This is a genomic window from Stutzerimonas tarimensis, from assembly GCF_042648805.1.
GTDB classification, from domain to species: domain Bacteria; phylum Pseudomonadota; class Gammaproteobacteria; order Pseudomonadales; family Pseudomonadaceae; genus Azomonas; species Azomonas tarimensis.
Genome location: NZ_JBHRXZ010000018.1, coordinates 98,541 through 150,490 on the forward strand (window position 1 = coordinate 98,541; position 51,950 = coordinate 150,490).

Annotated in this window: 41 protein-coding genes (1 of these 41 only partly in view); 23 read left to right on the forward strand and 18 right to left on the reverse strand. The window is 64.7% G+C overall.

Translation table 11 applies throughout. The annotated features are described in order from the left end of the window. Positions 1 to 961: the 5' portion of a thiamine pyrophosphate-requiring protein gene (locus ACFOMF_RS08875; RefSeq protein WP_386363867.1), read on the reverse strand. 836 nt of this gene lie to the left of the window's left edge; 961 of the gene's 1,797 nt are visible here — the first part of the coding sequence; its start codon is at positions 959 to 961; its stop codon lies off the left edge, out of view. 327 nt (positions 962 to 1,288) lie between these two features. On the opposite strand from ACFOMF_RS08875, the gene ACFOMF_RS08880 reads away from it, so the two are divergent. Further along, positions 1,289 to 2,620 (forward strand): amidohydrolase family protein, encoded by a 1,332-nt coding sequence (locus ACFOMF_RS08880; protein WP_386363870.1) that lies wholly within the window; start codon positions 1,289 to 1,291, stop codon positions 2,618 to 2,620. Here ACFOMF_RS08880 and ACFOMF_RS08885 read toward each other — a convergent pair. Then, a complete protein-coding gene (locus tag ACFOMF_RS08885; protein ID WP_386363873.1) occupies positions 2,617 to 3,507 on the reverse strand; it encodes a CHAD domain-containing protein in 891 nt (296 codons plus the stop codon). The two genes, ACFOMF_RS08880 and ACFOMF_RS08885, sit on opposite strands and share 4 nt — an antisense overlap. A 162-nt stretch (positions 3,508 to 3,669) precedes the next feature. Between ACFOMF_RS08885 and ACFOMF_RS08890 the strand changes: the two genes are divergently transcribed. From ACFOMF_RS08890 to ACFOMF_RS08900, 3 genes are all read left to right on the forward strand, one after another. Then, positions 3,670 to 4,554: a pseudouridine synthase gene (locus ACFOMF_RS08890; protein WP_386363876.1), complete on the forward strand. Its 885-nt coding sequence runs from the start codon at positions 3,670 to 3,672 to the stop codon at positions 4,552 to 4,554. Next, positions 4,551 to 4,973: a DUF192 domain-containing protein gene (locus ACFOMF_RS08895; RefSeq protein ID WP_386363879.1), complete on the forward strand. Its 423-nt coding sequence runs from the start codon at positions 4,551 to 4,553 to the stop codon at positions 4,971 to 4,973. The genes ACFOMF_RS08890 and ACFOMF_RS08895 overlap by 4 nt, the downstream gene beginning before the upstream one ends. Before the next feature lie 87 nt (positions 4,974 to 5,060). After that, the gene (locus ACFOMF_RS08900; protein ID WP_386363882.1) at positions 5,061 to 5,771 is read left to right on the forward strand and encodes a type 1 glutamine amidotransferase domain-containing protein; all 711 of its coding nucleotides are present in this window, start codon (positions 5,061 to 5,063) and stop codon (positions 5,769 to 5,771) included. 136 nt (positions 5,772 to 5,907) lie between these two features. On the opposite strand, the gene ACFOMF_RS08905 is transcribed toward ACFOMF_RS08900, so the two are convergent. Next, positions 5,908 to 6,219: a c-type cytochrome gene (locus ACFOMF_RS08905; protein WP_386363885.1), complete on the reverse strand. Its 312-nt coding sequence runs from the start codon at positions 6,217 to 6,219 to the stop codon at positions 5,908 to 5,910. Between the two features lie 228 nt (positions 6,220 to 6,447). On the opposite strand from ACFOMF_RS08905, the gene ACFOMF_RS08910 reads away from it, so the two are divergent. Both ACFOMF_RS08910 and mdtD read left to right on the forward strand, forming a co-directional pair. Beyond that, complete coding sequence (locus tag ACFOMF_RS08910; protein WP_386363888.1) at positions 6,448 to 6,657, forward strand: hypothetical protein; 210 nt, start codon at positions 6,448 to 6,450, stop codon at positions 6,655 to 6,657. A 163-nt stretch (positions 6,658 to 6,820) separates the two neighbouring features. Next, positions 6,821 to 8,236 (forward strand): multidrug transporter subunit MdtD, encoded by a 1,416-nt coding sequence (gene mdtD, locus ACFOMF_RS08915; protein WP_386363891.1) that lies wholly within the window; start codon positions 6,821 to 6,823, stop codon positions 8,234 to 8,236. Between the two features lie 100 nt (positions 8,237 to 8,336). Here mdtD and ACFOMF_RS08920 read toward each other — a convergent pair whose 3' ends face one another. The 6 genes from ACFOMF_RS08920 to ACFOMF_RS08945 form a co-directional block, all read right to left on the reverse strand. Beyond that, on the reverse strand, positions 8,337 to 10,751 hold the full coding sequence (locus ACFOMF_RS08920) for an acetamidase/formamidase family protein (RefSeq protein ID WP_386363894.1): 2,415 nt from the start codon (positions 10,749 to 10,751) through the stop codon (positions 8,337 to 8,339). Positions 10,752 to 10,818: 67 nt separating this feature from the next. Beyond that, on the reverse strand, positions 10,819 to 12,270 hold the full coding sequence (locus ACFOMF_RS08925) for an acetamidase/formamidase family protein (RefSeq protein ID WP_386363897.1): 1,452 nt from the start codon (positions 12,268 to 12,270) through the stop codon (positions 10,819 to 10,821). Positions 12,271 to 12,619: 349 nt separating this feature from the next. Further along, positions 12,620 to 13,405: an ABC transporter ATP-binding protein gene (locus ACFOMF_RS08930; protein ID WP_386363900.1), complete on the reverse strand. Its 786-nt coding sequence runs from the start codon at positions 13,403 to 13,405 to the stop codon at positions 12,620 to 12,622. A gap of 15 nt (positions 13,406 to 13,420) precedes the next feature. Further along, complete coding sequence (gene ntrB, locus ACFOMF_RS08935) at positions 13,421 to 14,287, reverse strand: nitrate ABC transporter permease (RefSeq protein ID WP_386363903.1); 867 nt, start codon at positions 14,285 to 14,287, stop codon at positions 13,421 to 13,423. Between the two features lie 30 nt (positions 14,288 to 14,317). Beyond that, the gene (locus ACFOMF_RS08940) at positions 14,318 to 15,637 is read right to left on the reverse strand and encodes a CmpA/NrtA family ABC transporter substrate-binding protein (protein ID WP_386363906.1); all 1,320 of its coding nucleotides are present in this window, start codon (positions 15,635 to 15,637) and stop codon (positions 14,318 to 14,320) included. Positions 15,638 to 16,155: 518 nt separating this feature from the next. Then, positions 16,156 to 17,469 (reverse strand): nitrate- and nitrite sensing domain-containing protein, encoded by a 1,314-nt coding sequence (locus ACFOMF_RS08945; protein WP_386363909.1) that lies wholly within the window; start codon positions 17,467 to 17,469, stop codon positions 16,156 to 16,158. A 299-nt stretch (positions 17,470 to 17,768) separates the two neighbouring features. On the opposite strand from ACFOMF_RS08945, the gene ACFOMF_RS08950 reads away from it, so the two are divergent. Further along, the gene (locus tag ACFOMF_RS08950; protein ID WP_386363912.1) at positions 17,769 to 18,989 is read left to right on the forward strand and encodes a PQQ-dependent sugar dehydrogenase; all 1,221 of its coding nucleotides are present in this window, start codon (positions 17,769 to 17,771) and stop codon (positions 18,987 to 18,989) included. Between the two features lie 43 nt (positions 18,990 to 19,032). Here ACFOMF_RS08950 and ACFOMF_RS08955 read toward each other — a convergent pair whose 3' ends face one another. After that, entirely contained in the window at positions 19,033 to 20,328 is a 1,296-nt protein-coding gene (locus ACFOMF_RS08955) for an NAD(P)/FAD-dependent oxidoreductase (protein ID WP_386363914.1), read from the reverse strand. A 384-nt stretch (positions 20,329 to 20,712) separates the two neighbouring features. Between ACFOMF_RS08955 and ACFOMF_RS08960 the strand changes: the two genes are divergently transcribed. The 4 genes from ACFOMF_RS08960 (at position 20,713) to ACFOMF_RS08975 (ending at position 25,692) form a co-directional block, all read left to right on the forward strand. Beyond that, entirely contained in the window at positions 20,713 to 21,879 is a 1,167-nt protein-coding gene (locus tag ACFOMF_RS08960; protein WP_386363916.1) for an iron-containing alcohol dehydrogenase, read from the forward strand. Between the two features lie 4 nt (positions 21,880 to 21,883). Beyond that, a complete protein-coding gene (locus ACFOMF_RS08965) occupies positions 21,884 to 23,386 on the forward strand; it encodes a CoA-acylating methylmalonate-semialdehyde dehydrogenase (protein WP_386363918.1) in 1,503 nt (500 codons plus the stop codon). Between the two features lie 90 nt (positions 23,387 to 23,476). Continuing rightward, complete coding sequence (locus tag ACFOMF_RS08970; protein WP_386363921.1) at positions 23,477 to 24,247, forward strand: IclR family transcriptional regulator; 771 nt, start codon at positions 23,477 to 23,479, stop codon at positions 24,245 to 24,247. 560 nt (positions 24,248 to 24,807) lie between these two features. Then, complete coding sequence (locus ACFOMF_RS08975; protein ID WP_386363924.1) at positions 24,808 to 25,692, forward strand: manganese catalase family protein; 885 nt, start codon at positions 24,808 to 24,810, stop codon at positions 25,690 to 25,692. A 33-nt stretch (positions 25,693 to 25,725) separates the two neighbouring features. Here the strand turns inward: ACFOMF_RS08975 and ACFOMF_RS08980 are convergent, their stop codons facing one another. From ACFOMF_RS08980 to ACFOMF_RS08990, 3 genes are read right to left on the reverse strand one after another with little or no spacing between them, the layout of a single operon-like run. Further along, entirely contained in the window at positions 25,726 to 26,619 is an 894-nt protein-coding gene (locus tag ACFOMF_RS08980) for a universal stress protein (RefSeq protein WP_386363927.1), read from the reverse strand. Beyond that, positions 26,619 to 27,017: a hypothetical protein gene (locus ACFOMF_RS08985; protein ID WP_386363930.1), complete on the reverse strand. Its 399-nt coding sequence runs from the start codon at positions 27,015 to 27,017 to the stop codon at positions 26,619 to 26,621. The genes ACFOMF_RS08980 and ACFOMF_RS08985 overlap by 1 nt, the downstream gene beginning before the upstream one ends. A 38-nt stretch (positions 27,018 to 27,055) precedes the next feature. Beyond that, positions 27,056 to 28,597, reverse strand: a complete 1,542-nt coding sequence (locus ACFOMF_RS08990; RefSeq protein ID WP_386363933.1) for a sensor domain-containing diguanylate cyclase — start codon at positions 28,595 to 28,597, stop codon at positions 27,056 to 27,058. 173 nt (positions 28,598 to 28,770) lie between these two features. Between ACFOMF_RS08990 and ACFOMF_RS08995 the strand changes: the two genes are divergently transcribed. Beyond that, complete coding sequence (locus tag ACFOMF_RS08995) at positions 28,771 to 29,724, forward strand: NAD(P)/FAD-dependent oxidoreductase (protein ID WP_386363935.1); 954 nt, start codon at positions 28,771 to 28,773, stop codon at positions 29,722 to 29,724. On the opposite strand, the gene ACFOMF_RS09000 is transcribed toward ACFOMF_RS08995, so the two are convergent. After that, the gene (locus ACFOMF_RS09000) at positions 29,725 to 31,464 is read right to left on the reverse strand and encodes a putative bifunctional diguanylate cyclase/phosphodiesterase (protein ID WP_386363992.1); all 1,740 of its coding nucleotides are present in this window, start codon (positions 31,462 to 31,464) and stop codon (positions 29,725 to 29,727) included. A gap of 333 nt (positions 31,465 to 31,797) precedes the next feature. Between ACFOMF_RS09000 and xth the strand changes: the two genes are divergently transcribed. The 4 genes from xth to ACFOMF_RS09020 all read left to right on the forward strand — a co-directional run bounded on the left by xth (position 31,798) and on the right by ACFOMF_RS09020 (position 36,490). Further along, positions 31,798 to 32,574: an exodeoxyribonuclease III gene (xth, locus tag ACFOMF_RS09005; RefSeq protein WP_386363937.1), complete on the forward strand. Its 777-nt coding sequence runs from the start codon at positions 31,798 to 31,800 to the stop codon at positions 32,572 to 32,574. A gap of 77 nt (positions 32,575 to 32,651) precedes the next feature. After that, the gene (locus ACFOMF_RS09010; protein ID WP_386363940.1) at positions 32,652 to 33,476 is read left to right on the forward strand and encodes an HAD-IIB family hydrolase; all 825 of its coding nucleotides are present in this window, start codon (positions 32,652 to 32,654) and stop codon (positions 33,474 to 33,476) included. Continuing rightward, positions 33,469 to 34,692 carry a glycosyl transferase gene (locus ACFOMF_RS09015; RefSeq protein WP_386363943.1) on the forward strand — a complete coding sequence of 408 codons (1,224 nt, stop codon included), beginning with the start codon at positions 33,469 to 33,471 and terminating at the stop codon, positions 34,690 to 34,692. Before ACFOMF_RS09010 ends, ACFOMF_RS09015 begins: the two co-directional genes overlap by 8 nt. Before the next feature lie 37 nt (positions 34,693 to 34,729). Then, positions 34,730 to 36,490, forward strand: a complete 1,761-nt coding sequence (locus ACFOMF_RS09020) for a sugar phosphorylase (RefSeq protein WP_386363946.1) — start codon at positions 34,730 to 34,732, stop codon at positions 36,488 to 36,490. On the opposite strand, the gene ACFOMF_RS09025 is transcribed toward ACFOMF_RS09020, so the two are convergent. Together ACFOMF_RS09025 and ACFOMF_RS09030 are read right to left on the reverse strand one after the other, a co-directional pair. Continuing rightward, positions 36,487 to 38,199 (reverse strand): putative bifunctional diguanylate cyclase/phosphodiesterase, encoded by a 1,713-nt coding sequence (locus tag ACFOMF_RS09025; RefSeq protein WP_386363949.1) that lies wholly within the window; start codon positions 38,197 to 38,199, stop codon positions 36,487 to 36,489. The two genes, ACFOMF_RS09020 and ACFOMF_RS09025, sit on opposite strands and share 4 nt — an antisense overlap. A 264-nt stretch (positions 38,200 to 38,463) precedes the next feature. Beyond that, positions 38,464 to 39,435 (reverse strand): phosphoribosyltransferase family protein, encoded by a 972-nt coding sequence (locus ACFOMF_RS09030; RefSeq protein ID WP_386363952.1) that lies wholly within the window; start codon positions 39,433 to 39,435, stop codon positions 38,464 to 38,466. A gap of 281 nt (positions 39,436 to 39,716) precedes the next feature. On the opposite strand from ACFOMF_RS09030, the gene ACFOMF_RS09035 reads away from it, so the two are divergent. The 3 genes from ACFOMF_RS09035 (at position 39,717) to ACFOMF_RS09045 (ending at position 44,426) form a co-directional block, all read left to right on the forward strand. Further along, on the forward strand, positions 39,717 to 42,143 hold the full coding sequence (locus ACFOMF_RS09035; protein ID WP_386363955.1) for a heavy metal translocating P-type ATPase: 2,427 nt from the start codon (positions 39,717 to 39,719) through the stop codon (positions 42,141 to 42,143). Further along, positions 42,140 to 42,532, forward strand: coding sequence for a Cu(I)-responsive transcriptional regulator (gene cueR / locus ACFOMF_RS09040; protein WP_386363957.1), 393 nt, complete (start codon positions 42,140 to 42,142; stop codon positions 42,530 to 42,532). Before ACFOMF_RS09035 ends, cueR begins: the two co-directional genes overlap by 4 nt. A 115-nt stretch (positions 42,533 to 42,647) precedes the next feature. Next, positions 42,648 to 44,426, forward strand: a complete 1,779-nt coding sequence (locus ACFOMF_RS09045) for a putative bifunctional diguanylate cyclase/phosphodiesterase (RefSeq protein WP_386363959.1) — start codon at positions 42,648 to 42,650, stop codon at positions 44,424 to 44,426. Between the two features lie 19 nt (positions 44,427 to 44,445). Here ACFOMF_RS09045 and ACFOMF_RS09050 read toward each other — a convergent pair whose 3' ends face one another. Then, the gene (locus ACFOMF_RS09050; protein ID WP_386363961.1) at positions 44,446 to 45,372 is read right to left on the reverse strand and encodes a copper resistance protein B; all 927 of its coding nucleotides are present in this window, start codon (positions 45,370 to 45,372) and stop codon (positions 44,446 to 44,448) included. Further along, entirely contained in the window at positions 45,372 to 47,171 is a 1,800-nt protein-coding gene (locus ACFOMF_RS09055; protein ID WP_386363964.1) for a copper resistance system multicopper oxidase, read from the reverse strand. Before ACFOMF_RS09055 ends, ACFOMF_RS09050 begins: the two co-directional genes overlap by 1 nt. A gap of 148 nt (positions 47,172 to 47,319) precedes the next feature. On the opposite strand from ACFOMF_RS09055, the gene ACFOMF_RS09060 reads away from it, so the two are divergent. From ACFOMF_RS09060 to ACFOMF_RS09075, 4 genes are all read left to right on the forward strand, one after another. Further along, complete coding sequence (locus tag ACFOMF_RS09060; RefSeq protein ID WP_386363967.1) at positions 47,320 to 48,006, forward strand: heavy metal response regulator transcription factor; 687 nt, start codon at positions 47,320 to 47,322, stop codon at positions 48,004 to 48,006. Then, positions 48,003 to 49,370, forward strand: a complete 1,368-nt coding sequence (locus ACFOMF_RS09065; RefSeq protein WP_386363969.1) for a heavy metal sensor histidine kinase — start codon at positions 48,003 to 48,005, stop codon at positions 49,368 to 49,370. Before ACFOMF_RS09060 ends, ACFOMF_RS09065 begins: the two co-directional genes overlap by 4 nt. A 123-nt stretch (positions 49,371 to 49,493) precedes the next feature. Further along, positions 49,494 to 50,552: a hypothetical protein gene (locus ACFOMF_RS09070; protein WP_386363971.1), complete on the forward strand. Its 1,059-nt coding sequence runs from the start codon at positions 49,494 to 49,496 to the stop codon at positions 50,550 to 50,552. Positions 50,553 to 50,642: 90 nt separating this feature from the next. Then, complete coding sequence (locus ACFOMF_RS09075) at positions 50,643 to 51,653, forward strand: zinc-dependent alcohol dehydrogenase family protein (protein WP_386363974.1); 1,011 nt, start codon at positions 50,643 to 50,645, stop codon at positions 51,651 to 51,653. Positions 51,654 to 51,950 lie beyond the last annotated feature (297 nt).

The following is a 51,950-nucleotide window of genomic DNA, read 5'->3' on the forward strand; positions in this document are numbered from 1 at the left end:
AGTCGCCTTCCAGAGGGACTTCCATGGGGTAGCGCAGGCTGAGCATGTCGGGCTTTATATCGATCTGCACGCCGCGCGCCTGGCCTTCTTCGGGCAGGAATTCGGAGTAGGGGAAGCCCGAACCGATCATCAGGAGGGTGTCGCACTTTGTCATCAGTTCGTAACTCGGCTCGGTGCCCAGCAGCCCGATGGTCCCGGTGACCCAGGGCAGGTCATCGGGCAGTGCGGCCTTGCCCAGCAGCGCCTTGGCCGCTCCGGCGCCGAGCTTTTCGGCCACCGATATGACCTCGTCGGTGGCCTGCAGCGCACCGGCACCCACCAGAATCGCCACTTTCTTGCCGGCGTTGAGCACGTCGGCGGCTCGCTGGAGATCTTTCTCATAGGGCACCACCTTCGGTCGGCTGTAGCCGATGCCTGAATGCAGGGTACCGTGGGCATGCGGTGGCTCGCTGTACTCTTCTTCCTGCAGATCGTTGGGCAGGATGATCGCGGTCACCCGCCTCTCGCCGACCGCGGTACGGATTCCCCGGTCGACCAGATGACGCACTTGCGGCGGTGTGCTGGCCTGCTCGACGAGGGCGCCGGCCACATCCTTGAACAAGGAGTGCAGATCGACTTCCTGCTGGTAGTGACCGCCCAGCCCGGCACGCGCCTGCTGGCCGGCAATGGCGAGCACCGGCATGTGGTCGAGCCGGGCATCGTAAAGCCCGGTGATCAGGTGTGTGGCCCCGGGGCCGGAGGTGGCCAGACAGACACCCAGGCCGCCGCTGAACTTGGCATCGGCCGAGGCCATGAACGCTGCCATTTCTTCGTGGCGTGCCTGAATGAAGCGGATCTTTTCGCCCGAACGCTGCAGCGCGCCAAGAATGCCGTTGATCCCGTCGCCCGGGTAGCCGTAGATGCGGCGAACCCCCCACTGGTACAAACGATCGATGAAGTAGTCACTGACGGTCATGGCCATGGGCAGAATCCTCGCTTGCGTGATCCGCGACGGGGACAGCCTCGTTTTGCCTGGCTGCCGTCGGGGTCGCTGGGTGAAGGCTTGTTCTCGTCTTGACGGCTCTTCGGCCTAGAGGTTCGGGCTTTTTTCGCCCCGAGGTGCCAGAGAGGTCGGACCAGCTGCCCGGTGCGATGGCGCGCGGTGCCGTGTACCCGCTGCGCAAGGGTCGGCCAGCCTGGCGGGCGCCCCCTTGTCTGTCATTTGCTGAAAACAAATGATGGCGAGGCACTCGAATGGCGCCCGGCGTGGAAGGTCTCTCTGAGCATCGTTTGCGAGGAGGATGTCTTCATGACCGCACCCTGGCGGATCGGCCTGCTGACCCTGGCGCTGGGTATCTCCCAGGCCTTTGGTGACACACTGGTGGTGGAAAGTCGCAAGCTCTTCGACGGCAGTCGGGTCATCGAGCAGGCGCGACTGGTCATCGAGGATGGCCGCGTGGTCGCGGTGGGACCGCGCGGTGAGGTGAGCCTTCCGGACGGCGCCAGGGTCGAGGATCTGGGTGAGCAGGTGGTGATCCCGGGAATGATTGCCGCCCACAGTCACGTTGGCATGGTTTCCGGCCTGGAGCACGGTGGCGGCCACTACACCCGTGAGAACGTGCTGCGCGACCTGCGTCAGTATCGTGATCACGGGTATACCCTGGTCAATGCGCTGGGCCTCAACGCGCCACTGTTCCATGAGCTGCGCCAGGCCTATCGGGGGGCCGGGCACCAGGGTGCCGACCTTTACGGTGCGGGACCGGGTATCGGCGCCCGAGGCGGGGTGCCGCCCATCGCGGCGATGAACCTGCGCGACGAGCAGGCGGTCCGGCCCACCACGGCCGAGGAAGGTCGCCAGGCGGTGCGGAACATGGCGGAGCAGGGCGTCGATCTGATCAAGATCTGGCTGCAAGCCGGAGGCGAGGACGACGTCAAGCTACCACCCGAGGTCTACCAGGCGGCCATCGAGCAAGCCCATGCGCTCGGCCTGCGGGTCGCCGCGCATATCCATGACCTCGAGGACGCCCGGGCCATGGTGGATGCCGGGGTGGATATCATTGCCCACGGAGTGCGCGACCAGCCGGTGGACAAGGCATTCATCCAGGCGATGCGCGACAGTGACACTTGGTACATCCCGACGGTGAATATCGACGAAGCCGAGTATGTGTATGCCGAGCACCCCGAATGGCTGGAGGATCCGTTCTTCAGTCGTGCCTTCAGCCAGCCCCTGCGCGAAGCCATCGCCAGCCAGGCCTGGCGTGACGAAGCCCTGCAGGGGGGCGACGAGTCGCGTCGGAGCGTGGCGATGAACATCGAAAACCTGCGACAGCTGCACAGGGGTGGGGTGAGCATCGGCTTCGGCACCGATTCGGGCGCCACCGCGTTGCGCGTGCCGGGTATCGCTGAATACCTGGAAATGCGCCACATGGCCAGCGCAGGCATGACCGCTCGACAGGTACTGGCCGCCGCCACCCGACGCAGCGCCGACATGCTCGGCCTGGAAGACCGCGGCTCGCTGCAGGCCGGGAGCGTGGCCGACTTCGTGGTCCTGTCCGGCGACCCGCTCGAGGATATCGACGCCATTCGCTCGGTGGAGCAGGTGTGGCGCTATGGGCAGCGCGAATACCAGGCGGCGCCCTAGCGCTCCTTGCGCGCGACGCGCCAGTAGTTGCCCCACAGGCTGACCAGCGCATCGGGTTTCTCCGCGTACAACAGATGGCCCTCGCGCCAGGCCCGCGATTGCAGCTCGGCGCGGCGCTGGGCAACCACGGCGGCCAGCTCGTCGAAGGTCACCTGAGCGCCAAACAGTTCCGCCTGCTCTTTCATCAATAACTGCAGCATCGCCAGGTCGTGGTCGTCGCCCAGGCAGTCGGCGAGGGTTTCCAGGCTTTTCTGGCGTGCCTTGAACAGCCTGGGCCAGGCCTCTCGCAACAGGCGGGTCTGATACCAGTGATCCTTGACCCGCTTGCGCCAGTCATGCAGCAACTCGTCGCTGGGGTTCTGCTGGGCCGCCTTCATCGCCCGCCGGCCGTCCTGGTAGGTGCGCAGCAGGCCGGCGCGGAACAGGGAAAAGCCCTCGCTGCGCAGCGGCCAGTCGCCGACCGCGTCGGCCGCGCCGCGCAATCCTTCGATCAGAGCCTGGTGATCGCGAGGCTCGGCGGGTTCGGCTTCGACCCGGGCCAGCAGGCGCCCCTCGATGCGCTTGAACGGCAGGCTGGCGAAGCGCGCCGGCTCCCGTTCGGCCAGCGCTTCCCAGCACTCGACGATGGCTGTGGCGTCGCGCAGCGTCGACAGCTCGCGGGCGGTGTCGCGGAACCGGCCATTGCAGGCGGCAAAGGCCCGCTTGCCCAGCGGCTTGCGTACCAGCCGCAGCAGGGCGCGGACTTCCTTGAGCCGCTTGCGCGCGTCATGCACGCCCTTGGGGGTTCCCTTGCCGATGGCCTCGATGGCACGCTCCAGGCGATCCTGGGCGACCCGACGGACTTCCTCACTCGCTGGCTGCTGCGCACTGATTCGAAATGACGTCATGCTCCGCTCCTTTCATACGTCCGTGGACGAGAGCCTATAGAGGCGACGGGCGGCCGCACAGTTGCGCTGGAAAACTTCATCAAATCGTCACAATTCTCTGTTGCCCGGTGCCTTGCCGGGCTCGGGTAGAATCCCTCTGTCCTGTCCTCCGGCGCGATTGCGATGAAACCCAGCTCCTCCCGGCCCAGTATCGTTCACCTGCCCCAGGGCGACTGGCCCAGCGTGCTCGACTGCCTGTGCGCGCGCTTTCCGGCGATCAATCGCGCCACCTGGCTCGACCGCATGGCTCGGGGGAGGGTACTGGACGCCGCAGGCCTGCCGATCGGGCCCGAGCGACCCCATCAGGCGGGACTGCGGGTGCAGTATTTTCGCGAGGTGCCGGCGGAGCGGTCGATCCCCTTCGAGGCTCGGGTGCTGTATCGGGACGAGCACTTGGTCGTCGCCGACAAGCCGCACTTCCTGCCGGTTCAGCCGAGCGGCGAATACGTCAAGAGCACGCTGCTCAACCGTCTCTGCGCCGAACTGGGCAACCCGGACCTGGCGCCCCTGCACCGTATCGATCGGCTCACCGCCGGGCTGGTGCTGCTTTCCGCCAACCCGGCCAGCCGCGGGGCGTACCAGGCGCTGTTTCGCCAACGCAGGATCGACAAGTTCTACGAGGCGATCTGCCCGGCTCTGCCCGATCTCGAGTTTCCCCTGTGGCGTCGCTCCCGGTTGCAGGACGGCGAGTTGTTCTTCCTGATGACGGAGACCGAGGGCCCGATCAATAGCGAGACGCGGGTCGAGGTGATCGAGCGCCGTGGTGACTGGTGGCGCTACGGGCTGTATCCGGTGACCGGGCGCAAGCATCAGCTGCGCGTGCACATGGCGGCGCTGGGTGCCGGCATCTGCAATGACCCGCTGTATCCAACCCTGCTGGAGCGGGACGAGCGCGAGCGGGAGGACTATTCCCGTCCGCTCAAACTGCTGGCGAAGCGCTTGTGCTTCGACGATCCGCTGACCGGCCAGCCGCGCCGCTTCGACAGCGAGCTGGAGCTCTGCTGGTGAGGGCCTGGGCGTCGGCGGTTGCCCTGTGCGCGTGGCTGCTGCCTGGCGCGGCCTGTGCCGAGGTCAGCCTGGTCTTTGCCGGGCAGGCGTTGCAGGTCGAGGTGGCTGCCACCGCCACCGAGCGCCAGCGCGGGTTGATGGAGCGAGACGAGCTGGGCGAGTCGCGTGGCATGCTGTTCATCTTTCCGGAAACCGCCCGCCAGTGTTTGTGGATGAAGAACACTTGGCTGCCGCTGTCAGCTGCTTTTCTCGATGAGGCCAGGCGGGTGATCAATATTGTCGACCTGCATCCCGGTGATCTGCAGCTGAAATGCTCGCGTCGGCCGGCGCGCTACGCGGTGGAAGCCAACCAGGGCTGGTTCAAGGCGCAGGGCGTTCGGCCGGGTGATCGAGTCGAGGGCCTGCCGGGGCAGCCCTAGCCGCCTGGCGGGGCCGGCCGCTGCGGTTGAGCAGGATGCGCGAGGTCCGGGTCGAAGGATGACCACCCGTCTATCCGAGGATCCCACATGAAAATCCTGATGGTGCTCACGTCCCACGCCCAGCTGGGCGATACCGGAAAGCCGACCGGGTTCTGGCTCGAGGAGTTCGCCGCGCCCTTTTACCTGCTCAAGGACGAGGGCGCCGAGATCGTGCTGGCGTCACCGCGGGGAGGGCAGCCGCCGCTGGATCCGAAAAGCGCGGAAGAGCAGGCGCAAACCGCGATGACCCGCCGCTTCGAGGCCGACAGCGAGGCCCGGGCCCGGCTTGCCAGCACCTTCCGGCTCGATGAGGTGTCGGCGGTCGATTTCGATGCCCTGTTCTTTCCCGGTGGCCACGGTCCGCTGTGGGACCTGACGGAAAACCCGGTGGCCATCTCGCTGATCGAGGGGTTCATCGACGCGGGCAAGCCTGTCGCCGCGGTTTGCCATGCGCCTGCGGTGTTGCTCAATGCTCGCGGTCCGGACGGGGAGTATCTGGTCAAGGGCAAGCTGGTCACGGGCTTTGCCAACTCTGAGGAAGCGGGCGTCGAGCTCACCGATGTGGTGCCCTTCCTGCTGGAGGACGAGTTGCGCGCGCGCGGTGGGCAGTACAGCAAAGGCGACGACTGGGGGCCCTACGTCAGGGTGGACGGACTCTTGATCACCGGCCAGAATCCGGCGTCTTCGGAGCCCGCGGCCGAAGCGCTGATCCGCCTTCTGGAAATCCGGGGCGTGGCAGGCGGTGCCTCTTCAGGCTAAAGCACCGCGGCAAGCGAACCGCGTCTGGCACTACGGCAGGATGCTGACTTATGCGCGGGTCGATGACGGGCAGCCGGGCTGACATCCCCGGTAACAGGCTGGAGGTGCCCGGATTGCCCAGACACCCCCGTGTTGCCTAGTTCTGCTCCATCACCCATTCGGCGAGGACGCGGGCCTCGTCTTCGGTGACCTGGTTTGGCGGCATAGGGATCTGGCCCCAGACCCCCTGGCTGCCGTTCCTGATCTTGCCGGCCAGCATCTCGACGGCGTTCTCGTCGTCGGCGTATTTCTCGGCGATGGCCTGGTAGGACGGGCCTACCAGCTGAGTGTCGGTCTTGTGGCAGGCCAGGCAGGCCTTGCTGTTGAGCAGGGTCTCGGCGTCTTGCGCAAAGGCCGGCTGGGCCAGCGCACCCGCCAGGGCGAACAGGGAAACCACTACTTTGTTCATGCTTGCTTTTCCTCAGGCTATGGCGAGCGTCTGCGCGCTCGGGTGCCCGGCTGTCGGGCAGGTATATGTTGAGTCCAATAAGCGCAGCGCGCAATCAGCGCCGCAGCCAGGCTATCCAGTATCAATAGACCCCGGTCGGCAAAAGAGGTTGATACTGTTTTGGTAGGGAATGGCCCCAGTCCCTGGATGTCCAACCTGCACCACAACATCTGTCGAGGATTTAGGACCATGGCACTGGACAAAGAAGCCTTCGAATCACTCCTGGCACGGGCAGAAGAGCAGGCGGGACGCGCCGTAAGCGAGAATGACCCGATCCATTACCGGGACGCCTTCGAGTCGAGCCTCAAGGCCTTGCGCATGCTGGCAGACGAATCCAGCGGCTGGCGCGAGGCGGTGGCGCGCGCGACCGAAGAATACTCGGGCAGCGAAGGCATCTAGTCGTCTCCCGCACGGGGGCGGTCATCCGCCTGGCGCTGCATCCAGGTCGTCCCGCTCCCGCATTTTGCATTCCGCGCTCACGCGCCTCTCTGCCAGGGTCCGTCCGGGCCGCGCTTTCGAAGCCATTCATCTATCATTGAGCCCTTTGCCGTCAGGACTCCCGATGCCCGTGACCGCCCCGCAGGATGCCCAGACCCTTCGCATATTGCCCTGGCTTGTCGCCATCGCGTTTTTCATGCAGACCCTGGATGGGACCATCCTCAACACCGCCTTGCCGGCGATGGCACGGGATCTGGCGGAGAACCCGCTGCGCATGCAGGGCGTGGTGATCGCCTACATGCTTACCGTAGCCCTGCTGATCCCGGCGTCGGGCTGGCTGGCGGACCGTTTCGGCACGCGGCGGATCTTCATCCTGGCGATCGTGCTGTTCAGTCTCGGCTCGCTGGCCTGCGCGCTGTCGCAAAGCCTGAATCAGTTGCTCGCCTCACGGGTGCTGCAGGGCATCGGCGGCGCGTTGATGTTGCCGGTGGGGCGACTGACCGTGCTGCGGGTGTTTCCACGCAGTGAGTTCGTCCGGGTCATGACCCTGATCGCCTTGCCTGGCCTGGTGGGGCCGTTGCTCGGCCCCACCCTGGGCGGCTGGTTGGTGCAGTACGCCTCCTGGCACTGGATCTTTCTCATCAACCTGCCGGTAGGCGTGATCGGTTGCCTGGTGGCGCTGCGCTACATGCCGGACCTGCGAGGCGAGCGGATGCCCTTCGACACCCTGGGGTTCCTGCTCTTTGGCGCCGCCATGGTACTGATCACGGTCGCCCTGGAAGGGCTCGGCAGCGAGCAGATGCCCCATGCGCGGGTCATGCTGCTGCTGTTTGGCGGTGTCGCCTGCCTGGCCACCTACTGGTTGCATGCAACCCGCGCCCGCCAGCCGCTCTTCAGCCCGAGCCTGTTCCACACCCGCAGCTTTTCGGTGGGCATTCTCGGCAACCTGTTCGCCCGGCTGGGCAGTGGTGCGTTGCCCTTTCTGGTGCCGTTGCTGCTGCAGGTGGCGCTGGGCTATTCGCCTGCCCAGGCGGGGATGATGATGATCCCGCTGGCGCTCGGCGCCATGGCCATCAAGCCCTTGGCCAAGCCAGTGATCGACCGCTTTGGCTACCGCGCCACCCTGACAGGCAATACGCTGTTGCTGGGCGGGCTGATCGGCGGCCTGTCGTTGGTGGGTGGCGATACCTCGCTCGTCTGGCTCATCGTCCACCTCGGACTGATCGGAATGGTCAACTCGCTGCAGTTCACTGCCATGAACACCGTGACCCTGCTGGGCCTGAGCAACGAGCAGGCCAGCAGCGGCAACAGCCTGCTATCGGTGGTGGTACAGCTGTCGATGAGCCTAGGGGTGGCTACCGCCGCCGCACTACTGGGCGGCTTCACCCACCCCGGTGGCGACGAGGCGGTGCTGCAGGCCTTTCACCTGACCTTCCTGTGCGTCGGCGCGCTGGCGATGCTGGCGGCGCCGCTGTTCCTGCAACTGGACAAGTCCGACACCCATGGTCCGGCCGACGACAGTTCCAGGCTGACGGAGTAGATCGGGCGTTGGCGGCCTGGCTGCTCACCTGATGGGTATCCAGCGCCGCTTGGAGCTCCTGGCGAATCGCGGTGTCCAGCTCGCCGGCCAGCAGTCTCTGTCAGGATCCCGCTGGGGACGTCTCCTTGGCATTTGGGAAAATCGCTTTGTCGATGACGGCGTGCACGCCTACGTTACCGTCCACCACCTGGGTGATGCCGAAATCGACCGCCACCGAGATAAGAGAGACGGCTTCGTCTTCAGTCAGTCGATGAGCCGTCATCAGGTAATGTCGGGTCTTGTGAAAGGCGTCGCGCATGGCCGCGTCCAACGAGGACTCGCGGTAGACCTGGGTCTGGGCCTTGGGTCCGAGTTCGGCCAGGTAATTGGAGAAGCTCATACCCTGCAGTACCCAGTGATCAGGGGTATCGAGGAAAGGGTAATTGAGTTCGCCGAGGAAGTTGCCCGCGAGGTCCCGTTTCTTGTGCAGCACCAGTTGGAACACCCCGGTCAGCGAGCACTCGATGGCTGTGCCGCAAAGTTCTGAATCGCCTTGGGAGGCGTGCGGATCGCCAACCGAGAACAGGGCGCCCTCTACCGATACAGGGAGGAACAGCCGAGCGCCTTTGCCGGCCCGCCAATTGTCCAGGTTGCCGCCGAAATAGCTCGGTGGAATGGAATCCACCGCACCGTGCTCCTTGGGCGCCACCGCGAGAACGCCGAAGTGGGGCCGGACCGGCACCACGGCATCCTTAAGCACACCGAAGCGTCGTTCTATCGTTGTAGGGTCCACCGGTACGCCCGGGTAGTCGATGGTCGGGTGGATGACCCCGTAGGGGTCGGTCTGGGGTGTCCAGCGGTAATTATAGAGAGCTCTGGCCAGGGGCGGCTGGTTGACGGTATCGATTTCGTAGAGGGTCACGACCTCTCGCTTCTTTGGCTCGGTCACCAGGTCACCGTACTGGTAGCCCCACCAGGTGGCGGCATTGCTGCCGTACACCTTGCCCTGATGATCCGGGTGGCCGCTCGGCCTGGGCATGATGTCGAGGATACGGATCTCCAGCACATCGCCCGGCTCGGCGTCCCGGACGTACACCGGGCCGGTACAGATATGCACGCCGAAACCCTCGCCGGCGCCGCGCCCGAAGATGGACGCATCCATTGGACCCGCGCCGCGCCGATCAACCGCCTTTTCATCGGGAGTCCAGCGAAACACGCTCTCAGCGCCCGGATCCCCTTGAATCATCCGCTCGCAATCGTCCGAAGCATGCTGGGTCAGCGTCTCGATGGTCACCAGATCGCCGGAATTCACCGACAGCACCGGCTTGATCGAGCGGCTGAAATAGCCCCAGTGGACGGTCTTTTCCGATACCGGAACGTAGTAATGCCGGGGGCTCCCGGGCTCGGGGAGGCCATCAGCCGTGGCGCGCTTGGGTGCCAGGACCAGGGAAAGGCTGTAGTGGGACTGGTCCCTCAACACCTCGTGGGGGTGTCGCCGTGGCAGTTCACTGCGCGGTGCTCCGGGATGGGGCTGATGGGCCGACGAAGGCTGTTCTGGCCTTCCACGCTGGAGCGGGGCTGCCGACGCCGCCTTTGGCATGGCCCGATAGGTTCTGGGCGCCATGCCGAAGGCGGCGGAAAAGGCTCGGCTGAAGTTGGCCGCGTCGCGAAATCCCCACCGAAAGCACAAGTCGGAAATGCTGAAGCGGGATAACGAAGGGTCCGACAGATCCAGCCGACAGCGTTCCAGCCGTCTCTGTTTGAGGTATTCACCAAAAGTGGTCGAGCCGGCCTTGAACAGTTTTTGTACATAGCGGGTGGAAAAACCTTCGAGGCGGGCAATGTCGTCGATCTGTAACTGATCGTCCCCCAGTCGCGGCTCGATACGGGCACATACCCGACGCAGGTGGACGAGCTGCACGGCAGAGGGATCGTCAACCGCTGAGCTGTCGTTGCGCGCCAGACTGGCTACCAGCAAATCGCCAAGGGTCGCTTCCAGTGGGGCCGTCTCAGCGAGATCGAGCCGGCCGAGTTGCTCTCCGATCGACCGCACCAGGGCCTGGCAGATGGCAGCGACACCGCCGCTCGACGCGGCGATCCGATTGGCGCTCAGGGTGCCGGTGTGTACCAGGCGAAGAACGAAGCTGGCATTTTCGAGGCGGACCAGCACGGCGCGGAACTCGCTTGTCAGCTCGAGGCGCCAGGCGCGCGCCGGGTCCAGCAGGAGAAGCTCACCGCTCTGGATGGCCAGTTTCTCGCTGCCCTCGGTTATTTGACCGCGACCGCTCAGCAGGGCGACGAGAAATACCGCCCGGCTGCGAACATCGGCAGGCATGGGCATCAACACCTGCGGTGAGGCGGACAGCTGGAGAAACTGCGAGCCCCGAGGCGAGCTGCAGAGGGTGAGGCAGTCGTCCGCCAGGGCTGCCTGGGACTGGCTGGTCAGCAGGCGCAGCCGGGCGAAGACGTCTTCCAGTGCTGCCTGGCGCAGGCCCTGGGGCAGGGCACCAAAGGATATCCGTCGCAGATCGTTCAATGCTGTCTCCGGTAAAGCGAAACCGCCGTGCCGGGATGCTTGGGTTCCGGCACGGCGAGTCTGTGGGTCATGTCTCCCTGGCAGGGAACATGCCCTTGTTGATGATGGCGTGCACGCCCCAGTTGCCGTCGACCACTTGGGTGATGCCAAAATCCACCGCGATCGACATCAACGAAATGGCCTCGTCCTCGCCCAGTCCCTGGGTGGTCATCAGGAAGTGGCGCATCTTGCGATAGGCGTCGCGCATGGCCCGGTCCACCGATGATTTGTTGTAGATCTCATCCTGAGCGTTGGGTCCCAGTTCGGCCAGATAGTTGGCATAGCTGAAACCGTGCAGTACCCAGTCATCCTGGGTTTCGAGCAGCGGATAATGCAGTTCGGCCAATGGCGTACCAGGTAGGTCGGACTTCTTGTGCAGGATGAACTGAAAGGTCCCGGTCAGCGAACACTCGATGGCGGTACCGCATAGTTCGGAATCGCCTTGCGAGGCATGGGGGTCGCCCACCGTGAACATTGCGCCCTTCACGGCCACTGGATAATAGAGCGTTGCGCCCTTGCCGATCCGCCAGTTGTCGATGTTGCCGCCGGTATAGCTCGGCGGGATGGAGGTGACCATGTCTGCCTCGGCTGGAGCCACGCCGATGGTGCCGAAGTGGGGCCGGATCGGCACCCGGATGTTCTTCAGAATGCCGTGGTTTTCGCTGATCGTGCTGCGATCGACCGGAACGCCAGGATAATCGATTGTGGGGTGGACGATGCCGAATGGGTCGGTCTGAGGCGTCCAGCGGTAGTTGTACACGGCTCGTGCCCAGTTTCGCTCACCGGTGGCATCCACCTCGTAAATGGTCACTACCTCGCGCTTTTTCGGCTCGGTCAGTAGGTCACCGTACTGAAAGCCCCACGCGGCGGCGACGTTGCTACCGTAGGTTCGTCCCTTGAAGGCTGCATTGCCGCTTGGGCGCGGGGCGACGTCGATGATGCGCACTTCCAGAACATCGCCGGGTTCGGCGCCGTTGATGTGCACCGGGCCGGTGAGGATGTGAACTCCGGCGCCAGCGCCGGCGCCGATCTTCGCGTCCATGGGGCCGGCGCCGCGACGATCGACGCCCTTGCGCTGGGCGTCCCAATAGAAAATGCTTTCGGCGCCGGGATCGCCCTTGACCATCCGCTCTGCGTCGTCATTCGCGTGATGGGTCAACGTCTCGATGGTGGCGAAATCGCCGGAGTTCAGCTCGACGACAGGCTTTGCCGATTTGCTGAAATAGCCCCAAAGCACGGTTTCCACGCTGGCAGGAATGTAGTAGTGGCTGGCATTGCCGGCGCCCGGGCTGGTGCTGGCGCTGGCAGCAAAAGCGCCAGCGGGCATGCTCATCGCTCCCAGCGTTGCGGCGCCGCCGCCGATGACCATGGCGTCACGCAGGAATCGGCGTCGGGACTCCTGGAACTCTTCAGTGATGTCCTTCTCCGTCTCGGGGGTAACCCCGTGCGTGCATCCTGGGCTACAGACATGGTCCTGCATTGTTTGCTCCTTCCTGTCATCTCGGTCGACACGCCGGTGCTGCCCGGCGCGGGGTGAGTTGATTATCGGGGCGGGAGAACCGGCTGCTTGTCTGGGGGCGCACGATTACTTGTCGAACCTGGATGCGGACAAACAAACCACCGAGTCCAGCGGGCTGGTGCCGATCGGTACCCGACCAGGTCCGGGCGGCCCGCTCGACCCACGGGCGCCCCTGCACCCCGGATGCGGAACAGAGCCCAGTAGAAGCGCTTGTGGCGGACCAATGCGGCCAGGCGGCCGATAAAAAGAAGGCCGGACAATCGTCCAGCCTTCGGCGCGTTTCCTGCGCGCTTTTTCGGCTCTTCGCCCTTTAATGCATCTTGTGCTTCTCGTGCAAAAAGTGCAGCACGGCGGCGCGGTAGCGGTTGTATTCCGGGTCATCGGCCAGGGCGATGCGGTCGCGGGGTCGCGGCAGCTTCACCTCGAGGATCTCGCCGATGGTGGCGCTCGGGCCGTTGGTCATCATCACGATGCGGTCGGAGAGCAGCACGGCCTCGTCCACATCGTGGGTGATCATCATCATGGTGTTGCCCAGGTCCTTCTGGATCTTCATCACCTCGTCCTGCAGGTGAGCGCGGGTGAGGGCGTCCAGCGCGCCGAAGGGTTCGTCCAGCAACAGCACCTTGGGCTTGATCGACAGCGCCCGGGCGATGCCGACGCGCTGCTTCATGCCGCCGGAGATCTCCTGCGGGTACTTGTTCATGGCATGGCCCATGTTCACCAGCCTGAGGTTGTGCTCGATCCACTCCTTGCGCTCGGCCTTGTTCATGCTGCGCTTGAATACCTTGTTCACCGCGACTTCGACGTTCTGGTAGACGGTCAGCCAGGGCAACAGCGAGTGGTTCTGGAACACCATGCTGCGGTCAGGGCCTGGGCCTCTGACTTCCTTGCCGTCGAGGATCACCCCGCCGGTGCTGGAGTCCAGCAGTCCGGCGACGATGTTCAGCACCGTGGACTTGCCGCAGCCGGAGTGGCCGATGATGGAGATGAATTCGCCCTTGGCGATCTCCAGGTTGATGTCCTTGAGCACCTGGGAGGCGATGTTGCCGCGCTGGAAGCTCTTGTCGAGTTTTTCGATGGAGAGGTAGCTGGTCATGTCTCGATCCTCTGATCAGGCCGCAGGGGCGCCATGGGTGATACGCTGGCCGATGAAGGCCACCAGGCGGTCGAGGATGAAGCCGACGACGCCGATGTAGATGAGCGCAAGAATGATGTCGCTGATGCGCGAGGCATTCCACGCATCCCAGATGAAGAAGCCGATGCCCACGCCGCCGATCAGCATTTCCGCGGCGATGATGGCCAGCCAGGAGAGGCCGACACCGATCCGCAGGCCAGTGAAAATGTAGGGCGCGGCGGCTGGGAGCATGATGGTCTTGAAGTACTCCAGGCCGTTGAGCTGCAGCACCTTGGCCACGTTGCGGTAGTCTTGGGAAATATTGCGGATGCCCACCGCGGTGTTGATGATGATCGGCCAGATTGCGGTGATGAAGATCACGAACAGCGCCGAGGGATGGCTATCCTGGAAGCCCGCCAGCGACAGCGGCAGCCAGGCCAGCGGCGGCACGGTGCGCAGCACCTGGAACAGCGGGTCGAGGCCGCGCATGGCCCAGTCGGACTGGCCTATCAGTACACCGAGGCCGACCCCGACCACCACGGCGAAGGCGTAGCCGACGGCGACCCGCTCAAGGCTCGCCAGCAACTGCCAGGCCAGGCCCTTGTCGTTGCCGCCGTTGTCGTAGAAGGGGTGGATGATCAGTTCCCAGGTTTCTTCGAGTACCAGCGAGGGCGGCGGCAGGGCGGCGCCAGGACCGGAGCAGAGCATTTCCCAGATCACGCCCAGAACAAGGATCACCACCATGGGCGGCAATACCTGTTGCGTGAAGCCTCGCAGCAGGCGGGTGCCGGTCCGGGCGAGCCGGGACGGTTCGGAAAGGAGGACCGGGGTGGTCGCAGGCTGGATTTTCACGTTGGCATTCATGGGCGTTTTCCTCAGGGAGCGGGTAAGCGGTTAGGCCTTGATGCTCAGGCTGTCGAGATAGGCTTGCGGGTTTTCCGGGTCGAAGGTCTTGCCGTCGAAGAAGGTCTCGACGCCCCGGGAAGTAGAAGTAGGTATCTGATCCGCCGGCAGATTCATTTCGCTGGCCGCGGCGCGCCAGATGTCCTCGCGGTTCACCTTGGCGATCAGCGCCTGGTTGTTCAGGTCCGCCGGCAGATAGCCCCAGCGCTTGTTCTCGGTGAGGAACCACAGATCGTGGCTCTGGTAGGGGTAGGAGGCGTGCTCGCTCCAGAAACGCATCAGGTGCGGGCTGTTTTCCTCGACGCGGCCAGTGCCGTAGTCGAAGGTGCCCTGCAGGCGGCTGACGATGTCCTTGGCGGGTGCGCTGATCCAGCGCCGCTTGGCGCAGATTGCCGCCACTTCCTCTTTGTTGGCCATGTCCTCGCAGAACATCTGCGCTTCCATAACGGCCATCACCAGCGCTTTGGAGGCGTTGGGGTTGGCTTCCACGAAATCACTGCGCAGGGCCAGGGATTTTTCCGGGTGGTTGGTCCAGAGTTCGCCGGTGGTCAGTGCGGAATAGCCGATCTTCTGGTTGATCAACTGGTCGTTCCAAGGCTCGCCCACGCAGAAGGTATCCATGCTGCCGACCTTCATGTTGGCGACCATCTGCGGCGGCGGAACCACGATGGTGGAGACGTCGCTGTTCGGGTTGATACCGCCGGCCGCCAGCCAGTAGCGCATCCACAGATCATGGGTACCGCCCGGGAAGGTGACCGCCGCGGACGCATTGGTGCCGCGGGCCTTCTTCGCGGCGAAGGCGTCCTTGAGCAGGCTCGAATCGGTGCCAACCTTGAGGTCGGCGTATTCCCTGCCCAGCGAAATGCCCTGGCCGTTGAGGTTGAGGCGGGCAAGGATGCTCATGGGCACCGGCTGGCCGTTGTTGATGCTGCCGACGCTCAACTGGTAAGGCATGGGCGTCAGGATGTGCGCGCCGTCGATACCGTTGCGCGCGCCACCCAGCACCAGGTTGTCGCGGATGGTGCCCCAGGACGTCTGCTTGAGGACTTCGACGCCGGTCATGCCATATTTGGCGAAGAAGCCTTTCTCATCGGCAACGAACAGCGGCGCAGCGTCGGTCAGGGCGATGAAGCCGAGCTTGACCTTGGTGGTTTCCACATCGCCACCGGCGGCCCAGGCGGCCGAACGGATACCGGGCATGCCGCCGAGCAGGGCCATGCCGCTGGCCGCCAGAATCGAGCTTTTCAAAAAGCGGCGGCGAGAAGCGCTAACGGTGCTGGTGTTGTCGTCTTGAGTCGGCTTGTCGGTCATGGTCCAGTTTCCTTCGGGCACAAAAAAAACGGCGTCACGCTGACCAGCCAGAAGCCGGGATGAGCGTGGACGCCGTTGTCCAAAATCGAGTGTGTTTGCCGCAATGCGGTTGTTCAGGACAAAGCACCTTGCGTGCCATGTTTTTCAGCATCGCCGGACTGCTGGCAGTTCCTGAATGACAGGTCAGGCAGCTTTCTCCAGCCTAAGCAACTGAAATCAAGGGGTTGGCCTTTCCAGCTGGCATATGCGCTTGATCGTCAGGGGTGACCGCCGGTCCTGAGCAGTCCGCCGTATCGCCAGAAGGCCCCATTCCAGAAGGGGAGAGGTGCACAGAGGCGGGGCGCAAAAAGCGCGTCGCGATAGCCTTGTGCATTAAAGGGGTGCTTTCTGTCGCGACCCTATGCGGCTTTACATGAACGCGGGTTTGCAGGTGCCGGTGCCGTGGGACGCATTGCTCTTCGCGAGCACGCCTACTCCTGCATAAGGGCGAAGGCAGGCCGGGCGGGAAGAGAACCGCCTCAGCCGCGTCGGGCTCGTGGGCGGCTCTGGCCCTGGCGGGGGGGCTTGTCGTTGGCGGCGTTGGCCAGCAGGCGCTGGGCCAGTTCGTCCATGCGTATGCCCTGGTCCATCGCGGCCTGTCGCAGGCGGCTGTGGGCGTCGCTTTCGCTGAGGCCATACTGGTCCATCAGGAGCTTCTTGGCCCGTTCGATCAGTTTGCGTTCGTTGAGCGCCTGCCGGGCTTCCTTGAGTTCGTCGTTGACCCGCTGCAGACGCTGGGTCTGCAGCTGCAGGAGCTCCAAGGTCGAGCGTTCCACCGACCCGGTCATGCCGTCCTCGGGCGGGGCATCCATTTCCCTGGCCTGGATGCTGAACAGCATGGCGTTTTCCGCTGCCGCATGCATATGCGAGAGGCGGTCCAGCAACGGGCGGTGATTGTGCAGGTCGGCGTTGATCCGCTCCATGCTCCGTCGGCAGTGTTCGAGCAGGTCCCATTCGAGCTGCGCCTCGACCTCCTTCATCTCGTCGACGCGCTGGGTCTGGAGCTCGAACCAGAGCTCGCAGAGCGAGGTGTCGACCCGTGAATCATCGCGGGTGCGCTGGGCGACCTCGCGCAGTTGCGCCACTTGCTGGCTGATCTCGCCTTGACACAGGGCATGCCAGCGATCGAGCGCCTCGTTCTCGGCAAAGCGGCTGAAGGTGGCGAAGCAGCGTTCCTGTGCATCCATCAACTGCTGCATGCGCTCGAGCCGTTCGCTGTCGAAGTAACCGCTGGCGAACCCGGCGACGCCCAGGGCGCGCTCCTGCCCGGCCAGCTCTTTGCCCTGCATGAAGTTGAACAGCGCCACCAGCGCCCGGGTGATGTCAGGATCGGCGGCGGTGTCGGCGGCCTCGAATACCACCGATAGCAGCCCGCCGATCAGGCGTACCAGCGTGGTGGTGGCCTCCTGCATGGAGATGCGTTGCTCCCGTACCGCCCGACGCAGCGCCGGCAACTCGTCGAGGCTGTAGAGGGCATAGGCGATGCGGCTGAACAGCCGGGTCTTGTCAGCCGAGTGGATGCTTTCCAGGTCCATGCATTCGAGCGATTCGCGTACCTCTCGCTCCAGCCTGTCCACCTCCAGGCTGAGGCTGTCGAGCTTTTGCAGGTGATGCGGACCTGTCCCGCTGAGGTAGATGTTGGAGTATCCACGCTCCTTCTGCAGGGCATGGACGAGCCGGCTGACCTGGGTGACCAACTCACAGGTTCGGGTCAGGTCCTCGAGGCCGAGCAGTTCGCTGCGGCGGGCGGCGAGCATGAAGCGCAGCGTGGCAGGCAGCTTGCGGTCGGTCATCGCGAGATCCTCTCCGGCATTGGTTGGTCAAGGGCGCAGCAAGACGCATGCCCGCCAATAACGTAACCCCGTGCTTCCCCTGGCGGGAGGCCGGGGCGTCGCGCATCGGCCGGTCAAGGCTCGGCAGCCGAGCAGCGGCGCGGCCCGGAAGCCTCCGGGCGGGTTCGCCTGTTACCGGGCGCGGCAGTCTACTGAGTGACCGGGATGGTGCATAGCGTAGCCCTCCGATGGAACCTTGCGGCGTGCCCTCAAGTCGTCAATAGACCATGCGCCATGACAACTTCGAGGAGGAATGACACATGCACCTTCACTTCAAGCCGCTCGGCCTGGCAGCGGCCATCGCCCTGGCGTTCTCGCCCGCTATCCACGCCGATGACGACGACAGCAGCGCAACGCCGCCAAGCAGCGTGTCCACCAGCGCTGGGCAGGTCAATGTCGAGACGCTCGCCACGCTCGAGTACCCTTGGGCCATGGCCTATCTGCCGGACGGCAGGTTGCTGGTTACCGAGAAGCCCGGACGCATGCGGATCTGGAGCGAAGGCAGTCTCTCCGATCCCTTGCAGGGTGTGCCCGAGGTGGTCTACCGCGGTACCGAGCAGGAGCAGGGCGGTCTGCTCGACGTTGAGGTCGATCCGGATTTCGCCAGCAACAACCTGATCTACCTGACTTATGCCGAGGCGGCGCAGGGCCAGTCCGAGGCGCTGGAAGACAGCGGCGATGCGCGTCTGCTGAGCCCCGACAAGTCCGACAATATCGTGCGGGGCGGGGTAGTGGCGCGCGCCAGGCTCGACGGCAATACGCTGCACGACCTGGAAATTATCTGGCGGCAGGACCCGATGACCGTCGGCCGCGGGCACTTCGGCAATCGTCTGAATTTCGATGCCGACGGCATGCTGTTCGTCACCTCGGGCGATCGCATGCGTTTCGAGCCGGCGCAGAGCAAGGAGTCCAATCTGGGCAAGGTGGTGCGGATCAACAAGGACGGTTCCATCCCCGACGACAATCCCTTTGCCGATGAAGATGATGCCAAGGGCGAAATCTGGAGCTACGGCCACCGCAATATCCTGGCCGCTGCGTTCGACCGCGACACGGGCAATTTCTGGGCCTTCGAGATGGGGCCGCTGGGTGGCGACGAAGTGAACCTGGTCAAGCGTGGGGAAAATTATGGCTGGCCGGAGGTGAGCGACGGGAGTCATTACGCCAACCAGCCGATTCCCTCCCACGCCGGCGATGACGAGTATGAAAAGCCGGTCCGCAGCTGGACCCCGGTGGTTTCGCCCTCGGGGGCGCATTGGTACGACGGCGAACTGTTCAGTGGCTGGAGCGGCAGCATGCTGGTTGGCGGCCTCACATCCAAGGGGCTGGTACGCCTGACCTTCAACGGCGAGAAGATCGCGATGGAGGAACGCATCGTCCTCGATCAGCGCATCCGCGACGTGATCCAGGCGCCCGACGGCGCCATCCTGGTTATCGTCGACCAGGAGGAAGGTGGATTGCTGCGCTTGACCCCCGCGCAGTGATCGCACCGCGCCAAGCCCCCCACCTTGGGGGCTCGGCGCGCCCTTAGTGCAGTTTCAGCCGCGGCTCGGTGCTGCGGCCGATGCGGTCGGCGAGCATCAGCAGCCCGGTGCGGACCACCCCATAGAGCGCCACCTGATGCATGCGATACAGCGAAATGTAGAACATCCGCGCGAGCCAGCCTTCGAGCTTGACGTTACCCATCAGATTGCCCATCAGGTTGCCGACCGCGCTGAAGCTGGACAGCGACACCAGCGAGCCGTAATCGCGGTAACGGTATTCCGGCAGGGGCTTGCCTTGCAGGCGCAGGGCCAGCGACTTGGCCAGCATCGACGCCTGCTGGTGCGCCGCCTGGGCGCGGGGTGGGACGGTTTTCTCGCTGCCGTCGCCCATGGGGCAGGCCGCGCAGTCACCAAGCACGAAGATGTCATCGTCGAGGGTGGTCTGTAGGGTTGGGCGTACCAGCAACTGGTCTACCCGGTTGGTTTCCAGGCCCCCGAGATTCTTCAGAAAGGCCGGGGCCCGCACCCCGGCGGCCCAGACCTTGAGCGCGGCCGGGATGATCTGGCCGTCCTTGGTCAGCATATGGTCGGCGGTGACCTCCTGCACGGCGGCCGAGGTCAGTACCTTGATTCCCAGCTTCTGCAGCGTGGTGTGTACCGGCTGGCTGATGCGGTCGGGCAGGGCGGGCAGTACCTTGGGCCCCGCCTCGATGATGGTGATCTCCATGTTCTGCGGCTGGATGCCCTTGAGCCCGTAGGCCGACAGCTCCATTGCTGCATGGTTGAGCTCGGCCGCCAGTTCCACCCCGGTTGCCCCGGCCCCGACGATGGCGATGGCAAGCTTGCCGTCGTCCTTGTGCCGGGCATGGGCGCTCAGGTAGAGGTTGAGCAACTGGTGATGGAAGAATTCGGCCTGCTTGAGGCTGTCCAGGCAGATGCAGTGTTCAGCCGCGCCTGGAGTGCCGAAATCATTGGTGCGACTGCCAACGGCGATCACCAGGGTGTCGTAGCCCAGCGTGCGGGTCGGGACCAGCTCCTCGCCTTTCTCGTTGTGCATGGGCGCCAGAATGATCTGCCTGGCATCCCGGTCCAGCCCGCACATGGTGCCCAGTTCGTATTCGAAGTGGTTCCACTTGGCTTGCGCGACATAGTTGAGCTCGTTTTCCGAGGTATTCAACGAGCCAGCCGCCACTTCGTGAAGCAGCGGCTTCCACAGGTGGGTGAGGTTCTTGTCGATCAGCGTGACCTGCGCCTTGCGCTTCTTGCCCAGGGTGCGGCCCAGGAGAGTGGCGAGCTCAAGCCCGCCGGCGCCACCGCCGACGATGAGGATGCGATGCATGGTGAATGTCCATATGGCTCAAATGAAAACGTTGCGCGCCTCGCCAGTGGCAAGCGCGACATGATTTGAAATATTGCGAGGAAGATCCCACGAAATCCTGGAAGCCACCACTCTCATTCGGTACCGGTAAGGCCTGTCCATGGAAGGAGGGACAAGGTCTGTAACCGCGATGGCCTGCATTTCAAATCGTTTCGTCAATTCTACTAAAGCCAGACGCTCATTCCGGGCCCAGGTTGCGTTTGCCAAGAAAATTTCCCATAACGAGATCATTGGTCTCGTTTTGGTTGACGCCAGAGCCGGGTTGCCTTTTACTTGGTTCTGTCAAAACGAGACCCTGAGTCTCAAAAACAATAGTTGCGCCCCGGCGCGTAACGGGAGCCCCTCATGTCCCATCGAATTGTTCTGCCGCGCCTGATGGAAATCGGCGCTGGCGCCAGTGGGCGGATCGCCCAGGTCCTCACCGACCTCGGCTGCCGTCGTCCCTTGATCGTCACCGACCGGATGATGGTCGAGCTTGGCTATGTGGCTCGTCTCGCTGAGCGGTTGGCAACGGCGGATATCCCCTGCGAGTGCTTTGCCGACACCTTGCCCGAGCCCACCGCGGCATCCATTCGCGCCGGCGTCGAAAAGGTCCGGCAGGGCAACTTCGACAGTATCGTGGCGCTTGGCGGCGGCAGCCCCATCGATTCGGCGAAGGCCATCGGGATCCTCGGGACCTTTGGCGGTGAAATGCGCGACTACCGCTTTCCGCGGGATGTCAGCGAGGCCGGATTGCCGATCATCGCCGTGCCGACAACTGCCGGAACCGGATCTGAAGTAACCCGCTTCACCATCATCACCGATGAAACCAGTGATGAAAAAATGCTCTGTGCGGGGCTGGGTTTCATGCCCGTGGCGGCCTTGATCGATTATGAGCTGACTCTGTCGCTGCCGCCGCGGGTGACCGCAGACACCGGTATCGATGCGCTGACCCACGCCATCGAAGCCTATGTCAGCCGCAAGGCCAGCCTCTACAGCGATGCCCAGGCGCTACAGGCCATGCGTCTGCTCGGGCCGAACCTGCGCATCGCCTATCGCCAGCCAGACAACCGCGTCGCCCGGGAGGCGATGATGCTTGGCTCGACGCTGGCCGGAATCGCCTTTTCCAATGCGTCGGTGGCCCTGGTACATGGCATGAGCCGGCCGATCGGGGCCTTCTTCCATGTGCCCCACGGCTTGTCCAACGCCATGCTGCTGCCGACCGTCACGGCCTTTTCGATCCCGGCGGCACCGGAGCGATACGCCGACTGCGCGCGGGCCATGGGGGTGGCGGGCGAGGCCGACAGCACTGAGCAGGCCAACGCCAGGCTGCTGCAAGAGTTGCGCGAGCTGAACCGCGAACTCCAGGTGCCTGGCCCTGCCGCTTTCGGAATCGATCGCGAGCGGTTTTTCTCGCTGCGCGAGACCATGGCGCGTCAGGCGCTGGCCTCGGGTTCGCCCGGCAACAATCCCCGCGTGCCCAGCGAAGCCGAAATCGCCGATCTCTACCAACATGTCTGGAATCAGGAGTGAGCCCATGCAGACCCTGGACAATTTCATCGATGGCAAGCCCAGCGCCAGCCGTTCCGAACGCAGCGCTACTGTCTACAATCCGGCCACTGGCGAGCCGACCGCCCATGTACCGCTGTCGACCGCCGAGGAAACCCGCGCGGCCATCGGCGTTGCCCAGGCGGCCTTCGAAGGCTGGGCGAGCACGCCGCCGCTGCAGCGCGCGCGAGTGATGTTTCGCTTCAAGGCGCTGCTCGAAACGCATCGGGATGACCTGGCACGGCTGATTTCGCAAGAGCATGGCAAGGTCTTTTCCGACGCCAAGGGCGAGGTGACCCGCGGGCTGGAGGTGGTGGAGTTCGCCTGCGGCATCCCGCACCTGCTCAAGGGCGAGTTCTCGCCCAACGTCGGTCGCGATATCGACTCCAACTCGCTGATGCAACCGCTGGGCGTCTGCGCCGGCATCACGCCGTTCAATTTCCCGGCGATGGTGCCGCTGTGGATGGTTCCGGTGGCTATCGCCTGTGGCAATACCTTCGTGCTCAAGCCCTCGGAGAAGGATCCGAGCGCAACCCTGATGCTGGGCGAGTTGCTGGCCGAGGCCGGACTGCCGGCCGGGGTGCTGAATATCGTCAATGGCGACAAGGAAGCGGTGGACGTGCTGCTCACCGATCCGCGCATCCAGTCGGTGAGCTTTGTGGGCTCCACGCCGATCGCCGAGTACATCTACGCCACTGCCTCGGCCCACGGCAAGCGCTGTCAGGCGCTCGGCGGGGCGAAGAACCACATGGTGGTCATGCCCGATGCCGACCCGCAGCAGGTGGTCGGCTCGCTGATCGGGGCGGCCTACGGCTCGGCCGGCGAGCGCTGCATGGCCATCTCGGTGGCGGTCTGCGTGGGCGACGAGGTGGCTGACAAGCTGGTCGGCATGCTCGAGGAGGAGATCGCCGGCATGCGCACCGGCCCCGGCACGGGTGTCGAACCCGAGCCGCACATGGGGCCGCTGATCAGTCGCGAGCATCGGCAGAAGGTGCTTGGCTACATCGATCTGGGTGTGCAAGAAGGCGCACGACTGGTATGCGACGGCCGGGAGCTGGTGGTCGAGGGATATGAGAACGGCTTCTATGTCGGCCCGACGCTGTTCGATCGGGTCACCCCCGAGATGCGCATTTACCAGGAAGAGATCTTCGGCCCGGTGCTGGTGGTAGTACGCGTCGGCTCGTTCGACGAGGCGCTGCAGCTGGTCAACCGGCATGAATACGGCAATGGCACCTCAATCTTCACCCGTGACGGCGATACGGCCCGACAGTTCGAGGAGAACGTCAAGGTGGGCATGGTCGGGGTCAACGTACCCATCCCTGTACCCATGGCATTCCACTGCTTTGGCGGTTGGAAGCGCTCGGTGTTCGGTCCGCTGAACATGCACGGCCCCGACGGAGTGCGCTTCTTCACTCGGATGAAGACCGTCACCCGCCGCTGGCCCACCGGCATCCGCGCCGGAGCGGAGTTTTCCATGCCGACCATGAAGTAGGCGTCGACAGGTTAGGCGTGTAGGGTGGTGCTCGGCCCACCCTGCAATGCCGCCGTCTACGCCGGCTATCCCTTTGCCCCCGGACTGCCCATGACCACCCCCCGTGAAAAAGGCTCTTCCATCGCCCGCGTTCTGGAAATCATCGAGGCCGTGGCCGCCGCGCCTGAGCCCCTGACGCCTACTACGCTGGCCGAACGGCTGGACATCCCGAAACCCAGCGCCCATCGTCTGGTGCAGACCCTGGAAAGGGAGGGCTTCCTCGAGACCGGTCTGCGCGGCGGGTTGTTGCCAGGGGAGCGCTTGCACGCATTGGCACTGAACAGCCTGCAGACCGGCCGGCGCAAGGCTGAGCGCCAGGCGGTGCTCGGGCAGTTGTCCTCGCACATTGGCGAGACCTGTGGCCTGGCCGTGCCGGACGGGCTGGAAATGTTCTATTTCGACCGGGTTCAGACCAACTGGCCATTGCAGATCAACTTGCCGGTCGGCAGCCGCACGCCGCTGTGGTGCACCGCCAGCGGCAAGCTCTACCTCGCCAGCCTCGCCCCGGACGCCCTGGAGCGCTTGCTGCCGAAACTGCCGATCCGGCAGATGGCGCGCAACACCCTGACCGACCTCTCGGCACTGCGTGACGACATCGCGCGGATTCGTGAAGACGGCCTGGCCACCGATTACGAAGAGTTCATCGACGGCATGGTGGCCTGCGCCGTGCCGGTGAGGGGCATCGGAGGCGAGCTGGTTGCCTGCCTGTTCTGCCATGCGCCGGTGTTTCGTTGCTCCATGGAACAGTTGCTGACCCTGGTTCCGCAAATGCGCGAGGCTGCCCTGGAGCTGGAAGTGATCACTGGCGGCAGGCGTTCCTGAGCCTGCCCCGCATTGCTCCTGAACGCGCGCTCCTCTCCGAGAAGTCATCCTGGTGACGTGGACGGCACAGGCTGGGCATCGAAACCGGAACCAGTACGCTAGAATCACTCGCGCGATAGCAGATTGCGATCGATCAGCGAAACCCTCGCCAAGCGAAGCGGTCTGCTGAATACGGGCCGAGGAATGGCCGTAGACGAGTCGAGGGAATGATGAGTGTTGCATTTACCATCCTGCTGATGATCCTGGGCTGGATCGCCGCCGCCGCCGCCTTGCTCTGGGGCATGCTCAGGATCGCTCGCCACCGCCCCGCAGTAGCGCGTGCAGAGCGCGCACCCAGGCCTCCGCGCCTTGCTTTCAAGGTACGCCGACTAGTCGTCACGTTCAGCGAACGTCAGGCTATCTTGCGCCGATAGTCACTCCTGAACGAACTATCTTCGGAGATCGTCGCTCTGTTCTATGGAGCCTGAGGCAATTTTCAGGCCGACGGCATCGCGCACCAGCGGTGCCGACGGAGCGGTAATTCACAGGGACATGTTGCCTACCTCATCTTGGAGAGACACATGTTCGTTCATAACAAGCGATTGCAGTACACCGTGCGGGTAGGGGCGCCCAACCCTGGCCTGGCGAACCTGATGCTGGAGCAATTCGGCGGCCCGCAGGGCGAGCTCGCCGCGGCCATGCGTTACTTCACCCAGGCCCTGGCCGAGGACGATCCAGGCCGCAAGGACCTGCTGATGGATATCGCCACCGAGGAACTCAGCCACCTCGAAGTGATAGGTTCCATCGTCGGCATGCTCAACAAGGGTGCCAAGGGGCAGATGGCCGAGGGCGTCGAGCAGGAGGCCGATCTGTATCGGTCGCTCACTGGTGCAGGTAACGATTCGCATATTACCTCGCTGCTTTATGGCGGTGGGCCGGCGCTGACCAATTCGGGCGGGGTACCTTGGTCGGCCGCCTATATCGATACCATCGGCGAGCCCACGGCGGATCTGCGTTCGAACATCGCCGCCGAGGCCCGCGCGAAGATCGTCTATGAGCGGCTGATCAACCTGACCGATGACCCTGGCGTGAGAGAGGCCCTGAAGTTTCTCATGACCCGCGAAATCGCCCACCAGAAGTCGTTCGAGAAGGCCTTGCACTCGCTGCAGCCTAACTTCCCGCAGGGCAAGTTGCCGCCCGACCCTGCCTTCGAAAGCGTCTACTACAACATGTCGCAGGGCGAGGGTGACCTGCGCGGGCCGTGGAATCAGGGGGGTGACTGGGAGTTCGTCGAGAGCCCGCAGCCAGCGGTCGATGGTGGCGACGGTATGGCGTCGGTCACGCTGGCGAATAAGGAGGCCAAGGTCGTGCAGCAGATGGCCAAGCGCACCGCCTCCGATCCTTCCGCCGATCCCATGACCGGGGCCGATCTCGGCGCGGGAGGCGCGCTCAAGAAAGGCAAGTGACCGGTGTCCCGAGCCCCTCGCGGGCTCGGGCCCTCAGGCCGGCGGAACGTCCACGATCAGGGTGTCACACGCCGCCTGCGCAAGGATATGTCGGGTAACACTGCCCACCAGCCAGCTTTCCAGTCGGCCGACGCCGCGCTTGCCCATCACGATCAGGTCGCAGTCCTGCGTCTGCTGCTGTTCCAGTACATGGCGGACAGGGTCACCATGGAACAGCGAGCAGCTTGTTGCCGTCCGGTCCAGATCGGCCTCGCTCATCAACCTGTCCATCCGTTGTCTGGCCTCCTCATGCAGCGCATCGAGCATCTCGGCGTGCATGGCTTCACCGACGCCGAGCTGGAACAGCTTGCCCTCGAAAGGCAGCTGATAGGCATGGAGCAAGGATAGCTGTGCCTGCGGCGCTATGGCTTGGACCATGCGCACGGCATGCAGCGAACGGTCGGAAAAGTCGATGGGTACCAGAACCCGACGATACTCCACCGCGGGCGCGTGCTTGACCGCCAACAATGGCCGCGAGGCGCCTCGCAGCACCCGTTCCAGAGTCGAGCCGTAAAAGCGCTCGGACAGTTGCCCTTCGCCGTGGGCGCCCATTACCAGCAGGCCGGCATCGAGCGCGTCCGCGTAGCCGGCGATTTCATCCACCACCTGGCCCTGACTGAGTTGCAGGCCGATCTTCGCGCCGTGACGCGCCACCAGCCCGGCCGCAAGCTTCTCCAGCTCCTCTCGGGCTTCGTCCAGCAGGCGCTGCCGGTAATCCTCGGGGTGTCTCTCGAGCAGGTGCCGCAGCGATTCCAGTGCGCCATGACTGACCACATGCTGGATAGAAAGCGGGACATCCAGCCTGCATGCGATCAGGGCTGCGCGTTCGGCAGCGTGACGCGACAGGCTGGATAGATCGGATGCCGCCAGCAGGTTGTGGATGAACATCAGCTGCTCCTCTTGAGTTCCTGTGCAAGGCCGCGTCCGGTTTGGTCGGCGGCGGCGTTGTACGGATTGATCAGGCGGGCCACGCCGGCCTTTTCCAGGGCTTGCGCGTGGACCGGATCTGCCCCACGGCCGCTACCTGGCCGGTAAAGCCGGCTTCGCGCAATGCGTGCAGAAGGGCCCGCTTCGACTCCCGCGGCGGAAAACCGGTCGCCATCCAGGCCGTCCGGGCGTTTCGGCCGCTCCAACGCCATCTCTCGATAAGGCCGCTTGCGTTCGAAGACGTTCAGCCAGGGAGCCGGGCGGATGTACAGCGGGTGCGAGTAGAGGATCATGTAGGTGACATCATGATGGTCACCAGTCCCACCAGGGTGGTCAGGCCCCGGCGCTTCGTTGTCCATGTGCCCCTCGCCGGGGCTGCCAATCGTCGGAGACTGCCTCAGCCTGCCAGGACCCGGTTGCGCCCGGTGCGCTTGGCTCCATACAGGGCCTGGTCGGCACGTTTGAGCAGCGCTTCTACGGTCTCGTCATGGCCACGATGATCGGCCACCCCCACCGAGACGGTGATTGCCTCGCCGGTCGGACTGATGGTGCAGGCGATGCGGTCGCAGAGTCGCTGGGCTGCGCCCAGGGCTTCCTCCAGCCCGGCGCCTGGTAGCAGCAGGACGAATTCCTCGCCGCCGCTGCGGCAGAGCAGGTCGCTGACGCGCGCCGATTCGCGCATCTGTCGGGCTAGAAAGCGCAGCACCTCATCACCGATGTCGTGCCCGTAGGTGTCATTGACGCGCTTGAAGTGATCGACATCGAGGATAGCCACGGCAAAGGGGGCGCCTTGTTGCCTCCAGCTATCCAAGGTCTGTTCCAGGCCGCGTCTGTTGGTCAGGCCAGTGAGCGGGTCGGTGACGTTTTCCTGGTTCAGCCTGCCAAGCTTCTGGTGCAGCAGGGTCACACCGGTGAGCAGACCGCGCTTGAGACGATCGGCTTCGTAGTACCAACCGCCCACCTTCTCGAGGCGCTCGGGCGCGTCGGCGGCGTCCAGTTCAGGCGCCATGTTGGCCAGGTCGCGCAGCGGGCGGACAATGAACTTCGACAGCCAGGCCAGTAGCAACAGCGAAAGGATCATCAAGGGGATGGCATTGCGTATGGTCGACCAGACCAGGGTGTCCAGGTCGCGCAGAGTCACTTCGGTGGGACGCTGGGCGACGATGCCCCAGGACGAGGCCGGCACCCGGGCGTAGCCGGCCAGCATGTCCACGCCGCGCAGGTTGGTGAGACGTTCGGCGCCCTGCTCGCTACGCAGCAGCGCCTGGACCACGGTGTTGGCCGTGACGTCCTCACCGACCCGGCCCTGGTCCTCGTGGTAGATGAGGGTGCCGTCGGCATCTACCACATAGAGGCTGGAGCCGTCGCGGTAGTGATGCACGCCGAGCAGGGTATGCAAGATATTGCGCGAGCGCAGGTGGATGGCGCCGCCGACATAGCCCAGGTAGCGCCGCTTGCTGTCGTAGATCGGGTGGGAAATCATCACCACCAGCCGGTCGTTGACGCCCAGATAGGGATGGGAAATGGCCGGCAGCTTGTTATGCAAGGCTTCGCGCGCGCCGGCCGAGGTCAGCTGCTGGCCGACCAGGTAATTGGCAGAACTGGCCATCACCACGCCGTCGGCGCGCACTACCAGAGCCGTATTGAAGGTGTCGCTCTGCTGTGTGAGCCGGCGTACCTCATTGTCCATCAGCGGCTGATCGGCAAAGCCTGCCGCGAGGATCTCGGCACTGTAGGCAAGCTGATCCTGGGTGGCTACAAAGAATCCCTCGGTTACATCAGCCAGCTTGGCGGCGTAGGCGCGGTTGGTTTCCAACGTCTGCCCCATGAGCTGGTCGCGCTGTGTGTGGTAACTGGCGAGAAAGCTGTTGGCGAAGCTCAGCGCGGCGGAAACCACGACCAGCGACAGGATGAGTTTACGAAGATCGATTTTGAACATGTGCTGCTGACAAGAGAGATTTCATGGGCCGGCGCGGGTCGCGGGAGCTTCACCTTAAGGTTCGCGTGCCGGTCAGGCAAAGAAAATCTGTCCGACCGGGCGACATCCTGGCGCCGAACCAAGCCCCACCGCAGCCGTTCTATCTTTCATCTGACTGCTGCCTGGAGAAGGCCATGTGTGCTGCGACCCTCACTGCCCCGGGGCGAGACGAACCGCCCTGCGCCGACGTGGACTGCCTGATCGTCGGTGCCGGTCCGGCCGGCCTCACCGCCGCGATCTATCTGGCGCGCTTTCATCGGCGCTGCCTGGTGGTTGACGCGGGCCACAGCCGCGCCTCCTGGATTCCCACTTCGCACAACTACCCGGGCTTTCCTCCAGGGATTTCCGGTGACCAGTTGCTGCTTCGCCTGCGCCAGCAGGCCGAGCGCTACGGCGCGACCCTGGCAAGTGGACGGGTCACTGACATCGAGCCCCACCCGCAGGGGTTTCTGGTGAGCTACGAAGGCCTTCGTTGCATTGCCCGACGGGTGATCCTGGCGACCGGGGTCGAGGACACCCTGCCGCCGATGCAGGATGCCGAGGCGGCCATCGCCGCCGGGGCGCTGCGCTTGTGCGCGGTCTGCGATGGGTATGAAGTGAGCGGCCATGAGGTGGCGGTCTACGGCGAGGCGGCGACGGCGATCGGTCACGCGCAGTTCCTGCGAACCTTCACCGACCGGGTCACGGTCATCGCCAAGCCCGGGCCGCCGCCCTCAGCGGATGCCCGGGCGCTGCTGGCGCATTTCGGAATCGGGTTCATCGATGTCGAGATCGACACCCTGAGTTACCGTCCGGGCGAGGGCATCGAGGTGTTGACCCGTGATGGCACTCGGCGGTCATTCGAGGTGCTCTATCCCAGCCTTGGTTGTCGCACCCGCTCCGACCTGGCGCTGCGCCTGGGCGCCGAGTGCGATGATTGCGGCGCGTTGAAGGTGGATGATCACCTGTATACCGGGGTGGAAGGGCTGTTCGCCATCGGCGATGTGGTCAGCGGCCTGAATCAGATCAGCGTAGCGGTGGGGCAGGGCGCTCAGGCTGCCACTGCGGTGCATAACGGCCTGGAGGCCAATCCGTGGCGGCGCGGCTGATCAGGCGCAGACAGCCTTGCTCGGCGCCTGTGAGCTGAACCTGCGGATGTCGAAGGAGCGTGCCCACTCGACGACTGCCGGCCCAGGCATGGGTCGTGCCACACCGAAACCCTGGGCGACCTCGCAGCCCATCAGCATCAGCATGCGTGCCTGGGGCCAGGTCTCGACGCCCTCGGCGACGACTTCGCGCTCGAATGCCAGGGACAGCCGGATGATCGCCTCGACCACCGCCTGATCGCTGTGGTCTCCGAGTATGCCGCGCACGAAGGATTGGTCGATCTTGATGGTCTGCGCCGGCAACCGCTTGAGGTAGCTCAACGAGGAGTAACCGGTGCCAAAGTCATCGAGCGAGATGCGCACGCCCATGGCCTTGCAGCTATCGAGGTTGCGGTTGGCGTGGTGGATGTTGTCGATGGCCACGGACTCGATGATTTCCAGATCGAGCCGGTCCGGCCTGAGCGTGGCGTGGCGCTGCAGTTTCTGCCGGATGGTGGTCGCGAAGTCGTCCCGCTGGAAGTGCCGGGCGGCGATATTCACCGCGACAGACCAGTCGTGGTCCTGAGCATTCCAGTCCTCCAGTTGGGTCAGCGCCTCATCGAGCACCCAGTTGCCGATCTCGACGATCAGGTCGCTCTGTTCCACCAGCGGAAGAAAGTCGCCCGGTGGTATCAGGCCGATTTCCGGGTGCTGCCAGCGCAGCAGCGCCTCGAAGCCGAGGATCTTGCCAGTGCGCAGGTGCACCTTTGGCTGGTAGTGGACGCGCAGTTCGCCATCGGCCAGGGCCTGGGTGACCCGCGCCAGGTTCTGGTGCGAGGCCTTGGCCTGTTGCTCATGGATGACATCGAACTGCTGGACCCGATTGCCACCCTTCTGCTTGGCCTGGTACATCGCCTGGTCGGCGTGGCGCAGCAGGGTGTCGGCACTGACGTCATCGCTGGGGTAGAGCGTGACGCCGATGCTGCCGGTGATGCTGATCGGCAAGCGCTCGATCAGATAGGGCGCCCCGACCACCGTCAGTACCCGCTCCAGGCTCTGATACAGATCTCGGGTATTGCCGATGCCGTTGAGGACCAGCACGAATTCGTCTCCACCGATGCGGGCGACCACATCGCCGCTGCGGGTGATGTCGTCCAGGCGGCGTGCCACCTCGGTGATCAGTTGGTCGCCAACTGCGTGCCCGTAGCGGTCGTTCACCGCCTTGAAGTCATCCAGGTCGAGCATGCAGATGGCCAGTTGGTGCTCGCCGCGGTAGGGCGCGGAGATGATCTGCTCGAAGTGTTCGGCCAGCACCAGCCGGTTGGGCAGACCGGTCAGTTCGTCGCGCCCCACCTTGTGTCGCAGGCGCTCGAGCAGGTTGTGCTCTTCGGTGATGTTGAAGCGAATCGACACGTAGCGGTAGATCATGCCGTCGTCGTCGAGCATCGGCACGATGGTGCTGTCGACCCAGTACAGTTGTCCGTTCTTGGCGCGATTGCAGACCTCGCCCTTCCAGATCTGGCCGGAGGCAATCGTCCGCCACATCTCACGGAAGAATTCGGGTGGATGTTGGTTGGAGTTCAGGATGCGGTGGTTGGCCCCGAGCAGTTCGCTCGAGCTGTAGCCAGACACCTGACAGAACTGGTCGTTGACGTAGGTGATGGTGCCGTCGATGTCCGTCTCGGAAAAGATGGCGGCGGCGTCCACCGCAGCGCGGTATCCGCCGCGTACGTGCGGCTGTGAGGCGGGCGACTTCCTTTTCATCATGTCCTTCTCCCTGTCGAAGCGCTCGATATGAGCGCTACCTTCACGGCGACGCTTGAAAGCCGGCGGGTCTGCGTCCATGGCAAGGCCCTGCCGCGTATCGACGGCCGGCGGATCATACGCCCTGTGACGGGCTTGTGGCCGGGTTTCTGTCCAGGCCGATTCGGGTTCGTAGCGGATGTGCGATGGGGTTCACTCCCTGGCTTGACACGCGTCACGCTAGGCAGCCCAGGACTCCTATGATGGCAGTTGGCCTGTTAAGTTCCTCTTCGCCACGGGGAATCCTCGGCGTGCCGAACAGTCCCTTACAGGAACCCCAGTCGGAGCGAGCCGATGGCCCGGCTTAAAATCGCGACCTTCAACATCAACGGCATCCGCTCGCGGCTACCGGCGCTGCTCGAATGGCTCGAGCGGGAGGCGCCGGATATCGCCTGCCTGCAGGAACTCAAGGCGCAGGATGCCACCTTTCCCATCGGCGAAATCCAGGCCGCCGGTTATGGTGCCATCTGGCACGGCGAGAAAGCCTGGAACGGTGTGGCCATCCTGGCCCGTGACAGCGAACCGATCGAAAGCCGCCGCGGGCTGGGCGACGACCCCCACAGCCGTTATCTGGAGGCGGCAGTGCACGGCATTCTGGTCGGTTGCCTGTACCTGCCCAATGGCAATCCGCAACCCGGCCCCAAGTTCGACTACAAGCTGGCCTGGTTCGAATGGCTCATCGCCCACGCCGCGAGCCTGCGTGCGAGCGGGCACCCAGTGGTGCTGGCGGGTGACTACAACGTGGTGCCCACCGATACGGATATCTACAACCCGCGCTCCTGGCGCAAGGACGCGCTGTTGCAGCCGGAGAGCCGGGCCTGCTTCGAGCGGCTGCTGGCGCAGGGCTGGACCGATGCCTTGCGCGCCTGCCACCCGCAGGCGCGGCTGTATACCTTCTGGGATTACTTCCGTCGACACTGGCAAACCGATTCGGGGTTGCGCATCGACCACCTTCTGCTGAGTCCGGATCTGGCGGCGCGCCTGTGCGATGCCGGGGTCGACCGCTGGGTACGTGGGCGCGAGCACGCAAGCGATCACGCACCTACCTGGATCGAATTGGAAACCGATTGAAGCCGGCCTCTGGCGCAGGCCAGCCCCCGGTCGGGGCGGCACAACCGCCAGTGGCCGACCATGTAGCGGAGGACAGGATGCAGCGACTGCTCGTCTATACCGATCTCGATGGGACCCTGCTGGACCACCACAGCTACGATTTCGGTCCGGCGCTGCCGGTTCTGGAACGGCTGGAGCGGCTGGGTGTGCCCTGGATCATCAACACCAGCAAGACCTTCGCGGAATTGCGCAGCCTGCGCCAGCGGCTGGGACACGGGCATCCCTTCATTGTCGAGAACGGTGCGGCGGTCTACCTGCCGGCCGGTTGCCTGCCTGGTGGCGAAGAGCTGCCAGAAGAGCAGGGTTTGCGCGTGCGCCGCTTCGCGCCCGAACGGAGGACGCTGCTCGAGCGCATCGCCCCCCTGCTCGCCGATTACGAGTGCACGGGGTTCTCGCAGATGAACGTGGCCGAACTCCAGGCCTGCACCGGGCTGGCCGCCGAGGATGCACGTCGCGCCTTGCAGCGGAATTACTCCGAGCCCCTGCTGTGGCGCGATTCGGAGCTGGCGCTGGAGCATCTCTCCGCCAGGGTCGCGGCCTGCGGGCTCAGTCTGCTGCGCGGAGGACGCTTCGTCCACGTGATGGGGCAGGTCGACAAGGCCACGCCGATGCCCTGGCTCGGCGCGCAATATGCAAGGCAAAGCACCGCCCCCCTGCAGACCCTCGCCCTTGGCGACGGGCAGAACGATGTGGCGATGCTCGAGGCAGCGGATCGCGCGGTGATCGTGCGTTCGCCGACGCATGCACCGCCAGCGGTCAGGGGACGTTCGGTGACACTCACCGATGCGTTGGGCCCGGCCGGCTGGGCACGAGCTGTCAGCGCAGTACTGGATCAACTCATTACGGAAGCGCCTGATGACTGACTTTTACCAGAACGGAATCGTGACCACGCTGCATCAACTGTCCCGCCGGCCGCTTGCCGAGCTGGAAGCCGAGCTGATCAGTTTTGCCCGGATGCGGCCCATGGCCCTGGTATTGCCCAGCCTGTATTCGGAATTGGAAGGTCCAGCGCTGAACAAGATCGTGGAGCAACTGGCGCAGGTACCCTATCTCAATGAAGTGGTGGTTGGCCTCGATCGGGCCGACGGCGATCAGTACCGGCATGCCATTCGCTTCTTCAGTCGCCTGCCCCAGCGGACCCGGGTACTTTGGCACGACGGCCCGCGGCTGCAGGAGTTCGCTGCCGAGCTGGCCGCCGAGGAGCTGGCGCCGCGCGAGCCGGGCAAGGGCCGCAACGTCTGGTACTGCCTGGGCTACATTCTCGGCTCCGGGCGGGCCGAATCGGTGGCGTTGCACGACTGCGACATCGTCACCTACGACCGCGAGATGCTTGCGAGGCTGATCTATCCGGTGGCCAATCCGCATTTCAACTACCAGTTCTGCAAGGGCTACTACGCCCGGGTCGCCGACGGCAAGCTGAACGGGCGGGTCAGCCGCCTGCTGGTCACGCCGCTGCTGCGTGCCCTGAAAAAGGTGCTCGGCAATCTCGACTATCTGGAGTACCTGGACAGTTATCGCTACCCACTGGCGGGAGAGTTCTCGTTTCGCCGAGAGGTGATCAACGATATCCGCATCCCCAGCGACTGGGGCCTGGAAATCGGCGTGCTCAGCGAGATGAAGCGCAACTTCTCGACCAACCGCCTGTGCCAGGTGGACATCGCCGACAATTACGATCACAAGCATCAGGACCTGTCGCTGGGCGACGACCAGGACGGCCTGTCGAAGATGTCCATCGACATCATCAAGTCGATCTTCCGCAAACTGGCCACCCAGGGCGTAGTGCTCACTCCCGAGACCTTCCGGACCATCAAGGCCACCTACTACCGGGTCGGTCTGGATTTCATCGAGTCCTACCGCAACGACGCCATGATGAACGGCCTGCAACTGGACGTGCACAAGGAGGAGCAAGCGGTGGAGATGTTCGCCGAAAATATCCTCAAGGCCGGCAACGTATATTTTGACAACTCGATGGAAACGCCCTTCATCCCCAGTTGGAACCGTGTCAGCGCGGCCTTCCCGACCCTGCTCAAGCGCTTCTATGCGGCTGTCGGCGCGGACATGAAGGAATACGGCACCTGATCGCACCCCCATCGCCCTCAACCGGAGCTAGGCAGTCATGGCCCTATCCCGTCTCGAACAGCGTATTGGCGCGCACCTGCAGGTGCTCTATCCCGACCTCGATCCAGGGGAGCTGACCCAGGCTTGCCTGCAGGCGATCAGCAGTCCGCCCGATGCCCCGACTCCGGTGCCCCACAGCAATCTGTGGAGCCAATGCGACTGCGTGATGATCACCTATGGCGACAGCCTGCGCCGCGAGGGCGAAGCGCCGCTGCATACCCTGCACCAGTTTCTCAACCGGCACCTGGCCGACTGCATCAGTACCGTGCACATCCTGCCGTTCTTTCCCTACAGCTCGGACGACGGCTTCAGTGTCATGGACTACAGCAGCGTGAGCCCCAAGGTCGGCGAATGGGAAGATGTCTCGGCGCTGGCGGAAGACTTCACCGTCATGGGCGATCTGGTGATCAACCACTGCTCCAGCCGCAGCCGCTGGTTCGAAAACTTCAAGGCCGGGGTCGAGCCCGGCGCCAGCTTTTTCGTTCAGGTGCCTGGCGACACGGACCTCTCGGCGGTGGTCCGGCCTCGGACCTCGAGCCTGCTGCGCGAGGTGGAAACCGCCTCGGGCACCCGCCATGTCTGGTGCACCTTCAGCGAGGACCAGGTCGATCTCGATTTTCGCAACCCCGAGGTGCTGCTGACCTTTCTGCGGATCATTCGCCTGTACATCGAGAAGGGCATCACCTGGTTCCGCCTGGATGCGGTGGCCTTCCTCTGGAAGGAAATCGGCACCCGCTGCATCAACCTGCCACAGACCCACCAGATGATCCGCCTGCTGCGGTTGCTGATCGAGCACCGCGAGCCCGCCGCCACCCTGATCACCGAAACCAACATTCCCAACAACGAGAACCTGACGTACTTCGGCAATGCCAACGAAGCCCACATGATCTACAACTTCTCGTTGCCGCCGCTGCTGATCAATACGCTCATCAGCGGCAACTGCACCCATCTGAAGAACTGGCTGATGACCATGCCGGCGGCCCAGCACGGCACGGCGTACTTCAACTTCATCGCCTCGCACGACGGTATCGGCCTGCGGCCCGTGGAGGGCCTGCTGACCGACTGGGAGGTGAGCAACCTGATCCAGACCCTGCAGCGTTTCGGCGCGCGGGTGAGTACTCGCACCGGGCCGGACGGCCAGCCGAAGCCCTACGAGATCAACGTCAGCCTGTTCGACGCGCTCAAGGGCACCGTGCAGCATGGTCCGGACCCCTGGCAGGTGGCACGCTATCTCTGTGCCCACGCCATCATGCTGGGGCTCGAAGGAATCCCGGCGATCTATGTGCACAGCCTGGTGGCGACCGAGAACGACGAGGACCGGGTGACCCATAGCGGGCATCTGCGCTCGATCAACCGGCACATTTGGCAGGCCGACGATCTGGAGGAGAAACTGGTCGGGGAAACCCACCATCGCGGGGTATTCAATGCGTTGCGGCGGCTGATCAAGCTGCGCTGCGCACAGCCTGCGTTTCATCCCAACGCCTCGCAGTTCAACCTGCAGCTCGGGGAGAGCCTGTTTGGCTACTGGCGCCAGAGTGTCAGCGGCGAGCAGAGCATCTTTGCCATCTACAACGTGACCGATACGCCGCAACGGCTGAACCTGGCGGAGCTCAACCTGCTGGCTGCCGACCTCTGGCACGACCTCATTCGCGGGCAGGATTACGAAGATCAGGTGGCGCAGATTACCCTGGCGCCCTACCAGGCGCTGTGGCTGACCGACCAGGTGCCGGTTGCCGAAGCGGATGCCGCCGCGGACTAGACCGATTCGCCGATGCGGGCCGGGTCGAAGGATTCGGCCCAGTCGAGGACCTGTTCGGCCGGCATCGGCCGGGCAATCCCGTAGCCCTGGGCAAGTTCGCAGCCGAGCGAGAGCAGCAGCGCGGCCTGGGCGCGGGTTTCCACGCCCTCGGCGATGACATCCCGGTCGAAGGCGCGGCACAGGCTGATGATGGCCATGGTAACCGCCTGGTCACTGGGATCGTCGAGGATGCCGCGGATGAAGCTTTGGTCAATCTTGATGGTCTGCACCGGTAGCCGCTTGAGGTAGCTGAGCGACGAATAGCCGGTGCCGAAATCGTCCAGCGATATACGTACTCCTGCCTCACGGCAGGCTTCGAGGTTGCGGTTGGCATGCTGGATGTTGTCGATCGCCACCGACTCGATCAGCTCTAGGTCCAGTTGCTCAGGATGCAATTCCGGGTGCGCCGCCAGTTTTTCCGCGACCGCGGCGGCAAAGCCGTCCTGCTTCAGATGTCGGGCGGCGATGTTCACCGACACTGACCAGTCCTTGCCATGCGTGCGCCACCGCGACAGCTGGTCCAGCGCCCGCTCGATGACCCAGTCGCCAATCTCGACGATCAGGTCCGCCCGCTCCACCACTGGCAGGAACTCCAAAGGAGGAATCGTCCCGCGTTCAGGGTGTTGCCAGCGCAGCAACGCTTCGAAGCCGAGGATTTTTCCGCTGCGCAGGTTGACCTTGGGCTGATAATGGAGCACCAGTTCGTCGTTGTGCAGCGCCTCGGTCATCCGTGCCAGGGTCTGGTGCGAGGCCCTGGTTTCGAGCGCCTGGCTGACATCGAACAGCTGGAAGCGGTTTCCGCCCTGCTGCTTGGCCTGGTACAGCGCCTGGTCGGCATGGCGCAGCAGGGTGTCGGCACTGACGTTGTCGCTGGGAAACAGCGTCACGCCAAGACTGGCGGTGACCTTCAGGGCAATGCCTTCGATCAGGTAGGTCTCGGCGACCCGCGCGAGCACCCGCTTAAGGCTGTTGCGCAGTTGGGGAAGGCGCTCGATGTCGTGCAGGATGAGGACGAATTCATCGCCGCCGATCCGGGCCACCAGGTTCTCGTTGCGGATGATGCTGGCCAGCCGTGTCGCCACCGCGGTGAGCAGCAGATCGCCCACCGCGTGACCGTGGCGATCATTGACGTCCTTGAAGTCGTCCAGGTCGAGCATGCACACCGCCAGTTGCACATTGGCAGGGCAGGGCATGGAGACGATGCGTTCGAAGTGCTCGGCGAGCAGGGTACGGTTCGGTAGACCGGTGAGCTCGTCGTGCCCGACCTGCCGGCGCAGGCGCTCGAGCATGTTGTGCTCTTCGGTGATGTTGAAGCGAACCGAGACGTAGCGGTAGATCTCGCCGCCAGCGTCCTGCATCGGCACGATGGTACTCTCGACCCAGTACAGGCTGCCGTCCTTGGCCTGGTTGCAGACCTCGCCTTTCCAGATCCGGCCGCTGGTGATGGTGCGCCACATTTCGGCGAAGAAAGCCGAAGGATGATGGCCCGAGTTGAGGATCCGGTGGTCCTGGCCAAGCAGTTCATCCGCCGAGTAGCCGGAGACCTCGCAGAACTGGTCGTTGACGTAGGTGATGACGCCGCGGGCGTCGGTTTCAGAGAAGATCGCGGCGGCGTCCACCGCCGCGCGGTAGCCGAATTCGACCCGGTCGAAATGCGCCGGCATGCTCATGGCATGGAGTCCCCGGTGCGGCCTGTGCTTGCCCGACCTGCAGTCTGCAGAAAGGCGCTCCCGGGGCCGCCTGCTGACGTCGGGCGCACCGAGGTACGGGGTCGGGAGGAAGCGGGTAGCGGATCGTGGGCAGGCATAATGGGCTCGAAGCGACGACACGGCAGCTGTGATATCTAACTGATATCACAGCTGGCCTGTTTTTGCGCTGCCCATGATGCCTGTTCGCTGCCTCTCTCACAGAGTGGCCTCTGCAGGAAGCCCGTGCTAGGGGCCGGCGAGCACACCTGGCTGCTGGCCGCCGAGGAGCCGGCCGAATCTTGCGCCGACGCGCCGATTCAGTACCTGACCGCGATGCGAGGCGCGCAGGGCGAGCAGCTGCCAGCCGGCGTTGTACAGGGCGTTGGATTCGATGCAGAACACCGGCTTGCGCGACAGGTGCGCGATGTCCAGCGCCTGTCCGAGCTCGCTTTCGATGAACAGCTGGGTGTCCGGAAAGCTGCGGTACACGTCTGCCTTGAACCTGTGGTGCACCTTCAGCCGCCGCCGCTCCGCCGCCGATGGTAGGTCGAGCATGTGCAACTGGCCATAGCGAACGCCATGGCGATCCAGCCATTCCTCTGTTTCGCCGCGGTACTTTTCCAGGCGGCTGGTGACCAGATGTGCCACCTGCAGCCCGGGTATATAGAGCGGCTGGGCGTTGCGCAGAAATTGCAGGTAGTTGGCGCCGTCATCGTTCTGCTGATGGGTCGGGTCGACGCAGAGCACCCCGTCGATGTCCAGGCAGGCGCGGCTCAGCGAGGGGTGCTGCATCAGGTTCCATTCGAACATGGCAGGCTGATCAAGCCGTTCGAGCACCTGATCCAGGTCTTCGGCATGGCCGGCTGGCGCATAGGCGGCGAGGGTCATGATCTTTCCGGGGAAGCCTGCCGCGATACGCGTGGCCAGCTCGCGCATCGAGGCGCCTGAGCCACTGTCTTCGACCAGCAGCACCTTGCGTGCCTCTCGGGCGCGGATCAGTGGCTCATGGCGGTAGGAACGCACCGCCTCGCGTTCCAGGTGCCCGTTGCGCTCGAAGGTGTCGAGATCGGTGCAGGGCAGGTTGAGCTTGATGGCCAGCATTCTCGCCAGGAACAGGCCCCCTGGCGATACGCCTACCACCAGGTCCAGGTTGCGAGGAATCCTGTCGAGATGCTTGCCGAGCAGGGTCAGTAGGTCGTTCACACTTCGATAGTGCATGTCGCGCTCCCGGTGCTTGCGTTACGGCCTGAGCCACCTGAAAAACCCTTTCGAAACTACCGACAGGGTGATATTTGCCTGGATATGTTCGCGGCGCATCGTGACAACTCCGTCACGATTCGATGAAACCTTGATGACAGTGGGTCGGCCATCCGGTCGAAACCGTGCCTTACAATCCCCTCACGCCTGGCCCTTGCGCAGCCACCCCTCACCCTGCAGGGCGGGCTTGACCTTGACCCCATGTCAAGGTTGATGCTGTCGGCCTGCAGAGGATTGCGCACATGAACCAGACGACCTACACAATCCCCGTCACCGGCATGACCTGCGCCAGTTGCGCCGGGCGGGTCGAGCGGGCGTTGCTCAAGACCCCCGGGGTGGAATCGGCGAGCGTCAACCTGGCCAGCGAACAGGTGCGCATCGTCGCCACCGCTGGCAGGCTGTCCGACCTCATCGGCGCGGTGGAGAAGGCCGGCTACGGCGTGCCGGTACAGGTGCTCGAGCTGGGCATTTCCGGCATGACCTGTGGCAGTTGCGTCGGCCGCGTGGAACGAGCGCTGCTCAAGCTGCCGGGCGTCCGGGCGGCCTCGGTGAATCTTGCCAGCGAGCGGGCACGGGTCGAGATGCTCGGCGTTGTCGAGCCTGGCGAGCTGATTGCCGCGGTGGAGGCTGCGGGATATGGCGCCAGCGCCGAGGCGCCTGCCGGGGAGGCCGACAGTGGTGAGGCACGTCTGCGGCGCGAGCGTCTGAGCGTGATCCTCGCCTTGCTGCTGGCGGTACCGCTGGTGCTGCCGATGGTCGCGCAGCCGTTCGGGTATCACCTGATGCCGCCACCGCTGATCCAGTTCCTGCTTGCCACGCCAGTGCAGTTCATCCTCGGTGCGCGTTTCTATCGAGCCGGCTGGAAGGCCGTGCGCGCCGGTGCCGGCAATATGGACCTGCTGGTGGCGCTGGGCACCAGCGCCGGCTATGGCCTCAGCCTGTACCAGTGGTGGGCCGCGCCGGAAGGGGTGATGCCGCACCTGTATTTCGAGGTTTCGGCGGTGGTGATCGCCCTGATCCTGCTCGGCAAGTACCTGGAGTCACGCGCCAAGCGCCAGACCAGCGCAGCGATTCGTGCCCTGGAGGCGCTGCGGCCGGAGCGGGCGGTGCGCCTGGTGGACGGTCGTGAGGAAAACGTGGCCATCGCCAGTCTTGTGCTGGGCGATCGGGTGGTGGTGAGGCCGGGCGAACGTTTTCCGGTGGACGGCGAGGTGCTGGAGGGCCAGAGCCAGGCCGACGAAGCGCTGATCAGTGGCGAGAGCCTGCCGGTGACCAAGGGCCCCGGCGATCCGGTCACCGGCGGCTCGATCAATGGCGCCGGGCGGCTGCTGGTGCGCACCACGGCGCTCGGCGCAGAAACGGTATTGGCGCGCATCATCCGCCTGGTGGAAGACGCCCAGGCGGCCAAGGCACCGATCCAGAAACTGGTGGACCGGGTCAGTCAGGTCTTTGTCCCGGCGGTGGTGGTCGTCGCCGTGGTGACCCTGGCCGGCTGGTCGCTGGCGGGCGCGGCGCTGGAAGTAGCCGTGCTCAATGCGGTCTCGGTGCTGGTGATCGCCTGCCCCTGCGCGCTCGGCCTGGCCACCCCGACCGCGATCATGGCCGGCACCGGCGTGGCAGCCCGGCACGGCATCCTGATCAAGGACGCCGAGGCGCTGGAGATCGCCCATGCGGTCGATAGCGTCGCCTTCGACAAGACCGGCACCCTGACCTCGGGCACGCCGAGCATCGTTCATCTGCGTGGGCTGGAATTCGACGAAGCCGAACTGCTGCGCCTGGCCGGTGCGCTGCAGCGGGGCAGCGAACATCCGCTCGCGCGGGCGGTGCTGGAGCGCTGCGCCGAGAAGGGCATCAGCCCTGATCTGGCAGACGACAGTCGCGCACTGGCCGGGCGCGGCACCTCGGGCAGCCTCGCCGGTCGTTCGCTGGCGCTGGGCAACCAGCGGCTGCTGGAGGAATCGGGACTGCAACCTGGCGCACTGGGCGAGGTGGCCAAGGCATGGGAAGCCGAGGGGCGAACGCTGTCCTGGCTGATCGAGCAGGGCCCGACGCCACGGGTCCTGGGCCTGTTCGCCTTTGGTGACCTGCTCAAGCCGGGGGCTGGAGCGGCGATCCGTGCGCTGGCAGCCAGGCAGCTGCGCAGCCACCTGATCACCGGTGACAACTGGGGCAGCGCGCGGGCGGTGGCCACGCGGCTCGGGATCGATGATGTACACGCCGAGGTGCTGCCAGCCGACAAGGCCGCCACGGTCGCGGCGCTCAAGCGGAAAGGTGCCGTGGTGGCGATGGTCGGCGATGGCATCAACGACGCGCCTGCGCTGGCCGCGGCGGATGTCGGCATCGCCATGGGAGGCGGCACCGATGTGGCCATGCAGGCGGCCGGCATCACCCTGATGCGCGGCGATCCGCGGTTGGTGCCGGCGGCGCTGGACATCAGCCGGCGCACCTATCGCAAGATCCAGCAGAATCTGTTCTGGGCCTTCATCTACAACCTCATCGGGATTCCACTGGCGGCCTTTGGCCTGCTCAGTCCGGTAGTGGCCGGTGCGGCGATGGCCTTGTCCAGCGTCAGTGTGGTCAGCAACGCCCTGCTGCTGAAGAACTGGCAGCCGGTGCTGGCGGAGCCGATTGAAGAGACGCCCGCCGCACCGCTGCAGGAGGCCTCTTGAACATCGGCCAGGCTGCCGCGCGCAGCGGTCTCAGCGCGAAGATGATTCGCCATTACGAATCCATCGGACTGCTGCAACCGGCCGGGCGGGGGGCCAATGGCTACCGTCGCTATGAAGAGGCGGACCTGCATCGGCTGGCCTTCATCAAGCGGGCCAGGGACATGGGTTTTTCCCTCGACGAGGTGGGCAGGCTGCTGGCGCTGTGGGCCGACCATGGCCGCGCCAGTGCCGAGGTGAAGGCGCTGGCCGCTGCCCATGTTGCGCAACTCGATGTGCGGATCGCCGAACTGACCAGCTTGCGCAATGCGCTGCAGGGGCTGGTCGACAGCTGTCATGGCGACGGACGCTCGGAGTGCCCGATTATCGACGAGCTGCAGTCGAGGGGCTGAAGCGCGTTCTGGAAACCTTCCGTCAATCGGCTTGCTGGCACGCTGGGGCTCACTTCGCTATACCTCAATGTCATAGGAGGTACGACCCGCGTCGGTTTTCAGCACGAGCGTAGCTATGGCCCTAGATCCGCCAGTTCCTGCCAACGAGGCACAACGCCTGGTGCGTGTTCACGACATGTGTTTGATCGACGACACCCCCGACGAAACCCTGGATCAGATCGTGCAGATGGTCGCCGAGCACTTCGGTGTGCCTATTGCCCTGGTTTCCATCGTCGATCGCAACCGCCAATGGTTTCGCGCGCGGGTAGGTATCGAGGCGAGCGAAACCTCCCGGCGCGACTCCTTCTGTGCCCATGCCATCAATGGTGAGCATCTGTTCCAGGTCTGCGACGCGACCCGTGACGAGCGATTCCGCGACAACCCGCTGGTGATTGGCGGGCCGGGGGTGCGCTTCTATGCCGGCATTCCGCTGGTAACCGACGACGGGCTGGGCCTGGGCAGCCTGTGCATCATCGACACCGAGCCGCGTCCGGCCCTCACCGAGCAGCAGGTCGCCACCCTGAAGGCGATGGCCAGGCTGGCCATGTCGCGCATCAGCGACCTGCGCAAGCTGAACTACATCGACTCGGCGACAGGGCTGGCCAATCGCGTGCGTCTCGAAGAGGACGTGGACGATCTGCTCGAGATGGGCCATGAGCTCCTGGTGGTGGTGGTCGATGCGTTGTCACCGCAGTTTTATCAGGACTTCGTCAAGGCCCTGGGCTACCTGTTCGACAACGACCTGATGCTGAGCATCAAGCAGCGGCTCGAGCATCTGCTGCCGCGGGAAAGCCTGCTCTACAAGATCAGTGCGACACGCTTTGCCTTTATCTCGCAGACCAGCCGGGTAGGCGAGCCGGAACCACTGTTCAACCGCATCATCGAGGCATTCGATGCGCCGCTGGAGTGCGACCGCATTCCGTTGCGTACCCAGGTCGGCCTTGGCGTGCTGGTGCTGCAGCCGGGCAGCGAGCGACGGCTGGACTGGTTGCGTTCGGCAATCAGCGCGGCGGACGATGCGCGCGACCAGGGCAGCGGCTGGTGCTATTACGACCCGCGCCAGGACGATGCCCAGCAGCGCGCCTTTCGCCTGCTCAGCTCATTGTCTGACGCGGTGCAGGCGTCGGACCAACTGCATCTGGTCTACCAGCCACGGGTGCATCTGGCTACCGGCCACTTCACCTCGGTCGAAGCGCTGCTGCGCTGGAACCACCCTGAGCTTGGCGAGGTGGGGCCCGCCGAATTCATACCACTGGCGGAAAAGACCGCGTTGATTCGCCCTTTGAGCCTGTGGGTACTGCACGAGGCGGTACGCCAGGCGGCGGAATGGCAGGCGCAGGGCATGGACTTCCGGGTCTCGGTCAATGTGTCGACCGCGGACATGCAGGACGCGCAGTTCACCGACCGGATGCTGGCGCTGTTCGAGCATTACCGGGTGCCTCCGGGTGTTTTCGAAGTCGAACTGACCGAAAGCGGGCTGATGCGCAACCTCGACGGCGTACGCGCCCAGCTCGAGCGCATCGCCGCCATCGGCGTCGAAGTGGCCATCGACGACTTCGGCTCGGGCTACAGCAACTGGGCCTATCTGCGCGAACTGCCGGCCACCACGGTCAAGCTGGACCAGTCGCTGTTGCGCGACCTGATGTCGGTGAAGAAGCACCAGCACATCGTCAAGACCATGACCGAGCTGGCCTGCGAGCTGGGCTACCGGGTGGTTGCCGAAGGGATCGAAAGCGAGACGGTCTACGAGTTGATGCGTCAGTGGGGCTGCCATGAGGGCCAGGCCTTTCTCATGGCGCGGCCCATGACGCCTCCGGATTTGCTGGCCTGGGCGCAGGCGCGTGGGTCCGGCTGAGAGCCGCCCGGCCTGAGCTCTAGAACCAGAAACGGATCCCGGCGACCAGTCGGGTGTCACCCTTGTCTTCACCCGCCGCACGCAGGTAGTCGGCGGTATTGCCGTAGGCGCGGTGCCGGCTCACACCGATGTAAGGGGCGAGCAGGGGAGTGATCTCATAACGCAGGCGCAGCCCCAGTTCGGCGTCGCTGAATCCCGCACCGGTGGCACGGGCCGGGTCGTTGCGCCCGTGGAGGTTGAATTCAGCCAACGGCTGCAAAATCAGCCGGTTGGTCAGCAGCACGTCGTACTCGAACTTGGCGCGAAACCCTGTCTGGCCGCCTTCACCGAGGTAGGCGGTCAACTGGGTTTCCAGGCCGTACAACGGCATGCCCTGCACACCCAGGGCCGCCCAGGTCTGGGGCGAGCCGGGCTTGAAGTCCTGGCGTATGCCGGCCACCGACTCCCACCAGGGGCCGATGGCGTGCCCCCAGAACAGCTGCAACTCCGCTTTCTCGGTATGTCCGGCCACCCGCTCGCCCTCGCTGCGCATCCATAGCCGGTTGATGTCGCCACCTACCCAGCCCTGGAAGTCCCAATACAACGCGCTGCCCTCGTCGGCGTCCTGCCATTCCAGCCGTTCGGCAAAGAAACGATAGTGGGTGCGATCGCCGTGCATGTGTTGCGCGGCCAGGGGCGGGAAGGCGGCAGCGCGCTCGGCGTCGGTCAGCGGAGGAAACCGCGGATCGCTGCCCCTGGCACGATGCGCCGCGCCATGGGTGCCGTGGCCGTGGTGCATGTGATGCCCCTGGTGCGGGTCGTCCTGCCCTTCGTGCGCGCTGTGCGAAGCGTCCGTCGCCGTCGCCGGGGCGGGGTGATGCCCGGCATGGCCGCTCTGTGCCAGCACTGGCGCCGGGCTGACGCCAAGACTCAGGCCGAGCGCCAGCAGCAGGGATGGCTTGTTCATCAGCGGTTTCCTTGTTCTTCGACGCGGACTTCACGGAACATTCCGAGGTCCATGTGCATCAGCATGTGGCAGTGGAAGGCCCAGCGGCCGGGGGCATCCGCGGTGACGCGGAAGCTGCGGATGGAGCCGGGCGGCATGTCGACGGTGTGCATGCGCACCTGAAAATCGCCGTACTCGTTCTCCAGGTCGCTCCACATCCCGTGCAGGTGTATCGGGTGGTGCATCATGGTGTCGTTGACCAGCACCACCCGCAGGCGCTCGCCGTATTCCAGGTAGATGGGTTCGGCATCCTGGAACTTGATGCCATCGAACGACCAGGCGAAGCGCTCCATGTGACCGGTCAGGTGCAGTTCGAGGGTTCGCCCCGGCTCGCGGCCGTCGGGGTCGGGAAAGGCGCTCTTCAGGTCGGCATAGGTCAGCACCCGCCGACCGTTGTCGCGCAGGCCGATACCCGGATCGTCGAGCTTGGCGACCGGCATCATGGTCTGCATGTCCACCAGTGGATTGTTGCGTTCGCTGGCAGGATGACCCTGCATCTGGAGCTTCGGCCTTTCAGGCGGTGCTTCGCTGTGGCCGTGATGCCCGTGATGGTCTTGATGCGAGGACTGACCCTGGCCGGGATGATGGCCGCCAGGCGCAGCGGCGTCATGTCCGCCGTGCCCGCCGCCATGGCCACTGTGGTCATGGCCCATGTCGGCCATGGTCAGCTCCGGTCGCGGGTCCGGTTGCGGGACCGGCGCGTCAAGCCCGCCGCGGACCGCCAGGGTGCCGCGGGCGTAGCCGCTGCGGTCCATGGCCTGGGCGAACAGGGTGTAGGCCTGGCGCTCGGCGGGGGTGACGATCACATCGTAGGTTTCCGCCACGCCCAGGCGGATCTCGTCCACCTCGACCGGCTGTACGTTCTGGCCATCCTTGGCCACCACGGTCAGCTTCAGACCGGGAATGCGGAAGTCGAAATAGGTCATCGCCGAGCCGTTGATCAGGCGCAGGCGGACCCGCTCGCCCGGCTCGAAGAGTCCGGTCCAGTTGCTGTCCGGCGCCTGGCCGTTGAGCAGGAAGGTGTAGGTCTCGCCGCTGACGTCGGTCAGGTCGGTGGGGGTCATGCGCATCCGGGCCCAGGCCCAGCGGTCGCCCAGGGTCTCGCCGAGACCCTGTTCGCGGGTGTCGCGAACCAGATCGCCGAGGGTGCGTCGGCCCCTGTTGTAGACGTGCGATTCCTTCTTCAGCTTGGCCAGCACCCGCGCCGGGCTCTCATCGGTCCAGTCGGAAAACATCAGCACGTGGTCGCGCTCGTAGGCGAACGGCTCGGGCTCGCGCGGGTCGATGATCAGCGGGGCATAGACGCCCAGTTGCTCCTGAAAACCCGAATGCGCGTGATACCAGTAGGTGCCGCTCTGCTTCAGGGTAAAACGGTATTCGAACGTTTCGTCCGGGGCGATGCCGTCGAAGCTCATGCCCGGTACGCCATCCATATTCGCCGGCAGCAGGATGCCGTGCCAGTGGATGGAGGTGTCCTGGCCTAGCCGGTTGCGCACCCGCAAGGTGACGGTGTCGCCCTCGCGCCAGCGCAGGAGCGGGCCGGGAATGCTGCCGTTGATGGCCGTGGCGATGCGTTTGCGACCGGTGAAGTTCACTTCCAGCGGGGCGATGTCGAGATCGAAGTCGGTGCCCGACAGCACGCCCGACTGCCCGGGCCGGGTGCCGGCCCAGGTGGGCTGGCGCCATAGGCCGAGGCCAGCGCAAAGGCTGCTGGCGGCCAGGCTGGTGACAAAGGTTCGCCTTGTGAGGGTCGAGGCCATGGGGTTCCATTCCTGCACATTGATAGAGCAATCCTGGCGGACACTGCCTGACAGTTGGCTGAGCGCTGGATTACATTTCTGTCAGCTTGTGGTGGGGTGCCGCGATGGCCGGCACACTGCCTCTCCCCATGCCTGAAGGTTCGAACAGATGAAACTACTGGTCGCCGAGGACGAGCCGAAAACCGGTCTCTATCTGCAGCAGGGACTGAGCGAGGCGGGTTTCGTCGTCGATCGCGTAACTGACGGCGCCGAGGCGTTGCACCGGGCGCTGGGTGAACCCTACGACCTGCTGATCCTCGATGTGATGATGCCGGGACTCGACGGCTGGGAAGTGCTGCGGCTGCTGCGCGCGGCCGGCCGTGAAATTCCGGTGCTGTTCCTCACCGCCCGCGACCGGGTCGAGGACAGGGTCAAGGGCCTTGAACTGGGCGCCGACGACTACCTCGTCAAGCCGTTCGCCTTTTCCGAACTGCTGGCGCGGGTGCGTACCCTGTTGCGGCGCGTCGGAGGTGGTGGCAGCGCGCCGACCATATTGGCCATCGCCGATCTGCAGGTCGATCTGCTTGGACGCCGGGTCAGCCGGGGTGGCCAGCGCATCGATCTGACCGCCAAGGAATTCGCCCTGCTCGAGCTGCTGCTGCGCCGGCGTGGCGAGGTGCTGCCCAAATCGCTGATCGCCTCGCAGGTCTGGGACATGAATTTCGACAGCGACACAAACGTCATCGAAGTGGCCGTGCGCCGTCTGCGAGCAAAGCTCGACGAGCCTTTCGAACCCAGGCTGATCCATACCGTGCGCGGCATGGGTTACCGCCTGGATCTGCCGGAGTCATCATGAGTCGCCTGTCGCTCACTGCCCGCCTGAGCCTGCTGTTCATGCTCGCGGTTACCGTCGTGCTGGCCGGTGCTGGCGTGTTCTTCAATGCCTTCAGCCAGCATCACTTCGAGGAGCTCGACCAGCGATTGCTCCATGACAAGCTCGCCGGCACCCGCGCGCTTGTGCAGGGGCTCGACAGCCTGGCCGAGTTCGACCGGCTGCGCCCGGAGCTGCGTGCATTGCTGGGCGCCAATCGCGACCTCTCTTCGCTGATCTACGACGACGCGGGCCGGGTCTGGCTCGATGACCTCGCCGGGCGATTGCCTAACGCCGCGCTTGGCCTCAACCGGCGCGGAGAATGGCAGCTGGAGGAGGGCGGGCAGGTCTGGCGCGGCCTCGTCGAACCACTCCCGGCCGCCCCCGGGGGGCCACCGCTGACGCTGCTGCTGATGCTCGATGTCACCACCCACCATACGTTTTTCCATGCGCTGGCCGGCTGGCTGTGGACGGCCCTGGTAGTGGTCGCGCTGCTGGCCGGACTGCTCGGCTGGCTGGTGGCGCGCAGCGGGCTTCGGCCATTGCGCGAGGTGAGCGCGGCCATGGCCGCCACCTCGGCGCGGTCACTGACCACGCGGCTGCCGGAAACCGGGGTTCCGGCCGATCTACAGGCTCTGGTGCAGAGCTTCAACGCCATGCTCGGGCGCCTGGAAGACGGCTTCCTGCGGCTCTCCAATTTTTCCGCCGACATCGCCCACGAGCTGCGCACGCCCCTGAGCAACCTGATGACGCATACCGAGGTGGTGCTGACCCGCGAGCGCGACGCCGAGGCGTACCGGGAAAACCTCTACTCCAACCTGGAAGAACTGCGGCGCATGGCGAGGATGATCGACGACATGCTGTTTCTGGCCAAGGCGGACAACGGGCTGATCGTCCCCGCTCGCCAGAACATCGCGCTCGAAGCGCTCTGCGCCAAGCTGCTGGACTTCTACGGGTTGCTGGCCGAGGAGCGCGGCCTGCGCTTCTCGCTGCAGGGCAGCGGCACCGTCGAGGGCGATCCGCTGATGCTGCACCGGGGGTTGGACAACCTGCTGTCCAACGCCATGCGCTACACGCCCGACGGTGAATGCATCGAGATCAGCATCCAGCAGGGGGAGCGGGTCGCGCTGCGCCTGTGCAATCCCGGCCCGGACATCCAGCCCGAGCACCTGGAGCGGTTGTTCGATCGCTTCTACCGGGTCGACCCGGCGCGCCGCGAGGGTGGTGCCCATGCCGGACTCGGCCTGGCCATCACCCGTTCCATCGTCGAGGCGCATCGAGGGCATATCGACTGCCGTTCGGCAGGCGGGCGCACCTGCTTCATCCTGGACTTTCCTGGCGCTCGCTGATGGCTCGTGGCCTGTAAGCCTTTTCCCCGTTCCGATGAGCTGTCGGCCAGCAAGCGGCCGGAGCGGTCCAACCTGCAGGTACAGCCGTATCGCTTTGCCGACAACCAACAGGGAGTTCGCCACATGTTCAGTCTGCGCCTTTCCGTAGCCTCCATCCTGCTCGCCACCGGCAGCCTCGCGCTGGCCAATGATGGGAGTCTGGTTCTCAACCAGACCGGCGAGAACAACGAAGCCGTTGTGCAACGTCTCGAAGGCATCGGCAACCACAGTAGCCAGGCCCAGGTCGGCAACGACAACCGCTCGGTGCTGACCCAGGCGGGCGATGACAATGTCGCGGAAACCTTTCAGAACGGCGGTGATCTGGCCGAGCTCGAGCAGACCGGCAACGGCAACCTGGCAAACATCTACCAGGCCAGCACCGAGCAGGGGCACACCGCATCAGTGGTGCAGAGCGGCAACCTCAACGAGGTGCGGCTGGTGCAGAGCGACGGCTTCGCCTCCAGTGCGCGGCTCTACCAGACGGGCGACAGCAATTTCCATTCGATTTCGCAGACCTATATCAACAACCACCTTGAAGCGACCAGCATCGGCGACCGCAATCAGATCATGGCGGTGCAGAACGGCACTGGCGATGCCACCCTGCGGCAGACCGGCAACGACAACGTGATCGCGGTCAACCAGCAGGTGTTTCCCTACGGCGGCACCATCGCCGTGACCCAGCAGGGTGACTTCAACCGTGCCAGTGTCGCCCAGACCGGGGGCGGGCGGTACGCGGCCGGAGAGGTGACCCTGCGCCAACTCGGCGATGGCAACCAGGCCTATGTGAATCAGGCGGCCGGCTTCAATGAAGTGGACTGGACCCAGGAGGGCGAGCGCAACGTGCTGGTGGCCTACCAGGGCACCCGCGGGGCCAGCATCGTCGGTGGCTCGGTGGGTGACAACAATCGTGCCGACATCTCCCAGGTGTTCGATGACATGCAGCTCGACCTGAACCAGAATGGCTCGCTCAATTACGCCCAGGTGACCCAGGAAGCCTACGGCGCGGAAGCCAGCATCAGTCAGTTTGGCGTGGCCAACCAGGTCCACCTGCATCAGAGCATGGGCGCCGACGCCTTCGTCATGCACAGCGCGGCGATTCGGCAGAACGGTAGCGGCAACTCCGCGCAGGTCACCCAGCGGTAGGCCCGAACACCAGGAGGTGGCAAGCGCTTTGACAGCGCGACCTCATGGCCCGATGCTCTCAGGCCTCACAGCAGCAGCGGAGAATTCTTGATGTCCAGCAAAGCGATCGTCGTCCAGCCAGGCGGTGGATACGAAAAGGTCATCCTTGGCGAACGAGTCGCCGCTGAGCCCCGAGCGGACGAGATCAGCGTGAGGTTGCGGGCCAGTTCGCTCAATTACCATGACTTCGCCGTGGTCAGCGGCATGTGGGGACCAGGCGAGCCGCGCATCCCCATGGCCGATGGCGCTGGGGTGGTGGTGGCGGTGGGCGAAGGTGTAAGCGAGTTTCAGGTGGGTGACTCGGTGGTCAGCACCTTCTTTCCCGACTGGCTCGATGGCGAACCCGTGGCCGAAGGCTTCGGCGGAACGCCGGGCGACGGCATCGATGGCTATGCCCGCGAATCGGTGACTGGGCCGGTGTCCTCTTTCACTCGCGCGCCAAGAGGCTGGAGCCATGCCGAGGCGGCCACTCTGCCCACTGCCGGCCTGACCGCCTGGCGGGCGCTGATGGTTGACGGCGGGCTCAAGCCTGGCGACACCGTGCTGGTCCAGGGCAGTGGCGGGGTGTCGGTGTTTGCTCTGCAATTTGCCAAGATGGCTGGCGCGACCGTGATCGCCACCTCGTCGAGCGACGACAAGCTGGCCCGCCTGAAGGCGCTGGGCGCCGATCAGCTGATCAACTATCGGGAAACCCCGGCCTGGGGAGAGCGGGTACGTCAGCTGACCGATGGACGCGGGGTCGACCATGTGATCGAGGTCGGCGGCCCGGCCACGCTGGAACAGTCGATGATCGCCGCGCGGGTCGGCGGGCATGTGTCGCTGATTGGCATCCTCACCGGGGTTACCGGTGAGTTTCCGCTGGTGGCGGCGCTGCTCAAGCAGCTGCGCCTGCAGGGCGTGCTGGTCGGCAGCCGCCAGCAGCAGATCGAGATGATCCGGGCCATCGAGGCCACCGGGATGCGCCCGGTGATCGATCGCGAGTTTCCGCTGGAGCAGATCGTCGACGCCTTCCGCTACCAGGAAACCAACCAGCATTTCGGCAAGATCTGCCTGAGTTTCTAGAGCGCTTCGCCGCTCGTTCCCACATGACTGAACCCCACCCGTAGGAGCGAGCTTGCTCGCGAATGGCCGGCGCACCGCCAGAGGCCTCGCGCAGCCTTCAAACCCCGCTTTCGCGAGCGAGCTCGCTCCTACAAAAAGCGGGCTAGAGCCCGCCTTGATTGCTAAGGCACCCACCCCGCCCGGAGGAGCGAGCTTGCTCGCGAACAAGCGCACCACCAGAGGCCTCGCGCAGCCTTCAAACCCCGCTTTCGCGAGCGAGCTCGCTCCTACAAAAGCGGGCTAGAGTCCGCCTTGATT

What these genes read in the sequence shown, in the direction of transcription:
- ACFOMF_RS08880 (WP_386363870.1), top strand. Translation starts at nt 1,289, where the DNA reads ATGACCGCACCCTGGCGGATCGGCCTGCTGACCCTGGCGCTGGGTATC.
- ACFOMF_RS08885 (WP_386363873.1), bottom strand. Translation starts at nt 3,507, where the DNA reads ATGACGTCATTTCGAATCAGTGCGCAGCAGCCAGCGAGTGAGGAAGTC.
- ACFOMF_RS08890 (WP_386363876.1), top strand. Translation starts at nt 3,670, where the DNA reads ATGAAACCCAGCTCCTCCCGGCCCAGTATCGTTCACCTGCCCCAGGGC.
- ACFOMF_RS08900 (WP_386363882.1), top strand. Translation starts at nt 5,061, where the DNA reads ATGAAAATCCTGATGGTGCTCACGTCCCACGCCCAGCTGGGCGATACC.
- ACFOMF_RS08905 (WP_386363885.1), bottom strand. Translation starts at nt 6,219, where the DNA reads ATGAACAAAGTAGTGGTTTCCCTGTTCGCCCTGGCGGGTGCGCTGGCC.
- ACFOMF_RS08910 (WP_386363888.1), top strand. Translation starts at nt 6,448, where the DNA reads ATGGCACTGGACAAAGAAGCCTTCGAATCACTCCTGGCACGGGCAGAA.
- mdtD (WP_386363891.1), top strand. Translation starts at nt 6,821, where the DNA reads ATGCCCGTGACCGCCCCGCAGGATGCCCAGACCCTTCGCATATTGCCC.
- ACFOMF_RS08925 (WP_386363897.1), bottom strand. Translation starts at nt 12,270, where the DNA reads ATGCAGGACCATGTCTGTAGCCCAGGATGCACGCACGGGGTTACCCCC.
- ACFOMF_RS08930 (WP_386363900.1), bottom strand. Translation starts at nt 13,405, where the DNA reads ATGACCAGCTACCTCTCCATCGAAAAACTCGACAAGAGCTTCCAGCGC.
- ntrB (WP_386363903.1), bottom strand. Translation starts at nt 14,287, where the DNA reads ATGAATGCCAACGTGAAAATCCAGCCTGCGACCACCCCGGTCCTCCTT.
- ACFOMF_RS08940 (WP_386363906.1), bottom strand. Translation starts at nt 15,637, where the DNA reads ATGACCGACAAGCCGACTCAAGACGACAACACCAGCACCGTTAGCGCT.
- ACFOMF_RS08945 (WP_386363909.1), bottom strand. Translation starts at nt 17,469, where the DNA reads ATGACCGACCGCAAGCTGCCTGCCACGCTGCGCTTCATGCTCGCCGCC.
- ACFOMF_RS08950 (WP_386363912.1), top strand. Translation starts at nt 17,769, where the DNA reads ATGCACCTTCACTTCAAGCCGCTCGGCCTGGCAGCGGCCATCGCCCTG.
- ACFOMF_RS08955 (WP_386363914.1), bottom strand. Translation starts at nt 20,328, where the DNA reads ATGCATCGCATCCTCATCGTCGGCGGTGGCGCCGGCGGGCTTGAGCTC.
- ACFOMF_RS08960 (WP_386363916.1), top strand. Translation starts at nt 20,713, where the DNA reads ATGTCCCATCGAATTGTTCTGCCGCGCCTGATGGAAATCGGCGCTGGC.
- ACFOMF_RS08965 (WP_386363918.1), top strand. Translation starts at nt 21,884, where the DNA reads ATGCAGACCCTGGACAATTTCATCGATGGCAAGCCCAGCGCCAGCCGT.
- ACFOMF_RS08970 (WP_386363921.1), top strand. Translation starts at nt 23,477, where the DNA reads ATGACCACCCCCCGTGAAAAAGGCTCTTCCATCGCCCGCGTTCTGGAA.
- ACFOMF_RS08975 (WP_386363924.1), top strand. Translation starts at nt 24,808, where the DNA reads ATGTTCGTTCATAACAAGCGATTGCAGTACACCGTGCGGGTAGGGGCG.
- ACFOMF_RS08980 (WP_386363927.1), bottom strand. Translation starts at nt 26,619, where the DNA reads ATGTTCATCCACAACCTGCTGGCGGCATCCGATCTATCCAGCCTGTCG.
- ACFOMF_RS08985 (WP_386363930.1), bottom strand. Translation starts at nt 27,017, where the DNA reads ATGGACAACGAAGCGCCGGGGCCTGACCACCCTGGTGGGACTGGTGAC.
- ACFOMF_RS08990 (WP_386363933.1), bottom strand. Translation starts at nt 28,597, where the DNA reads ATGTTCAAAATCGATCTTCGTAAACTCATCCTGTCGCTGGTCGTGGTT.
- ACFOMF_RS08995 (WP_386363935.1), top strand. Translation starts at nt 28,771, where the DNA reads ATGTGTGCTGCGACCCTCACTGCCCCGGGGCGAGACGAACCGCCCTGC.
- ACFOMF_RS09000 (WP_386363992.1), bottom strand. Translation starts at nt 31,464, where the DNA reads ATGAAAAGGAAGTCGCCCGCCTCACAGCCGCACGTACGCGGCGGATAC.
- xth (WP_386363937.1), top strand. Translation starts at nt 31,798, where the DNA reads ATGGCCCGGCTTAAAATCGCGACCTTCAACATCAACGGCATCCGCTCG.
- ACFOMF_RS09010 (WP_386363940.1), top strand. Translation starts at nt 32,652, where the DNA reads ATGCAGCGACTGCTCGTCTATACCGATCTCGATGGGACCCTGCTGGAC.
- ACFOMF_RS09015 (WP_386363943.1), top strand. Translation starts at nt 33,469, where the DNA reads ATGACTGACTTTTACCAGAACGGAATCGTGACCACGCTGCATCAACTG.
- ACFOMF_RS09020 (WP_386363946.1), top strand. Translation starts at nt 34,730, where the DNA reads ATGGCCCTATCCCGTCTCGAACAGCGTATTGGCGCGCACCTGCAGGTG.
- ACFOMF_RS09025 (WP_386363949.1), bottom strand. Translation starts at nt 38,199, where the DNA reads ATGAGCATGCCGGCGCATTTCGACCGGGTCGAATTCGGCTACCGCGCG.
- ACFOMF_RS09030 (WP_386363952.1), bottom strand. Translation starts at nt 39,435, where the DNA reads ATGCACTATCGAAGTGTGAACGACCTACTGACCCTGCTCGGCAAGCAT.
- ACFOMF_RS09035 (WP_386363955.1), top strand. Translation starts at nt 39,717, where the DNA reads ATGAACCAGACGACCTACACAATCCCCGTCACCGGCATGACCTGCGCC.
- ACFOMF_RS09045 (WP_386363959.1), top strand. Translation starts at nt 42,648, where the DNA reads ATGGCCCTAGATCCGCCAGTTCCTGCCAACGAGGCACAACGCCTGGTG.
- ACFOMF_RS09050 (WP_386363961.1), bottom strand. Translation starts at nt 45,372, where the DNA reads ATGAACAAGCCATCCCTGCTGCTGGCGCTCGGCCTGAGTCTTGGCGTC.
- ACFOMF_RS09055 (WP_386363964.1), bottom strand. Translation starts at nt 47,171, where the DNA reads ATGGCCTCGACCCTCACAAGGCGAACCTTTGTCACCAGCCTGGCCGCC.
- ACFOMF_RS09060 (WP_386363967.1), top strand. Translation starts at nt 47,320, where the DNA reads ATGAAACTACTGGTCGCCGAGGACGAGCCGAAAACCGGTCTCTATCTG.
- ACFOMF_RS09065 (WP_386363969.1), top strand. Translation starts at nt 48,003, where the DNA reads ATGAGTCGCCTGTCGCTCACTGCCCGCCTGAGCCTGCTGTTCATGCTC.
- ACFOMF_RS09070 (WP_386363971.1), top strand. Translation starts at nt 49,494, where the DNA reads ATGTTCAGTCTGCGCCTTTCCGTAGCCTCCATCCTGCTCGCCACCGGC.
- ACFOMF_RS09075 (WP_386363974.1), top strand. Translation starts at nt 50,643, where the DNA reads ATGTCCAGCAAAGCGATCGTCGTCCAGCCAGGCGGTGGATACGAAAAG.